Source organism: Amorphus sp. MBR-141 (assembly GCF_053628695.1).
The window spans coordinates 113,180-169,464 of the sequence record NZ_JBRJGW010000008.1; the positions used below are offsets into that span (position 1 = coordinate 113,180).

50 protein-coding genes (2 of these 50 running past the window's edge) are annotated in these 56,285 nt (G+C 68.3%); 29 read left to right on the forward strand and 21 right to left on the reverse strand.

Going from position 1 to position 56,285, the window contains the following annotated elements:
- The 3 genes in view from betB to betI are tightly spaced (at most 3 nt apart) and all read right to left on the reverse strand, a layout consistent with a single transcriptional unit that may run on beyond the window.
- Positions 1 to 882: the 5' portion of a betaine-aldehyde dehydrogenase gene (gene betB / locus ACSSVZ_RS12980; protein WP_453970602.1), read on the reverse strand. It extends 582 nt beyond the left edge of the window; 882 of the gene's 1,464 nt are visible here — the first part of the coding sequence; it begins with the start codon at positions 880 to 882; its stop codon lies beyond the left edge, outside the window.
- Positions 883 to 885: 3 nt separating this feature from the next.
- The gene (betC, locus tag ACSSVZ_RS12985; protein WP_453970604.1) at positions 886 to 2,403 is read right to left on the reverse strand and encodes a choline-sulfatase; all 1,518 of its coding nucleotides are present in this window, start codon (positions 2,401 to 2,403) and stop codon (positions 886 to 888) included.
- Complete coding sequence (gene betI / locus ACSSVZ_RS12990; protein ID WP_453970606.1) at positions 2,400 to 3,008, reverse strand: transcriptional regulator BetI; 609 nt, start codon at positions 3,006 to 3,008, stop codon at positions 2,400 to 2,402. The genes betC and betI overlap by 4 nt, the downstream gene beginning before the upstream one ends.
- Before the next feature lie 208 nt (positions 3,009 to 3,216).
- Between betI and choX the strand changes: the two genes are divergently transcribed.
- From choX to hppD, 4 genes are all read left to right on the forward strand, one after another.
- Complete coding sequence (gene choX, locus ACSSVZ_RS12995; protein WP_453970607.1) at positions 3,217 to 4,152, forward strand: choline ABC transporter substrate-binding protein; 936 nt, start codon at positions 3,217 to 3,219, stop codon at positions 4,150 to 4,152.
- A 181-nt stretch (positions 4,153 to 4,333) separates the two neighbouring features.
- Complete coding sequence (choW, locus tag ACSSVZ_RS13000) at positions 4,334 to 5,173, forward strand: choline ABC transporter permease subunit (RefSeq protein ID WP_453970609.1); 840 nt, start codon at positions 4,334 to 4,336, stop codon at positions 5,171 to 5,173.
- Entirely contained in the window at positions 5,170 to 6,252 is a 1,083-nt protein-coding gene (gene choV, locus ACSSVZ_RS13005; protein WP_453970610.1) for a choline ABC transporter ATP-binding protein, read from the forward strand. Before choW ends, choV begins: the two co-directional genes overlap by 4 nt.
- Positions 6,253 to 6,500: 248 nt before the next feature.
- Positions 6,501 to 7,613, forward strand: a complete 1,113-nt coding sequence (gene hppD, locus ACSSVZ_RS13010; RefSeq protein WP_453970612.1) for a 4-hydroxyphenylpyruvate dioxygenase — start codon at positions 6,501 to 6,503, stop codon at positions 7,611 to 7,613.
- Between the two features lie 56 nt (positions 7,614 to 7,669).
- Here the strand turns inward: hppD and ACSSVZ_RS13015 are convergent, their stop codons facing one another.
- Positions 7,670 to 8,455: a TetR/AcrR family transcriptional regulator gene (locus tag ACSSVZ_RS13015; RefSeq protein ID WP_453970614.1), complete on the reverse strand. Its 786-nt coding sequence runs from the start codon at positions 8,453 to 8,455 to the stop codon at positions 7,670 to 7,672.
- A 271-nt stretch (positions 8,456 to 8,726) separates the two neighbouring features.
- Between ACSSVZ_RS13015 and ACSSVZ_RS13020 the strand changes: the two genes are divergently transcribed.
- A complete protein-coding gene (locus ACSSVZ_RS13020) occupies positions 8,727 to 10,214 on the forward strand; it encodes an amidase (RefSeq protein WP_453970616.1) in 1,488 nt (495 codons plus the stop codon).
- 77 nt (positions 10,215 to 10,291) lie between these two features.
- Here the strand turns inward: ACSSVZ_RS13020 and ACSSVZ_RS13025 are convergent, their stop codons facing one another.
- The 9 genes from ACSSVZ_RS13025 to ACSSVZ_RS13065 form a co-directional block, all read right to left on the reverse strand.
- Positions 10,292 to 11,347, reverse strand: coding sequence for an aldose epimerase family protein (locus ACSSVZ_RS13025; RefSeq protein ID WP_453970617.1), 1,056 nt, complete (start codon positions 11,345 to 11,347; stop codon positions 10,292 to 10,294).
- Between the two features lie 4 nt (positions 11,348 to 11,351).
- Entirely contained in the window at positions 11,352 to 12,272 is a 921-nt protein-coding gene (locus ACSSVZ_RS13030; RefSeq protein WP_453970619.1) for a LysR family transcriptional regulator, read from the reverse strand.
- Between the two features lie 71 nt (positions 12,273 to 12,343).
- Positions 12,344 to 13,777, reverse strand: coding sequence for an aminobutyraldehyde dehydrogenase (locus tag ACSSVZ_RS13035; RefSeq protein WP_453970621.1), 1,434 nt, complete (start codon positions 13,775 to 13,777; stop codon positions 12,344 to 12,346).
- Positions 13,778 to 13,833: 56 nt separating this feature from the next.
- A complete protein-coding gene (locus tag ACSSVZ_RS13040) occupies positions 13,834 to 14,892 on the reverse strand; it encodes an ABC transporter ATP-binding protein (protein ID WP_453970623.1) in 1,059 nt (352 codons plus the stop codon).
- Between the two features lie 14 nt (positions 14,893 to 14,906).
- On the reverse strand, positions 14,907 to 15,710 hold the full coding sequence (locus tag ACSSVZ_RS13045; protein WP_453970625.1) for an ABC transporter permease: 804 nt from the start codon (positions 15,708 to 15,710) through the stop codon (positions 14,907 to 14,909).
- Positions 15,703 to 16,524, reverse strand: coding sequence for an ABC transporter permease (locus tag ACSSVZ_RS13050; RefSeq protein ID WP_453970626.1), 822 nt, complete (start codon positions 16,522 to 16,524; stop codon positions 15,703 to 15,705). The genes ACSSVZ_RS13045 and ACSSVZ_RS13050 overlap by 8 nt, the downstream gene beginning before the upstream one ends.
- 94 nt (positions 16,525 to 16,618) lie before the next feature.
- Positions 16,619 to 17,653: an ABC transporter substrate-binding protein gene (locus ACSSVZ_RS13055; RefSeq protein ID WP_453970628.1), complete on the reverse strand. Its 1,035-nt coding sequence runs from the start codon at positions 17,651 to 17,653 to the stop codon at positions 16,619 to 16,621.
- A gap of 77 nt (positions 17,654 to 17,730) precedes the next feature.
- Positions 17,731 to 18,204 carry a DUF3830 family protein gene (locus ACSSVZ_RS13060; RefSeq protein ID WP_453970630.1) on the reverse strand — a complete coding sequence of 158 codons (474 nt, stop codon included), beginning with the start codon at positions 18,202 to 18,204 and terminating at the stop codon, positions 17,731 to 17,733.
- 219 nt (positions 18,205 to 18,423) lie between these two features.
- On the reverse strand, positions 18,424 to 19,146 hold the full coding sequence (locus ACSSVZ_RS13065; RefSeq protein WP_453970632.1) for a GntR family transcriptional regulator: 723 nt from the start codon (positions 19,144 to 19,146) through the stop codon (positions 18,424 to 18,426).
- A 188-nt stretch (positions 19,147 to 19,334) separates the two neighbouring features.
- Between ACSSVZ_RS13065 and ACSSVZ_RS13070 the strand changes: the two genes are divergently transcribed.
- The 4 genes from ACSSVZ_RS13070 (at position 19,335) to ACSSVZ_RS13085 (ending at position 23,099) form a co-directional block, all read left to right on the forward strand.
- The gene (locus ACSSVZ_RS13070) at positions 19,335 to 20,459 is read left to right on the forward strand and encodes a cupin domain-containing protein (protein WP_453970633.1); all 1,125 of its coding nucleotides are present in this window, start codon (positions 19,335 to 19,337) and stop codon (positions 20,457 to 20,459) included.
- Between the two features lie 136 nt (positions 20,460 to 20,595).
- Entirely contained in the window at positions 20,596 to 21,507 is a 912-nt protein-coding gene (locus tag ACSSVZ_RS13075) for a fumarylacetoacetate hydrolase family protein (protein ID WP_453970635.1), read from the forward strand.
- A 4-nt stretch (positions 21,508 to 21,511) separates the two neighbouring features.
- On the forward strand, positions 21,512 to 22,174 hold the full coding sequence (locus ACSSVZ_RS13080; protein WP_453970637.1) for a flavin reductase family protein: 663 nt from the start codon (positions 21,512 to 21,514) through the stop codon (positions 22,172 to 22,174).
- A 1-nt stretch (position 22,175) separates the two neighbouring features.
- Entirely contained in the window at positions 22,176 to 23,099 is a 924-nt protein-coding gene (locus tag ACSSVZ_RS13085; RefSeq protein ID WP_453970638.1) for a carbon-nitrogen hydrolase family protein, read from the forward strand.
- Between the two features lie 111 nt (positions 23,100 to 23,210).
- Here the strand turns inward: ACSSVZ_RS13085 and ACSSVZ_RS13090 are convergent, their stop codons facing one another.
- Together ACSSVZ_RS13090 and nspC are read right to left on the reverse strand one after the other, a co-directional pair.
- On the reverse strand, positions 23,211 to 24,452 hold the full coding sequence (locus ACSSVZ_RS13090; protein WP_453970639.1) for a saccharopine dehydrogenase NADP-binding domain-containing protein: 1,242 nt from the start codon (positions 24,450 to 24,452) through the stop codon (positions 23,211 to 23,213).
- Between the two features lie 38 nt (positions 24,453 to 24,490).
- Positions 24,491 to 25,588, reverse strand: coding sequence for a carboxynorspermidine decarboxylase (nspC, locus tag ACSSVZ_RS13095; protein ID WP_453970641.1), 1,098 nt, complete (start codon positions 25,586 to 25,588; stop codon positions 24,491 to 24,493).
- 306 nt (positions 25,589 to 25,894) lie between these two features.
- On the opposite strand from nspC, the gene ACSSVZ_RS13100 reads away from it, so the two are divergent.
- The 9 genes from ACSSVZ_RS13100 to ACSSVZ_RS13140 all read left to right on the forward strand — a co-directional run bounded on the left by ACSSVZ_RS13100 (position 25,895) and on the right by ACSSVZ_RS13140 (position 35,906).
- Positions 25,895 to 26,875, forward strand: a complete 981-nt coding sequence (locus ACSSVZ_RS13100) for a TRAP transporter substrate-binding protein (protein ID WP_453970642.1) — start codon at positions 25,895 to 25,897, stop codon at positions 26,873 to 26,875.
- A 1-nt stretch (position 26,876) separates the two neighbouring features.
- On the forward strand, positions 26,877 to 27,251 hold the full coding sequence (locus tag ACSSVZ_RS13105; RefSeq protein WP_453970644.1) for a cupin domain-containing protein: 375 nt from the start codon (positions 26,877 to 26,879) through the stop codon (positions 27,249 to 27,251).
- An 85-nt stretch (positions 27,252 to 27,336) separates the two neighbouring features.
- Complete coding sequence (locus ACSSVZ_RS13110; protein WP_453970645.1) at positions 27,337 to 27,906, forward strand: TRAP transporter small permease; 570 nt, start codon at positions 27,337 to 27,339, stop codon at positions 27,904 to 27,906.
- Complete coding sequence (locus ACSSVZ_RS13115; protein WP_453970647.1) at positions 27,903 to 29,180, forward strand: TRAP transporter large permease; 1,278 nt, start codon at positions 27,903 to 27,905, stop codon at positions 29,178 to 29,180. The genes ACSSVZ_RS13110 and ACSSVZ_RS13115 overlap by 4 nt, the downstream gene beginning before the upstream one ends.
- A gap of 10 nt (positions 29,181 to 29,190) precedes the next feature.
- On the forward strand, positions 29,191 to 29,973 hold the full coding sequence (locus ACSSVZ_RS13120) for an IclR family transcriptional regulator (protein WP_453970650.1): 783 nt from the start codon (positions 29,191 to 29,193) through the stop codon (positions 29,971 to 29,973).
- A complete protein-coding gene (locus ACSSVZ_RS13125; RefSeq protein WP_453970653.1) occupies positions 29,970 to 32,048 on the forward strand; it encodes a hydantoinase/oxoprolinase family protein in 2,079 nt (692 codons plus the stop codon). The genes ACSSVZ_RS13120 and ACSSVZ_RS13125 overlap by 4 nt, the downstream gene beginning before the upstream one ends.
- A gap of 1 nt (position 32,049) precedes the next feature.
- A complete protein-coding gene (locus ACSSVZ_RS13130) occupies positions 32,050 to 33,594 on the forward strand; it encodes a hydantoinase B/oxoprolinase family protein (RefSeq protein ID WP_453970654.1) in 1,545 nt (514 codons plus the stop codon).
- Positions 33,595 to 33,598: 4 nt separating this feature from the next.
- Positions 33,599 to 34,360: an HpcH/HpaI aldolase family protein gene (locus ACSSVZ_RS13135; protein ID WP_453970656.1), complete on the forward strand. Its 762-nt coding sequence runs from the start codon at positions 33,599 to 33,601 to the stop codon at positions 34,358 to 34,360.
- Between the two features lie 10 nt (positions 34,361 to 34,370).
- On the forward strand, positions 34,371 to 35,906 hold the full coding sequence (locus ACSSVZ_RS13140; RefSeq protein WP_453970658.1) for a class I adenylate-forming enzyme family protein: 1,536 nt from the start codon (positions 34,371 to 34,373) through the stop codon (positions 35,904 to 35,906).
- Here the strand turns inward: ACSSVZ_RS13140 and ACSSVZ_RS13145 are convergent.
- Positions 35,892 to 36,848, reverse strand: coding sequence for a LysR substrate-binding domain-containing protein (locus ACSSVZ_RS13145; RefSeq protein WP_453970660.1), 957 nt, complete (start codon positions 36,846 to 36,848; stop codon positions 35,892 to 35,894). The genes ACSSVZ_RS13140 and ACSSVZ_RS13145 overlap by 15 nt on opposite strands.
- Before the next feature lie 163 nt (positions 36,849 to 37,011).
- On the opposite strand from ACSSVZ_RS13145, the gene ACSSVZ_RS13150 reads away from it, so the two are divergent.
- The 7 genes from ACSSVZ_RS13150 to ACSSVZ_RS13180 all read left to right on the forward strand — a co-directional run bounded on the left by ACSSVZ_RS13150 (position 37,012) and on the right by ACSSVZ_RS13180 (position 46,205).
- Complete coding sequence (locus ACSSVZ_RS13150) at positions 37,012 to 37,584, forward strand: tripartite tricarboxylate transporter TctB family protein (RefSeq protein ID WP_453970662.1); 573 nt, start codon at positions 37,012 to 37,014, stop codon at positions 37,582 to 37,584.
- Positions 37,584 to 39,116, forward strand: coding sequence for a tripartite tricarboxylate transporter permease (locus tag ACSSVZ_RS13155; RefSeq protein ID WP_453970664.1), 1,533 nt, complete (start codon positions 37,584 to 37,586; stop codon positions 39,114 to 39,116). Before ACSSVZ_RS13150 ends, ACSSVZ_RS13155 begins: the two co-directional genes overlap by 1 nt.
- Before the next feature lie 83 nt (positions 39,117 to 39,199).
- Positions 39,200 to 40,174: a Bug family tripartite tricarboxylate transporter substrate binding protein gene (locus ACSSVZ_RS13160; RefSeq protein WP_453970665.1), complete on the forward strand. Its 975-nt coding sequence runs from the start codon at positions 39,200 to 39,202 to the stop codon at positions 40,172 to 40,174.
- Positions 40,175 to 40,243: 69 nt separating this feature from the next.
- Positions 40,244 to 41,410: a PrpF domain-containing protein gene (locus tag ACSSVZ_RS13165; RefSeq protein ID WP_453970667.1), complete on the forward strand. Its 1,167-nt coding sequence runs from the start codon at positions 40,244 to 40,246 to the stop codon at positions 41,408 to 41,410.
- Complete coding sequence (locus tag ACSSVZ_RS13170; protein WP_453970669.1) at positions 41,407 to 42,639, forward strand: CaiB/BaiF CoA transferase family protein; 1,233 nt, start codon at positions 41,407 to 41,409, stop codon at positions 42,637 to 42,639. The genes ACSSVZ_RS13165 and ACSSVZ_RS13170 overlap by 4 nt, the downstream gene beginning before the upstream one ends.
- The gene (gene acnA / locus ACSSVZ_RS13175; RefSeq protein WP_453970670.1) at positions 42,639 to 45,284 is read left to right on the forward strand and encodes an aconitate hydratase AcnA; all 2,646 of its coding nucleotides are present in this window, start codon (positions 42,639 to 42,641) and stop codon (positions 45,282 to 45,284) included. Before ACSSVZ_RS13170 ends, acnA begins: the two co-directional genes overlap by 1 nt.
- Positions 45,285 to 45,386: 102 nt before the next feature.
- On the forward strand, positions 45,387 to 46,205 hold the full coding sequence (locus ACSSVZ_RS13180; RefSeq protein ID WP_453970671.1) for a citryl-CoA lyase: 819 nt from the start codon (positions 45,387 to 45,389) through the stop codon (positions 46,203 to 46,205).
- A gap of 58 nt (positions 46,206 to 46,263) precedes the next feature.
- On the opposite strand, the gene ACSSVZ_RS13185 is transcribed toward ACSSVZ_RS13180, so the two are convergent.
- The 3 genes from ACSSVZ_RS13185 to ACSSVZ_RS13195 all read right to left on the reverse strand — a co-directional run bounded on the left by ACSSVZ_RS13185 (position 46,264) and on the right by ACSSVZ_RS13195 (position 50,841).
- Positions 46,264 to 48,564: a xanthine dehydrogenase family protein molybdopterin-binding subunit gene (locus ACSSVZ_RS13185; RefSeq protein WP_453970674.1), complete on the reverse strand. Its 2,301-nt coding sequence runs from the start codon at positions 48,562 to 48,564 to the stop codon at positions 46,264 to 46,266.
- A 283-nt stretch (positions 48,565 to 48,847) separates the two neighbouring features.
- A complete protein-coding gene (locus ACSSVZ_RS13190; protein WP_453970676.1) occupies positions 48,848 to 49,582 on the reverse strand; it encodes a GntR family transcriptional regulator in 735 nt (244 codons plus the stop codon).
- Positions 49,583 to 49,668: 86 nt separating this feature from the next.
- Positions 49,669 to 50,841 carry an NAD(P)/FAD-dependent oxidoreductase gene (locus tag ACSSVZ_RS13195; RefSeq protein WP_453970678.1) on the reverse strand — a complete coding sequence of 391 codons (1,173 nt, stop codon included), beginning with the start codon at positions 50,839 to 50,841 and terminating at the stop codon, positions 49,669 to 49,671.
- Positions 50,842 to 51,056: 215 nt separating this feature from the next.
- Between ACSSVZ_RS13195 and ACSSVZ_RS13200 the strand changes: the two genes are divergently transcribed.
- From ACSSVZ_RS13200 to ACSSVZ_RS13210, 3 genes are read left to right on the forward strand one after another with little or no spacing between them, the layout of a single operon-like run.
- Positions 51,057 to 52,016 carry a dihydrodipicolinate synthase family protein gene (locus tag ACSSVZ_RS13200; protein ID WP_453970679.1) on the forward strand — a complete coding sequence of 320 codons (960 nt, stop codon included), beginning with the start codon at positions 51,057 to 51,059 and terminating at the stop codon, positions 52,014 to 52,016.
- Positions 52,013 to 52,357: a cupin domain-containing protein gene (locus tag ACSSVZ_RS13205; protein WP_453970682.1), complete on the forward strand. Its 345-nt coding sequence runs from the start codon at positions 52,013 to 52,015 to the stop codon at positions 52,355 to 52,357. Before ACSSVZ_RS13200 ends, ACSSVZ_RS13205 begins: the two co-directional genes overlap by 4 nt.
- A gap of 55 nt (positions 52,358 to 52,412) precedes the next feature.
- On the forward strand, positions 52,413 to 53,534 hold the full coding sequence (locus ACSSVZ_RS13210) for an NADH:flavin oxidoreductase/NADH oxidase (RefSeq protein WP_453970684.1): 1,122 nt from the start codon (positions 52,413 to 52,415) through the stop codon (positions 53,532 to 53,534).
- A 22-nt stretch (positions 53,535 to 53,556) separates the two neighbouring features.
- Here the strand turns inward: ACSSVZ_RS13210 and ACSSVZ_RS13215 are convergent, their stop codons facing one another.
- Together ACSSVZ_RS13215 and ACSSVZ_RS13220 are read right to left on the reverse strand one after the other, a co-directional pair.
- The gene (locus tag ACSSVZ_RS13215; RefSeq protein ID WP_453970686.1) at positions 53,557 to 54,324 is read right to left on the reverse strand and encodes an SDR family NAD(P)-dependent oxidoreductase; all 768 of its coding nucleotides are present in this window, start codon (positions 54,322 to 54,324) and stop codon (positions 53,557 to 53,559) included.
- 39 nt (positions 54,325 to 54,363) lie between these two features.
- A complete protein-coding gene (locus tag ACSSVZ_RS13220; RefSeq protein ID WP_453970687.1) occupies positions 54,364 to 55,125 on the reverse strand; it encodes an SDR family NAD(P)-dependent oxidoreductase in 762 nt (253 codons plus the stop codon).
- Positions 55,126 to 55,332: 207 nt separating this feature from the next.
- Between ACSSVZ_RS13220 and ACSSVZ_RS13225 the strand changes: the two genes are divergently transcribed.
- Positions 55,333 to 56,285, forward strand: the 5' portion of a protein-coding gene (locus ACSSVZ_RS13225; protein ID WP_453970689.1) for an FAD-dependent oxidoreductase. The gene runs 805 nt beyond the window's last position; 953 of the gene's 1,758 nt are visible here — the first part of the coding sequence; the start codon lies at positions 55,333 to 55,335; the stop codon falls past the right edge of the window.

Sequence of the window (56,285 nt, forward strand, 5' to 3'; positions counted from 1 at the left end):
GCCCGACTGGACGAAGACGCGGGTGCCGTTGGAGCAGATCTGGCCGGTGGAATAGAAGTTGCCCAGCATGGCGCCGCCGATCGCATCCTCCAGGTCGGCGTCGTCGAAGATCAGGATCGGCGACTTGCCGCCGAGCTCCATGGTGACGTGGCGCATGCCGGCGGCGGCAGCCGCGTAGACCCGCGCGCCGGTCGGCACCGAGCCGGTCAGAGACACCTTGGCGGTCAGCGGATGGGTGGACAGGGCAGCGCCCACCTCGCCGAATCCCTGGACGACGTTGAACAGGCCGGCCGGGGCACCGGCCTCCATGAAGATCTCGGCGAGCTTGAGCGCGCACAGTGGCGTCATCTCAGACGGCTTGAACACCATCGCATTGCCGCAGGCGAGCGCCGGCGCGGCCTTCCAGCAGGCGATCTGGGTCGGGTAGTTCCAGGCGCCGATGCCGACGCAGACGCCGAGCGGCTCGCGCACGGTGTAGGCGAAGTCGGTGCCCAGCGGCACGCTCTCGCCGGCGATCGACGCGGCCATCGAGGCGAACCACTCTAGTGAATCGGCGCCCGAAGTGGCGTCGGCGACCAGCGTCTCCTGGATCGCCTTGGAGGTGTCCAGGGTCTCCAGCTCCGACAATGCCGCGTTGCGTTCGCGGATGATGTCGGCGGTGCGGCGCAGGATGCGCGACCGCTCGACCGGCATCATCGCCGCCCATTCGGCCTGGGCGCGGGCGGCCGAGGCCATCGCCTTTTCGATCACCGCGGGCGTCGCGGCGTGGAGCTTGGCAATGGTTTCGCCGGTGGCGGCGTAGACGCTCTCGAAGGGCTTGCCGTCGGCGTCCTCCAGATAGGCGCCGTCGACGAAATGGCTGGCGGTGGGTTGGGCTCGCATACGTCAGTCTCCTCGCGGCCAGCGCTGGGAGGCTTCCAGCACGTTCAGGTCCATGTGGTTGCGCATGTAGCGCTCGGACGCCTTCTTCAGGGGCTGGAAGTCCCACGGATAGTAGGCGCCGTTGCGCAGGGCGGCGTAGACGACATGGCGCCGGGCCTGGCTCTCGCGCACCTCGGCGTCGTAGGCGGGCATGTCCCAGAGATCGCGCACCTGCGCGGCCATCCGCGCGGTGACCTCCGCGTGCGCCGGGTCATCGGCGAGGTTCCGGCGCTCGTGGGGGTCGGCCTGAAGATCGAACAGCAGCGGCGGATCGACCTCGCAATGCACGTATTTGAAACGCCCGTCGCGGATTGCCACCAGCGGCGCGATGGAGGCTTCTGCGGCGTACTCGATCCGCACCGGTACCTGGCGGGCGGCGCCCGAGGCGATCGGCACCAGGCTCTCGCCGTCGGTCCACGGGGTCACTTCGCCCAGATTGATGCCGACCAGGTCGGCGATGGTGGGCGTGACGTCCATGGTCGAGACCGGCGTGTCGATGCGGCCCGGCGCCATCTGCGGCGCGGCGATCATCAGCGGCACCCGGGAGGAACCGTCGAAGAAGCTCATCTTGAACCACAGGCCGCGCTCGCCGAGCATGTCGCCGTGGTCGGACACGAACAGGATGATGGTGTCTTGCGTCTGGTCGGTGCCGTCGAGCGCTTCCAGGATCTCGCCGATCTTGTCGTCGAGATAGGAGACGTTGGCGAAGTAGGCGCGGCGCGAGCGGCGGATATCCGCGTCGGTGATGTCGAAGCTGCGCCAGTCGTTGGCGTCGAAGATGCGCTTGGAATGGGCGTCATGGTCGGCGTAGTCGATCGCCGGGACCGACGGATCGAGGTGGTCGCAACCCTCGTAGAGGTCCCAGTATTTCTTCCGCGCCACGTACGGGTCGTGGGGGTGCGTGAAGGAGACGGTGAGCAGCCACGGCCGCGCATCGGCGCGCCGGCCGAGATCGTAGATCTTGCGGACGGACTCGTAGGCGACCTCGTCGTCGTATTCGAGCTGGTTGGAAATCTCGCCAACGCCCGAGCCGGTCACCGAGCCCATGTTGTGGTACCACCAGTCGATGCGCTCGCCGGGCTTGCGGTAGTCCGGGGTCCAGCCGAAATCGGCCGGGTAGACGTCGGTGGTCAGCCGCTCCTCGAAGCCGTGCAGCTGGTCCGGGCCGACGAAGTGCATCTTGCCCGACAGCGTCGTCTGGTAGCCGGCGAGGCGCAGGTGATGGGCGAAGGTCGGGATGTCGGAGGCGAACTCGGCGGCGTTGTCGTAGACGCGGGTGCGGCGCGGCAACTGGCCCGACATGAAGCTCGCCCGGCCCGGCGCGCAGAGCGGCGAGCCGGTGTAGGCGTTGGCGAAGCGGGTCGAACGGGCGGCGAGCGCCTTGAGGTTCGGCGCATGCAGGAAGTCGGCCGGGCCGTCGGGGAAGAACGGGCCGGCGAGTTGATCCACCATAAGGATGAGAACGTTCGGTTTGGCTGTCATCCGACGGTCTCCTGTTGGGTCGTGGCAAGGCAGGCGAGGCTGAGGTCGAGATAGTCGACGACCATCGCAGCCGCCTGGGCGGGGTCGACGGTGTGGGCGCGCAGCGCCGCGCGGATGTAGAAGCCGTCGATCATGGCGGCGAGGCCCTTGGCGATGCGCCGTGCATCGTCCTCGGGTGCCAGTTCGACGAGGGCCGAGACGAGGTTGCTGTCCAGCCGGCGCTGATAGACGGCCAGCAGCCGTGCCGCCTCGGGCGAGCGCTGGGCCATCACGTAGAAGACCAGCCACGCCGCGATAACGGCGGGCTCGAACTGGCCCGGCTCGAAGCAGGCCTCGATGACGGCGTGCAGACGCTCGCGCGGGCTGTCGCAGCTCTGGTAGCCCTCGCGCACCTGCGCGCCGAAGTCGTCGAGAATGCGCCGCATCGCGGCGAGAAGGATGTCATCCTTCGACCCGAAGTAGTGATGGGCAAGCGCCGAGGATACGCCCGCGCGCCGGGCAATTCCGGCGACCGTCACGTCGAGGGAGCCCACCGCTCCGACCTCCGCGATCGCTGCCAGCACGAGGGCGTCCTTGCGGACCGCCTGTATCCCAACCTTTGGCATCCGACTCCGTCTTCGGGCGTTCGTGCCCATTGTTGGCGCGGGGTTGCGCGAACCAAGGCCGTTTACATCTGTGTCAATATGATGTTGATTGACTGATCAATCAAGAAAGACCGTCCAGCCGGTGGACAAACCAACCGGTAAGGCGAGGGAACACATTTTTCTGCGCCCGTCATTGAGGGGCGCTGCCACGGAAACGGGAGATACTCATATGCTTCGCACCTTCGGCTCGATTTGCGCGTTCGCCCTCGCGACTGCGCCAATGCTCTCCGGCGCCGCGTACGCCCAGGCCAAATGCGACTCCGTTACGATGTCCGATGTCGGCTGGACCGACATCACGACCACCACCGCCGCGACGAAGCACGTTCTGCAGGGCCTCGGCTACGACGTCGACGTGAAGGTGCTGTCGGTGCCGGTGACCTTTGCATCGCTGAAGAGCGACGACGTCGACGTGTTCCTCGGCAACTGGATGCCGGCGCAGACCTCCGCCATCAAGCCGTACCTCGACTCCGGCGAGATCGAGAGCGTCCACGAGAACCTGCAGGGCACCAAGTACACGCTCGCCGTGCCGACCTACCTCTACGACAAGGGCCTGAAGACCTACGCGGACATCAACACGTTCCGCGACGAGCTGGACGGCAAGATCTACGGCATCGAGCCCGGCAACGAGGGCAATGCCTACCTGGTCTCGCTGACCGAGGACAACAAGTTCGACCTCAAGGGCTTCGAAGTGGTCGAGAGCTCCGAGCAGGGCATGCTGGCCATGGTCGGCCGCAAGTACAAGAAGGAGGAGGCGATCGTCTTCCTCGGCTGGGAACCCCATCCGATGAACGCGAACTACTCCCTCAAGTATCTCACCGGCGGCGAGGACTTCTTCGGCGGCGAGGGCGTGGTCAACACGGTCACCCGCAAGGGGTTCGTCGAGGAATGCCCGAACGTCGGCAAGCTCCTCAAGAACCTGACCTTCTCGCTGCCCATGGAAAACAAGATCATGGGTGAGATTCTCGACGACGGCGCCAACGCCGACGATGCGACCGCCAAGTGGCTGAAGGCCAATCCGGACGTGCTCGACAGCTGGCTGGACGGCGTGACCACCGTCGACGGCGAGCCGGGCCTGCCGGCCGTGAAGAAAGAACTCGGCCTTTAATTCCCCCGCATTTGACCCCGCCCGGACCCGTCCGGGCGGGGTCTGGAACAGCCCGGAAGAGGGGCGGTCCGACGGGCCGTCCGGAAACTGCTCCAGATGCGGTGAATTGCGCTATCCTGCCTGACCGGGTCCCCGGGACCCGATCAGGAGACATATCCAGCAGAAGCGGAGGGGCTCGCGCGTGGACTTCCTGACCGAGTACAAGATCCCGGTGGGACATTGGGCGGCCGAGATTTTCGATTGGCTGCAGGCGAACGGCGCCTGGTTCTTCGACGGCCTCGCGGAGATCATGACCCGCCTCATCGACGGGTTCCTCTGGATCCTGCAGACGCCGCCGGAACTGGTCGTGGTGGCGTTTTTCGCCCTGCTGGCCTGGTGGCTGCAGAAAAGCTGGAAGATGGCGCTCTTCGTCGTCCTCGGCTTCCTCTTCATCATCAACCAGGGCTACTGGGAAGAGACGACCGAAAGCCTGACGCTGGTCGTGTCGGCCTGTCTGGTCTGCATGGCCATCGGCGTTCCGGTCGGGATCGCCACCGCCCATCGCCCCAATCTCTACAAGGTGCTGCAGCCTGTCCTCGATCTGATGCAGACGTTGCCCACCTTCGTCTATCTCATTCCGGCGATCGTCTTCTTCGGCATCGGCATGGTCCCGGGCCTGCTGGCCACCGTCGTCTTCGTGCTTCCCGCCCCGATCCGCCTCACCCATCTGGGCGTCGTCTCGACGCCGATGCCGCTGCTCGAGGCCGCCGACTCCTTCGGGGCCACCGGATGGCAGAAGCTGACCAAGGTCGAGCTTCCCTATGCCATGCCGCAGATCATGGCCGGGCTGAACCAGGCCATCATGCTGTCGCTCTCCATGGTGGTGGTCGCCGCCCTCGTCGGCGCCAACGGGCTCGGCGTTCCGGTCGTCCGCGCCCTCAACCAGGTCAACACGGCGCTCGGCTTCGAGAGCGGCTTCATCATCGTGGTCGTGGCGATCATGCTCGACCGCGTGCTTCGCATCCGGGGGCGCCGCTCATGAGCACGACTGAAACGATCGAGAAGGCCGAGGACGGCCGCGGCAACGCGGTCGTCTTCGAAGAGGTGAACATCGTCTTCGGCGACAAGCCCCAGCTGGCGCTGCCGCTGATGGACGCCAACCAGAGCCGCGCCGAGATCCAGTCGGAGACCGGTCAGGTGCTGGGCGTCCACAACTGCTCGCTGACGGTGGCCGAGGGCGAGATCCTCGTGCTGATGGGCCTGTCGGGATCGGGCAAGTCGACGCTGCTGCGCGCCGTCAACGCGCTCAACCCGGTGGTCCGCGGCCGCGTTCTGGTGAACGACCACGGCACGATGATCGACGTGACCCAGGCCGACGCCAAGACGTTGCGGCGGGTGCGCCTGTCGTGCGTCGCCATGGTGTTCCAGCAGTTCGGGCTGCTGCCGTGGCGCAACGTGCTCGACAATGTCGGCCTCGGCCTGGAGTTCGCGGGCATGCCGCGCGAGGAGCGGGAGGCGAAATGCCGTCACCAGCTCGAGCTGGTCGGCCTGTCGGACTGGGAGGACCGCCTCGTCGGCGAGCTCTCCGGCGGCATGCAGCAGCGCGTCGGCCTGTCGCGGGCGTTCGCCACCGAGGCGCCGATCCTGTTGATGGACGAGCCGTTTTCGGCGCTGGATCCGCTGATCCGCAACCGGCTGCAGGACGAACTCCTGGAGCTCCAGCACAACCTCAAGCGGACCATCATCTTCGTCAGCCACGATCTCGACGAGGCCTTCAAGCTGGGCGACCGCATCGCCATCATGGAGGGCGGTCGCATCGTCCAGTGCGGGACGCCGCCGGAGATCATCCGCAATCCGGCCAATGCCTACGTCGCCGACTTCGTCGCCCACATGAACCCGCTCGGCGTGCTCCGGGCGAGCGACGTCATGGTCGACGGCGAGGCGCCTGCCGGCTCCGACGACATCCATGCCGATACCAAGCTGCAGGACGTGATGGAGCCATTGAACGAGGGCCGCGTGCTGAACGTGACGTCGGAGGAAGGCGAGCACCTGGGCGTGATCCGACCGAAGGAGATCGTCTCGGCGCTCACGCCGCGCGAACGGCCGCAGACGCCAGACTGACGCGCCACGGCCTGTCCGTGGCTGCGTCGGCGGGCGCAGGATGGCCCGCCTGCACGTGACGGCCATGTGCGTCTGGTCGTGCGATCCTGCGGTTCGCGTGCATGGATACGGCTCATCCTGCACGGTTCATGCGAATGATCCCGGTGCCACCGCGATTTTGCACGCACGTTGCGGGCAAGCCGGGCGACACTGGCTCCTCTGGATCGGCCGGCCCTCCGCTGCCGCGCCCCGCACCGAGGAGCCCAATCATGGGACCGTTTCCGCACGACGCCCCGCCCGCCGAGATTTCCGAGGCGAATCCCGCCGGCACCGACGGCTTCGAGTTCGTCGAGTTCGCCAGCGAGGAGCCTGAGGCGCTCGAGGCGCTGTTTGCCCGGATGGGCTTCGCGCCGGTCGCCAGGCACCGCAGCCAACAGATCACCCTCTGGCGCCAGGGCGACGTGAACTACCTGCTCAACGCCGAGCCGGGCAGCTTCGGCCGCCGCTTCGTCGAGGAGCATGGCCCGTGCGCGCCGTCGATGGCGTGGCGGGTGGTGGACGCGCAGCACGCCTTCGACCATGCGGTCGCCATGGGCGCCACACCCTACGAGGGCGACGACAAGAGCCTCGACGTGCCGGCGATCGTCGGCATCGGCGGCTCGCTCCTTTATTTCGTCGAGACCTATGGCGAGAAGGGCTCGCCCTACGCGGCCGAGTTCGAGTGGCTGGGCGAGCCGGACCCGAAGCCGGAAGGGGTCGGCTTCTATTATCTCGACCACCTGACCCACAACGTCTATCGCGGCAACATGGACAAGTGGTGGGCGTTCTATCGCGAGCTGTTCGGGTTCACGCAGATCCACTTCTTCGACATCGAGGGCAAGCTCACCGGCCTCGTCAGCCGGGCGATCACCTCGCCATGCGGCAAGATCCGCATCCCGCTCAACGAGTCCACCGACGACAAGAGCCAGATCGAGAGCTATCTCCGCAAGTACCGCGGCGAGGGCATCCAGCACATCGCCGTCGGCACCGAGGCGATCTACGACGCCACCGACCGGCTGGCGGCCAACGGCCTCAAGTTCATGCCCGGCCCGCCCGACACCTACTACGAGATGTCGTCCGAGCGGGTGAAGGGCCACGACGAGCCCATCGACCGGATGAAGACTCACGGCATCCTAATCGACGGCGAAGGCGTGGTCGGCGGCGGCGAGACGAAGATCCTGCTGCAGATCTTCTCCAAGACGGTCATCGGCCCGATCTTCTTCGAGTTCATCCAGCGCAAGGGCGACAACGGCTTCGGCGAGGGGAACTTCCGGGCGCTGTTCGAATCCATCGAGGAAGAGCAGATCCGCAGCGGCGAAATCTCGGCGACGGCGGCCGAGTAGTCGTTCGCCCGGATCGGACCGGCTGACTGGCCCCGCCGCTGGCGGGGAAGGGTTGGTCAGCCGGCGGGCGCTTTCCGGTCCGTCTCGCCGAGCGCCTTCAGGCCGGCGATCAGCAGGTCGGTGTGGAAGTCGAAGCCGCCGTCCAGCGGCACGGTGGCGCCGTTCTCCCAGCGCAGGATGAACGAGCGGTTGATCATCGTCTCGCGGTGCGCCGCCAGCACCGGGTAGCGCTCCGCGTCGATGGTCGAGATCAGGTGCGTCATCCGCTGCATCCAGCGCTCCGTGTCGTCCGACAGCACCATGGCGAATTCCTGGGTGATGTAGCCGACGGCCGACCCCAGCACGGCGTTGTAGGCGGCGACCAGCCGCTCGCCCTCGAAGCCCGCCTCGGTCAGCTTGGCGAGGATCCGCTCGATCATCGTCAGGTCGACGCTGGCGTTGGAGACGAGCTGCACGCCGATCAGCGGCGCCACGTTGGGGTGGCGCAGGATGGCGGCCCGGAAGCCGTGCAGGAAGGCGCGGATCCACGCCTCCCACGGCAGTTCCCCGGGAGGGACGATGTCGGCGAGGACGTCGGAGATGATCTCGACGACGAGCTCGTTGCGGCTCGGGACGTGCCAGTAGAGCGCCGTCGGGTAGACGCCGAGCTCCTTGGCGACGGCGCGCAGGCTGAACGCCTCCAGCCCCTGCGCATCGATCAGCTTGAGCGCCGTGGCGACGATGCGGTCGCGCGACAGCGCGCTCTCCTCCGCGTTGCGCGGCCGCGGCGCGCGGCGGACATTGGGCTGGAACAGCGACATACGGAGGGAACGCTCCTTCATGAGCGGACGTGCGGCGGACATCGGCGCTCCGCGCCGGCTCAAGCATCATGGCGGGGTGCGTGTACGAGGCAGATAATCCGTGCCGGCCGCATTTCCAAGCCGCGCCGGCGCCTTGCCGCCGCGCTTGCCGGTCCATGCGGCATCGCACGGATGCCGGCATCCGCGATCACACGAATGGACGCAAAGGTCTGGACAGGCGGCAGTTGACGAGCGCTGTTGGAGCGCTGCAAAGACGGCGTAGTGTGGCGCCGAGCATGCCCGCACTTTCCCTCCCATGTCTTCAGGATTCCCCATGTCCGATCCCTGCGACCTGTCCGCCACCGACGCCCGCCGCCTGATCGGCGAGAAGACGCTGTCCCCGGTCGAGCTGGTGGAAAGCTGCATCGCCCGGGTCGAGGCGGTCGATCCGGCGGTGAACGCGATGCCGGCCCGCGATTTCGAGCGCGCGCTGGATACCGCGCGCGGCCACGAACACGCGGTCATGGCGGGAGAGCCGCTGGGCGTCCTGCACGGGCTGCCGGTCGGCATCAAGGACATGGTCGACGTCGCCGGGCTGAAGACGACCTACGGCAGCCTCGCCTTCCGGGACAACGTGGCCCAGACGGACGAAGGCCTCGTCGCGGACCTGCGCCGGGAAGGCGCCATCGTGCTCGGCAAGACCAACGTTCCCGAATGGAGCGCCGGCGGCAATTCGCGCAACGCCGTCTACGGCACCACGGGCAACCCGTTCGATCCGACGAAATCGGCGGCCGGCTCGTCAGGCGGCTCGGCGGCGGCGCTCGCGACCGGCATGGTGCCGATCGCGACGGGCTCCGATACCGGCGGGTCGCTGCGCAACCCGGCGTCGTTCTGCGGCGTCGTCGGCTTCCGCCCGACGCCGGGTCTCATCCCGGCCGAAAAGCGCGGCATGGCGTGGCTGCAGCTCTCGACCCTCGGTCCAATGGCGCGCACCGTTCAGGATGCGGCGACGCTGCTGTCGGTGATGGCGAAGCCGGACGCGCGCGATCCGCTGTCGCTGATCGCCCATGGCGCCGACGGCTATGCGCCGGAGCGCCTGCGGGCGCTCGCGCCGATGGATCTCTCGGCGCTTAAGATCGCGGCGTCGGCGGACTTCGGCTTTGCGCCGACGGAGGCGGCCATCGCCGAGGCGTTCCGGGCCAAGCTCGATCGCTTCCGCGTGGTGTTCGCGGCGGCCGACGATGCCCACCCCGACTGCACCGGCGCCGACGAGGCGTTCGAGCTGCTGCGGGCGGTCGCCTTCCTGGGCCCGCACCGCAAGATGGTCGCGGAGACGCCGGAGCTGGTCGGCGAGAACGTGCGCCTGAACGTCGAGGAGGGGCTGTCCTACTCGGCTGCGGACATTGCGCGCGGCTTCGAACTGCAGACGGCGCTCTACCGGCGCTGGCAGGAGTTCTACCGCGGCTACGATTTCGTGCTCACGCCGTCCGTCACCATGCGCCCACGCGTGTGGACGGAGCTCTATCCGACGGAAATCGACGGCCGGCCGACCCGCACCTACTACCACTGGCTGGCGATGGCCTATGCGCCGACGCTGGCCGGCCATCCGGCGGTGTCGCTGCCGGTGGGCTGCGATGCGGACGGCATGCCGTTCGGCCTGCAGATCGTTGGCCCGAGGGGTCGCGACCTCGACGTCCTGCGCATGGCGGCGACGCTGGAGCGCTACCTGGAGGCCGATCCCAAGACGGCGCGGCCGGTGCCCGACATCGCCGGGCTTGCGGCCGCACCACCCATCGCGGAGATGCCCGGCTTCTACCCCTGAGCCTGCGGCGCCGGCGGAGCCTTTTCCGGTCAGGTGGACTCACTTGGCCGATAAGAAATGGCTCCAGATTCAATGCTCTAGACGGCCGAAAAGCGGTAGACCGTCACCTGTCGGTAGGGAGTGCCGGGATCGAGGCGCGCGGAGGGAAACTCCGGCCGGTTCGGCGCGTCCGGAAAGCGCTCGGGCTCCAGGCAGAAGCCGTCCGACAGCGCCGCGACCTCGGCCGGTTGGCCATCTTCGACCGGGGCGAGCAGCGCGCCGGAATAGACCTGCAGGCCCGGGTCCGTGGTCAGCAGCTCCAGCGTCCGGCCGGTTCCGGTCTCTTCCACCCGGGCGGCACGGCGCGGTTGCGACGCGGCCTGCCGGCCCAGCACGAAGCAGTGGTCGTAGCCGCGGGCGCTGCGGATCTGCTCGTCGTGCGTTCCGCGCACCGCGTCGGCAAAGCGCTGCGGCGTGCGCAGGTCGAACGGCGTGCCCGCAACGTCGCGGATTTCGCCGGTGGGCAGGCGGTCGGCGTCGCCGGGCAGATAGGCATCGGCGGCAACCTCGATCCGGTGGTCGAGGATCGGGCCGTCACCCCTCAGGTTGAAGTAGGCGTGGTTGGTCATGCTGACCACGGTCGGCCGGTCGGTGCGCGCTTCGTAGGTGAGCGTCAGCTCGCCGGTGCCCGTGAGCGCATAGGTGGCCGTCACCTCCAGTCGTCCTGGAAAGCCGCCGTCGCCGTCGGGTGAGAGGAGCGCGAAGCTGGCGAAGGGGTGCGGCGTGTCGCCGGTCTTCGCGAGCTGCCAGTTGCGGGTGTGGAAGCCGCTCTGGCCGCCGTGCCGGCAGTTGGCTCCGTGCGTCGCCTCCAGGGCAAAATGCCTGGCGTCCAGCTCGAAGCCGGCGCTGCCGATCCGGTTGGCATAGCGGCCGATGGTGGCACCGCTGACGGCGGGACGCCTGGCCTTGCCGTCGAGGTCGGTGAAGCCCAGCAGGACCTCGCCCATCCGGCCGGTCCGGTCCGGTGTCCGCAGGCTGCCGATCGCCGCCCCCAACGTGATCACCGTCGCCGAGATCCCGTCGCGCTCGAGGTCGACGGCCTGGATGGCGGTGCCGTCCGGGAGGGTGCCGAAGGGGCGGATGGTGGCGGTCATGGGGTCACTCGATCCAGGCCGTGTGGGGGGAGGCGGCGGCGCAGAAGGTGGCCGCGCTTTCGCGGGCCTGCTCGACCACCACCCGCACCAGGTCCGTGGCGGTGACGGTCTGGTAGGTGGCGATGATCGGCATCGGCGGAAAGCGCTTCGAGACGGCGATCGGATGGATGAGGCCGGCGGAAATCTCGCGCTCGATGGTGACCGTCGGAATGGCGCCGACGCCGAAACCGCGGATGATCAGGTTGATGATCGCGAACAGCGAATTGGAGCTGGTCAGCGTCGAGGCGAGCACCCGCTCGTCCTGGAAGTAGGGCGCGATCTGCCGGTAGGGCGGCGAATCCTTCGGGAAGGTGATGATCGGCATCCGGGCGAGATCGTCGACATGGTAAGTGCGGCCGACGTCGATGAGATCCGGCGAGCCGGCCCAGACCATCTCCAGCACGCAGCTGACGAACGAGCGGAAGGTCTCGCCGATCACCGGATCGATGCCGAAGATGATGTCGTATTCGCCCCGCTCCATGCCTTCGACGAGCAGCTTGGTGCCTTCCACCGCGACGTCGATCTTCAGGGTCGGCATCACCTGGTGCAGGGAGTCCACGAGGTTCGGCATGAAGGTCGAGGCGACGGAGTCGATCGCCCCGATGCGCACGGCCCTCGGCTCGCCGCCGGAGCCCTCGGCGAGGCTGCCGGTCAGCTCCTGCAGGGTGTCGAGCACCAGCTGGAAGCTCTGCAGCGCCTTCTCGCCGGCGGGCGTCAGGCGGAAGGACCGGTCGCCGCGGTCGATCAGTCGGGCGCCGAACTCCTGCTCCAGCGCGGCGAGGCGCGCGGAGATCGCCGGCTGCGAGGTGTTCAGCAGCTCTGCGGTGCGGCCGAAATGCCGGGTGCGGACGAGAACGACGAAGGTGTTGATGTCCACGATGCGCATGCGCGCGATCTTAGACTCGATTCCGCCGATTGGCGCAGCCCCGCTGCGCGCCGGCCCCCTGGCGCGCGCGGTCACCCCGCGATCATGACGTGGCGGGCCTGGGTGTAGTCGATCAGCGACTGCATCGACAGGTCCGAGCCGTAGCCGGAGTTCTTGGTGCCGCCATGGGGCATCTCGGTGGCGAACACGCCGTGGGTGTTGACCCAGGTGACGCCGTAGTCGAGGGCGTTGGCGATCCCCATCGCGGCCTTGGCGTCGCGCGACCAGACGGAGGAAGCGAGGCCGTACTCCGAGGCGTTCGCCCAGGAAAGGGCCGTCTCGGGCGTGTCGAACGGGGTGATGGTGACCACCGGTCCGAACACCTCCTTCTGGACGATCTCGGCCTCGATGGGGGCGGAGACCAAGGTGGGCGCATGGTAGAAGCCATCCCCATCCGGCGCAGCGCCGCCGCAGACGATGTCGGCGCCGGCCGTGCGGGCGCGGTCGACGAAGCCGGCGACGCGCTCCTGCTGGCGCCGGGAGATCAGCGGGCCGAACTCCACGTCGTCGCGTTCGGGGGCGCCGTAGACCAGGCTGCCCACCATGGCGCTCATCTTGTCCGTCAGGTCCTGGACGATCGTCTTGTCGGCGAGGATGCGGCAGGCAGCGGTGCAGTCCTGGCCGGCATTGTAGAAGCTCGCCTCGCGCAGGGTTTCCACAAGGCTGTCGAGGTCGGCATCGGCGAGCACGATCACGGGCGCCTTGCCGCCAAGCTCCAGGTGCGTGCGCTTGATGCGCTCGCCCGCGGCGGCCTGCAGCACGGCGCGGCCGGTGCGCACGTCGCCGGTGAGCGAGATCATCCGCACCAGCGGGTGCGAGATCAGCCGGTGTCCCACGTCAGCGCCATTGCCGCAGATGACGTTCACCACGCCGTCGGGCAGGCTTTCGGCCAGGATCGGTGCCAGGCGCAGCAGGCTGAGTGGCGTGTTCTCCGACGGCTTGATCACCACGGTGTTGCCGGCGGCGATCGCGGGCGCGATCTTCCAGGCCGCCATCAGCAGCGGGTAGTTCCAAGGGGCGATGGAGGCGACCACGCCGATCGGGTCGCGGCGCAGCACGCTGGTCATCGCGGCCGAGCGGTAGCCGTTGGCGGCGATGCCGGGGACGTTGCGCACGGCGGTCGCGAAGAAGCGGAACACGTCGGCGACGTTCATCAGTTCGCCCGCCTCCACGTATCGGCGCGGCTTGCCGGTGTTGAGCGACTCCACTTCGGCGAGGCTCTTGGCCTCCGCCTCGATGCGGTCGGCGATGGTGAGAAGCGCCCGGCTGCGCTCCTTCGGCGTGGTCCGGCGCCAGCCCGCGAAGGCGGCCTGTGCGGTCTCCACCGCGTTGTCGATCTGGCCGGCGCTGGCAGAGGCGACCTCGGCCAGGACCGTGCCGCGGGCCGGGTCAAATGCGGCCTCGGCGGGGCCGTCGCCGGCCACGAAGGATCCGTTGACGAACAGGCGGGTCTCGAAGCTGGTCATGGGCGTTTCCCGTCTCGTTGGGCGGACCGGGACACGCTGGTCCACGGCCGGCCGGGTCAGTCTTCGCCGTCGGCGATCACGCGGATGCGGGCGGGGTCGATCGCCAGCCCGACCGCGTCGCCGCGCTCGAACGGCACGTCGTTGGGGGCCAGAACGCGCACCTCCTGGTCGCCGACGCGCACCACGTAGCGGTTGCGCGCGCCCAGATAAACGCGCGTGCGCACCGATCCCCTGAACGCGTGCGCACTGTCGGGCGCGACGAGCGCGATGTCTTCCTGCCGCATGGCGAGGGTGACGGGACCCCGCGCGGCCTCCGTCTGGCCCAGAACGACCCGCTGGCCATCGGACAGCGTCGCCACCGGACCCTCGGCCGCGTCGGCAAGCGTGGCCGGCAGCAGGTTCGCCGCACCCAGGAAGCTCGATGCGAAGCGTGTCGCCGGGTGCGCGTAGATCTCAGCGGGCGCGCCCTCCTGCTCGATGCGACCCTTGTTGATCAGCACGATGCGGTCCGACAGGCTGAGCGCCTCCTCCTGGTCGTGGGTCACGAACAGGGTGGTCAGGCCGAGGCGTTTGTGGATTTCGATGAGCTCGACCTGCATGTCCTCACGCAGCCGGGCGTCGAGATTGGACAGCGGCTCGTCGAGCAGCAGCACCTGCGGCTTTGAGACGATGGCGCGCGCCAGCGCCACGCGCTGCTGCTGGCCGCCGGAAAGCTGGGTCGGCTTGCGCTCGGCCATCTGGCCGAGATGGACGGTCTCCAACGCCTCGCGCACCCGCTCCTGCTGGTCCTCGCGCGCACCAATGCGCCGCATGCGCAGGGGAAAGCGCACGTTCTCGGCAACACTCAGGTGCGGCAGCAGCGCGTAGGACTGGAACATCATCGCGATGTCGCGGCGTTCCGGCGGCAGCTCGGTGACGTCCTCGCCGCCGATCATCACCCGGCCGGATGTCGGGGCCTCGAGGCCGGCGACGGTGCGCAGCAGCGTGGTCTTGCCGCAGCCCGATGCGCCCAGCAGGCTGACGAACTCGCCCTCGGCGATCGCCAGCGACACGCCGTGCAGGACCTCGACGGTGCCGAAGGACTTTCTGATGTCGGTGAGGGTGACGTCGGCCATGGGCGGTCAGGGGCTCACGCGTTGGAGAAGCGCTGCAGCCCGAGGACCCGGTCGATCACGAGGATCAAGAGGACCGTCAGGCCGATCATGATGGTGGAGACGGCGGCGACCGAGGGGTCGGGGCTGAATTCCAGCTGTCCGTAGATCTGGACGGGCAGGGTCGTGAGGCCGGGCCGGCGCAGGAACAGCGACAGGACCGCCTCGTCGAAGGAGATGTTGAAGGCGAAGAAGGCGCCGGCGGCCAGCCCCGGCAGGCACTGGGGCAGCACCACCAGCCACAGGCGGCGGATGCGATTGGCGCCCATCGTCTTGGCCGCCTCCTCCAGATAGGGATCGGCCTCCGACAGCACCGCAAGGGTGGTGCGGACGACATAGGGCGTGGTGACGACCGTATGGCCGATCCACAGCGTCACCACCGAGACCGGGCCGAAGATCGCACTCCACAGCATCAGCATGCCGATGGCGTAGATGATCGTCGGCAGCACCAGCGGCGACAGGAAGAAGGTCGCCAGCGCGCCCGAGCCCGGCAGCGCGCGCCGGTTGATGCCGATCGCCGCCATGCACCCGATGAAGCTCGCCGACAGGGTCACGAGGATCGCCACCTGCAGGCTGATCCAGGCGGAGCCGAGATAGGCGTCGGACGACAGCACCTCGCGGTACCAGCGCAGCGAGAAGCCGGTCGGCGGGAACGCGATGAACTGGCTTTCCGACACCGACACGCCGACCACCACCACCAGCGGCGCCAGCAGCAGGATCGCGGTGAGGACGACGAAGACGATGCCGGTGACCCGGAGCCAGCCGGGGACGGACCTAACCATTGCTTCCTCCGGACAGGCGCGCATAGGGGAGGAGCACCAGCAGCACGCCGACGAACAGGATCACCGCCTGGGCGGCCGCGAACGGCCAGTCGAGGGTCTGGGTGACGGAGCGGTAGATCGACGTGGCGAGCACCTGGATCCGCGAGCCGCCAAGCAGGTTCGGCGTCACGAACGAGCTCGCCGACAGGGTGAAGACCAGCAGCGACCCTGCGACGATGCCCGGCAGCGACAGCGGCAGCACGACGGTGCGCACGGTGGTGAGGAAGCTGCAGCCCATGGTGCGGGCGGCTTCCTCGAGCCGCGGGTCGATGCGGGTGATGACGCCGAGGATCGACAGCGTCATGAACGGTAAAAGCACCTGTACCATGCCGATGACGATGGCGGTCTCGGTGTGCATCAGCGCGAAGCCGCGGCCGACGAGGTCGAGGTCGCGCAGGACGTCGGAGACGAGGCCGCTGCGGCCGAGCAGCACCATCCAGCCGAAGGTGCGCACCACCACGCTGGTCATCAGTGGCAGGATGACCATCAACACCAGCAGCAGCCGGAGGCGGCGGCCGACATGGGCCATGATGTAGGCGAGCGGAAAGCCGATCGCGGTGCAGATGGCGGTGATGACGATGGACAGGCGGACGGTGCGCCACAGCACGCCAAGATAATAGGAATCGCCGAGAAAGCGGGAAAAGTGGGCGAGCGTCAGGCCGTGCTCGCCCTGCATCGACAGCACCAGCATCTGGGCGATCGGCACGAAAAAGGCGAACGCCAGCAGCAGCAGCCCGGGCAGCACCAGGACGATGTTCTCGGTGCGGTCGCTCATGGCCTCAGGGTTGTTCGCGCGGTGGAAACGTCAGGCCCGGTTGGGCAATTGGCGGAGGCGGCGCGCCAGTCGCGGCCGCCCCCGTTGGTCTGGTCTAGCGGGCGATCGTGCGGTTCCACTGGTCGACCCAGGCCGACCGGTTCGCCTCGATGACGGTCGGGTCGAAACGCAGCAGCCCCTTCACGCCCTCTTCACCGTAGGCGAGGTCGCCGGCGACGTCATCGGACACCTCCACCTTGGCGTTGGTCGGGGAGTAGCGCAGCTCGGTCGCCATGCAGGCCTGGGCGTCCGGCGAGATCTCCATGTCGATGAATTTCAGCGACAGGTCGCGGTTCGGGCGGCCTTCGACCAGGTTGGCGGTGATGAAGCTCGCAGGCGTGCCTTCCTTGCCCTGGACGAATTTCGCCGGGAGGCCGGCCTTGCGCAGGGTGTAGGCATAATCGGACGCGTAGGCCGCGAGCCAGGCGTCGTTCTGTGCGAACTCCTGCTGGATCTCCGGCGAGGTGGAGACGACGATGGCGCCGTTGTCGAGGAGCTTGGTGACGGCGTCGAGACCGGGCTGGATGTTCTCCAGCGAGCCGCCCTCGGCCTTGTTGAGCATCAGGAAGCCCAGCATGCCGTAGCCGTTGGAGATGTCGGTGAGCACGACGTGGTCCGCGAACGCCGGATCGAGAAGGTCGGTCCAGCTGGCCGGCGCCTTCGGCGCAGCCTCGCTGTTGTAGAGAAGCCCGATGACGGCGATCGAGTAGGCCGGGCCTTCGCCCCTGGCGAGGCCCTGCTTGGCGAAGTCGTAGAGGTCGGCCGCGTTCTCCAGCTCGCCGTCCTTGATCGGCGACAGCAGGCCTTCCTTGGCGCCAACGATTTCCTGGCCGCCGGAGAAGTGGATCACGTCGAACTGCGGCGCGTCCTTCTGGGCGCGCAGCTGGGCGAACGCATCGGCGGAGTAGGCGGTGACGATCTGGACCGTCGCGCCGGTCGCCTTCTCGAACGGGTCGATGATGCACTTGCGGTGGGCGGTCTCGTAGGCGCCGCCGAACGAATTGATGGTGATCGACTGCGCCTGGGCGAGCACGGTGCCCGCCATCAGCGCCGTGGCTGCCGTGGCCGTTAGCTTCGCAAACCTGTTCATGTCTCTCCTCCAGTCCGGTTGCCGAAAATCTTCCCCTGGCCGGGCGGCCGCGCGGCCGCCCGGCGTCAGCGTCAGCGTCAGGCGCGGCGGCCGATCTCGACCGTCTTGATGCCTTCCTTGCGGATCAGCCGGCACTGCTCGGCGAGCGCGTCGAGGCCCTCGGTGACGCGGCCGAAATAGGTGCACGGGATCCAGCCGGTCGGGCCGAAGGTGCGGCCGCCGGCGGCATAGAACATGCCGATTTCCCAGAACTCGTCCGGGTCGATCTTGAAGAAGTTCTTGGGCTGATAGAACCACAGAAGTTCGCCCGGATCGGGAAGAACCGTCTGGTTCTCCGGCGGCAGGCTGAGCGGGTCGAAGGTCTGGTTCTCCTTCGGGAGGCCCATCATGATCTCCGGACCCGAGAAGATGGCGTGGCTCGCCGGCACCGAGATCGGCTTTTCGAGGGCGGCCCAGAGGGCTTCGCAGGTCTTCGGGGCGTTTTCCCAATAAAGGGTGATGATGCCCTCGACGCCCGCTTCGACGAATTTGATGTAGAGACTGCGGTCCATAAGCGCTCCTTCGTTGGCCGGAGGCCTATAATCGGCGTGGATTTCCAGCCGCGTCTAATTGCAATATCAAATCCGGTCGATCAGAAATTTCTATCGAAGCGACGGTAGTCGCTGCAGGGCTGCTCGATCATGCGGCTTGCCGTGGAAGCAGGCAGACTGCGCGGACGGGGCATGGGCCGGTCGTGTCGCACCGTCCGCGGTGGCATGGCCCGGGCGGCGTCAGGCGTCTGAGGCGACCACCGACAGCCGCGTGCCGAGGGCTTCCTCGATGAAGGTGCCGGTGTTGGTGTAGTGGGCGGCGAGCAGCGCGGTGCCGGCATCGGCATCGCGCGCCAGGGCGGCGTCCTTGAGGATCGCGTGCTCGGCGGCGACGTCGCGGCTGGCGCGGCGGCCGGTTCCCTCCGCCATCAGATGCGGACGGCGGTAGCGCTCCGACTGGACGTACAACTGCTCGGCCAGGTGCAGCAGCGACGGCGATCCGCTGCCGGCGAGGAGGGCGCGGTGGAAGGCGGCGTGCCGCTGTTCGAGGGTGCGGCGGTCGGCATCGGGCTGCGACGCGCGCGCCGCGCACCTGGAGAACGCATGAAACGCGGCGACGACGCGGGCCTCCCAGAGCTCGTCGCCGTGCAGGATCGACAGCCGGAAGGCCTCACTCTCGACGAGGATACGGGCGCGCAGGATGTCCCACATCTCGTCGAGCGAGATCGGCGCGACCCGAAATCCGCGCAGGCTGGTCTGGGCCGCAAGCCGGTCGGAGGCAAGCCGCGTGAGCGCCTCGCGGATCGGCGAGAAGGAGTAGCCGTAGCGCTCCTTCAGCGCCTCCAGGCGGAGGGGTTGCTCCGGCTGGAAGACTCCATCCAAGATGTCATCGCGGATTTCGTCGTAGGCGCGGTCGGCAAGGCTGCCGGCAGGCTTCTGAACGGCAGTGTCCGGCGGGGTCATGCGGGGGCTTGGCTCACGGGCTGTCGGCGGCGCGGTTCCTGAGGGTTCCAGATATCCGCGAAGGCGGGATTTTATGCAAGGTCGGGATTTTATAAAATCTTGACGCGCCGGCCGCGAGCGCGTTAGCTCGGCGACAGAGGGTCCGCGGCCGGGCCAAATGGGTGCCGCGCAAGCGAGGAGAAGGTCGGGTGAGCAAAGCTTACGACGAATATCGCGAGGACGTCGCCGGCCGGGCGAACGTCGAGGACACGCCGGAACTCGTCGCCTACTACAAGGAGCTGGCGGAGACCGACACGGCGGCGCTGTGGACGGTGGCCAACAAGATCGAGCCGTGGGAGCCGGTCTCCTCGTCGGTACCGGTGCTGTGGCGCTATGCGGATCTCCGCGACAAGGTGCTGAAGTCCCTCGACCTGGTGACCGCCGAGAAGGCCGGCCGCCGGGTGATCTATCTCAACAATCCGGGCCGCACCGACGTCGCGGCCGCCGTCGGCTGGCTCTACTCGGGCCTGCAGGTGATGAAGCCGGGCGAGCGCGCATCGGCCCACATCCATGCGGCTTCCGCGCTGCGCTTCATCATCGAGGGCCGGGGCGCCTACACCATCGTCGACGGCCACAAGATGACGCTCGGGCCGAACGACTTCGTGCTGACGCCCAACGGCACCTGGCACGAGCACGCGATCGCCGAGGACGGGACCGCGTGCATCTGGCAGGACGGGCTCGACATCCCGCTCACCAACGCGCTGGAGGCGAATTTCTACGGCGTCCACGACGACCTGCATCAGGTGGTCGGCTATCCGGTGAACGATTCCACCGCCCAGTGGGCCGCTCCCGGCATGCTGCCGGCCGGCGAGACCTGGAAGAAGGGCTATTCTCCGCTGTTCAAGTACGAGTGGGAGCCGGCCTACGAGGCGCTGACCCGCCATGCGCAGGCGTCGGACGGATCGCCCTATGACGGCATCTTCATGAACTACGTGAACCCGGCGACGGGCGGCCACGTCATGCAGACGATCGGGGCCAGCATGCAGATGCTGCGGCCCGGCGAACGCACCAAGGCCCACCGACACACCGGCAGCTTCCTCTATCACTGCGCCAAGGGCTCGGGCTATTCGATCATCAACGGCAAGCGCTTCGACTGGAAGGAGCACGACATCTTCTGCGTGCCCTCCTGGGCGTGGCACGAGCACGGCAACCTGTCGGACAGCGACGATGCCTGCCTGTTCTGCTTCAACGACCTGCCGGTGATGGAGAAGCTCGGCTTCTGGCGCGAGGAGGCATTCGGCGACAACGGCGGCCAGCAGCCCGTCCAGTCCTGATACGCGCCGACATATTGCTGGCATCTCCGGCGGCCAGGCTCGGCCAGATCGCGACCGCGCCTCGCCCCATCATGGTCGCGCTCCGTGGCCACCCCAACCGACGGCCCCACAGGCGGCCGCCCATGAGAAGATCCCAATGAAGCTTGTCACCTACCGCAAGACCGTCGAAGACCCCGCCCGCCTCGGCGCGCTCGTCGAGGGCTACGTCCTCGATGTGGAGCGTCTCGGCTACGGCGTCGGGATCGAGCTGCCGCACCGGATGCTGGACCTGATCGCGGCCGGACCGGCCGCCTGGCGGGTGCTGGGACAGATCATCGAGGTGGGCTTCGACGACTGGGCCGTCGATGCGGTGATTCCATTCTCCAACGTGACGCTGCTGGCGCCGATCCCGCGGCCGACGAAGAACGTCTTCGGCATCGGGCTCAACTACGTGGAGCACGTGGAGGAGTCGGCGCGCACCCTCGATACCTCCATCGAGCTGCCGAAGGAACCGGTGATCTTCTCCAAGCCGCCGACCGCGGTGATCGGGCCCAACGAACCGATCCGCCACAACGCGGCGCTGACCCAGCAGCTCGACTGGGAGGTCGAGCTCGCGGCGATCATCGGGACGACGGCGCGCGGCGTCTCTAAGGAGAGCGCGCTCGAGCACGTGTTCGGCTACTCGGTGATGGTCGACGTCTCGGCCCGCGACTGCCGCCGCGCCGGCCAGTGGATCGTTTCGAAGGGCCAGGACACCTTCGCCCCGTTCGGGCCGTGCATCGTCACCGCCGACGAGATCGGCGACCCCCAGGACCTCGAGCTCTGGCTGACCATCAACGGCGAAGAGAAGCAGCGTTCCAACACCCGGGACATGCTGTTCAAGGTCGATCACCTCGTCTCCGACATCTCCTCGTGCATGACGCTGGAGCCGGGCGACATCATCGCCACCGGCACGCCATCGGGCGTCGGTGCCGGCCGCGATCCTCAGGAGTTCATGTGGCCGGGCGACGTGCTGGAATGCGGGGTGGAGAAGATCGGTACGCTTCGCCATCCGGTGGTCAAGGCGTGATCCGGTGACGGCGCCCGAAGAGCCCTCGGTCCGTTCCTTCGACTTCACCGCCATGACGGCGGACGAGTGCTACCGGCTGCTCGCCTCGTCGATCGCGCCGCGGCCGATCGCCTGGGTGGTGAGCCGGTCGAAGGCCGGCGTTCTCAACGCGGCGCCCTATTCCTTCTTCAACTGCTTCGGCGGCGATCCGCCGGTCATCGCGCTCGGCATCCTGCCCCAGGAGCCGCTGAAGGACACGGCGCAGAACATCCTGCAGACCGGCGAGTTCGTCGTGCACCTCGTCTCCGAGGAGTTGGGCGAGGCGATGAACCTCACCTGCATCGACGCGCCGCCGGAGGTGAACGAGATCGAGCTGGCCGGGCTCGAGACGGTTGCCAGCAGCCAGGTCGGCCCGCCGCGGCTGGCGGCGGCGGTGGCCGCCTTCGAGTGCCGGCTTGCCCACCACATCTGGACCGGGCCGAAGCAGCTTCTGGTGGTGGGCTCGGTGGTGGAGGCGCATTTCCGCCGCGACATCATCGACGACGGCGACCGGCCGCGTCTCGACACGCCGGCGATGCACCTGATCGGCCGCATGCACGGCCGCGGCGTCTATGCGCGCACGACGGATCTGTTTGAAATGGCGCGGCCGCAGTGGAGCGACCAGGATGAGGCCGAGGAGACACGCTGACATGGGCAAGGTCACGCTGGCGGTGGTGCAGGCCGCGACGATCCCGTTCGACGCACAGGCCGCGACCGACAAGTGCGTCGGCCTGCTCGCCGAGGCGGCGGGCAAGGGTGCGCAGATGATCGTCTTTCCCGAGGCGTTCATCGGCGGCTATCCGAAGGGGCTCGACTTCGGCTGCTGCATCGGCCGGCGCACGCCGGAAGGGCGCGACGACTTCCGCCGTTACGTGGAGGGCGCCATCGCCGTGCCTGGGCCGGAGGTCGACCGGCTGGTGGAAGCCTGCGCGGAGGCGGATGTCCACGCCGTGGTCGGCGTTATCGAGCGTGACGGCGGCACCATCTACTGCACGGCGCTCTATCTCGGACCCGAGGGCCTGCTCGGCAAGCACCGCAAGGTGATGCCGACCGGCTCGGAGCGGCTCGTCTGGGGCTTCGGCGACGGCTCGACGCTGACGGCCGTCGATACGCCCTACGGCAAGCTCGGTGGGGCGATCTGCTGGGAAAACTACATGCCGATGCTGCGCATGGCGATGTACGCCAAGGGCGTCGAATTGTGGGCGGCGCCGACCGCCGACGACCGGGAGAGCTGGCCGGCGACCATGCGCCACATCGCCATGGAAGGCCGCTGCTTCGTGCTGTCGGCCTGTCAGGTGATGCGGCGTTCCGACTACCCGGACGACTACCAGAGCCGCATCGAGGCCGAGCCGGACGACTACCTGATGCACGGCCGCTCGCTCATCGCCGGGCCGCTGGGCGAGGTGCTCGCCGGGCCGCTGGTCGACGAGGAAGGGATCCTGACGGCCGAGGTGGAGATGGCCGATCTCGTCGGCGCCAGGCTCGACTTCGACGTGGCCGGCCACTATGCGCGGCCCGACATCTTCGCGCTGCATGTGGACGAGCGGGTGAAGGCGCCGGTCAGCGGCGCCTGAGTTTCGTCGGCTAAGGATCTTCGGCGGCTTCGTCCAGACTGTCTTTACGACAAAGCCCGGGGCGATCATGGATCGGCCCGGGCCTTTCTGTGTCACGCCGATGCGGCGGTGTCAGGCGGTGAAGATCGCCTTGTCCTCACCGTCTTCGCGGATCCAGGTCGGCAGGCCGATCTTCGCCAGCACCGTGAGGAACGGCTGCGGCGGCAGTTCCTCGACGTTGGCCATCTTCTTCACGTCCCATTCGCCGGTTGCGATCAGCATCGCGGCGGCCACCGGCGGCACGCCGGCGGTGTAGGAAATGCCCTGGCTGCCGACTTCCTTGTAGGCCTCGGCGTGGTCGGCGACGTTGTAGATGAACACCTCGCGCGGCTTGCCGTCCTTGGTGCCCTTCACCACGTCGCCGATGCAGGTCTTGCCGGTGTAGTCGGGCGCCAGCGACTTCGGATCCGGCAGCACCGCCTTCACCACCTTCAGCGGCACGACTTCCTGGCCGTCGGCCAGCGTCACCGGCTGTTCCGACAGCAGGCCGAGGCTCTTCAGCACCGTGAAGACGGTGATGTAGCGCTCGCCGAAGCCCATCCAGAAGCGGATGTTCGGCACGCCCATGGTCTGCGACAGCGAATGGAGCTCGTCGTGGCCGCTCATGTAGGTGGTCTGCTTGCCGACCACCGGCAGGTCCCAGTCGTGGCGGACCTCGAACATCTGGTTGGTCTGCCAGGCGTTGTCCTGCCAGGAATAGACCACGCCGGTGAATTCGCGGAAGTTGATCTCGGGGTCGAAGTTGGTCGCGAAATAGCGGCCGTGGCTGCCGGCGTTGACGTCGACGATGTCGATCTCGTCGATGGTGTCGAGATAGTCGTCGCGGGCGAGCGCTGCATAGGCGTTGACGACGCCCGGATCGAAGCCGGCACCGAGCACGGCGGTGACGCCGGCCTTCTCACACTCCTCGCGGCGCTTCCACTCGTAGTTCGCGTACCACGGCGGCGTCTCGCAGATCTTCAGCGGCTCCTCGTGGATGGCGGTGTCGATGTAGGCCGCGCCGGTGGCGATGCAGGCCGACAGCACCGACATGTTGATGAACGCCGTGCCGACGTTGATGACGATCTCAGAGCCCGTCTTCTCGATCAGCGCGGAGGTCGCGGCGACGTCCCGGGCATCCAGCGCATGCGCTTCCAGCACGCCGTCCACCTTGAGCGCGTTCTTCTCGCGCACCGAGGCGACGATCTCCTGGCACTTTTCGACGGTGCGGGACGCGATGTGGATGTCCCCGAGCACGTCGTTGTTCTGGGCGCACTTGTGCGCCACCACCTGTGCCACGCCGCCGGCGCCGATGATCAGGACGTTCTTTTTCATTCCGGGGGTTCGCTCCGTCGTTCTGGGTATCAAAGGCTTCAGGACAGGTTTGACTCGAAGTCCGCGTAGTCGAATGCGCGCACGAGGCGGACGCTGCCGTCGAGGTCGCGCACGGCGATCGAAGGCATGCGGACGCCGTTGAACCAGTTCTTCTTGACCATCGTGTAGCCCGCCGCGTCCTGGATGGAGATCCGGTCGCCGATCTTCAGCCTCTCGGGAAAGCGGAATTCGCCGAAGACGTCGCCCGCCAGGCACGACTTGCCGCAGATCATGTAGCTGTGCGGCCCCTCGTTCGGCGCGATCCTGGCGGTTTCGCGGTAGATCAGCAGATCGAGCATGTGGGCCTCGATCGACGAATCGACGATGGCGAGGTCCTTCTCGTTGGTCAGCGTGTCGAGGACGGTGACCTCCAGCGTCGTGGTGCCGGTGATCGCCGCTTCGCCCGGTTCCAGATAGACCTGCACGCCGTACTTGTCGGCGAAGGCCTTCAGCCGCGCGGCGAACGCTTCTACCGGATAGTCCTTGCCGGTGAAATGGATGCCGCCGCCGAGGCTCACCCATCCGACCTTCGACAGCAGTGCCCCGAAGCGGCTCTCGATCTCGCCGAGCATCCGGTCGAACAGGCCGAAGTCGGCGTTTTCGCAGTTGTTGTGGATCATGAAGCCGCTGATGCGATCGAGCACACCGGCGATGCGCTCCGGGTCCCATTCGCCGAGCCGGCTGAACGGGCGGGCCGGGTCGGCAAGGTCGAAGCTCGATGAGCTGACACGCGGATTGAGGCGCAGGCCGCGCACGATCCCGGCGGACTGGCCCTCGAACCGCTCCAGCTGACCGATCGAATTGAAGATGATCTTGTCGGCGTGGGAGACCACCTCGTCGATCTCGTCGTCGCCGTAGGCCACGCTGTAGGCATGGGTTTCGCCGCCGAACTTCTCGCGGCCGAGGCGCACCTCGTAGAGCGACGACGATGTCGTGCCGTCCATGTGCTCCCGCATCAGATCGAACACGCACCACGTCGCGAAGCACTTGAGCGCCAGCAGCGTCTTCGCCCCCGACAGCGTCCGGACCCGGTCCATCACCTCCATGTTGCGGAGGAGCGCTGCCTTGTCGATCAGGTAGTAGGGCGTGCGGAGCATCGCGCGGTCGGTCCACGTCGGTTCGGTTTTGGGCAGCGACCGTGCAGCAACATCATGTCGCTCGGGTGACGAGACGGCTGCGCCGGGACCTGCGTCATAGGCAAGCCGGGCGCCGCGGACAACCCGCAAGGCGGACCGCACCTGTCCGCACGAGCTCGCGAAGCGCCCCCAAAAGCCCGCCGGAACGTCTGCCGTGCCGCAGAGAGGCGGCCCCAAACAGAATGCCGATTGACATCTTCGACAACTGTGTTTCAATTATCGATATCAAGTTTCACATAATGAAACAAATATCGGGAGGAGAGACTGATGCGGCGTATTCTCGCGCTCGCCGGAGCGGCCATGATTCTGGCCGGCCCGGCCCATGCCCAGGATTTCACGTTCAAGTTCGGCCATGCGGCCTCGTCCAAGCATCTGTTCCAGACGGGTCTCGACATCTTCGCGGAGAAGGTCGCCGAGAAGACCGACGGCAAGGTGAAGATCGAGGTCTATGGCGATCGCCAGCTCGGCGACGACAAGCAGCTTCTGGAAGGCCTGCAGATCGGCGTCATCGACGGGGCGCTGGTCTCGGCGCCGACGCTGCCGCTGGTGCTCGGCGCGACCGCGTTCGACGCCCTGCAGCTGCCCTTCGTGGTCACCTCCTACGAGCAGATGGCCGATGCGCTCGGCTCGCCGGTGGGACAGGAGCTCCTGGACACGCTGGACGCCAAGCAGATCAAGGGCCTCGGCTACATCGAGGCCGGCCAGCGCCATTTCCTGTCCAAGACCAAGCAGGTGAAGACGCTCGACGACTTCGCCGGGCTGAAGACCCGCATCGTGCCGATCCCGCTGCACAAGGCGACGTGGGAGGCCGTTGGCGTCAATCCCATCGGCATGGCCTACGGCGAGGTCTATTCGGCGCTCGAGACCGGCACCATCGACGCGGTCGAGATCAATCTCTCCTCGATCCAGTCGGAAAGCCTCTACGAGCCGGCCAAGCACGTCACCCTCACGGGCCACTATTTCTGGCCGGGTGTGATCATGATGTCGGGCATGGCGTGGAACAAGCTGCCGGAAGATCTTCAGGCCGCGCTGGTGGAAGCCGGCAAGGAGGCGACCCAGGAGCAGTACAAGATCGCCGCCGCCCAGGAGGCCGAAACCGAGGCCTTCCTGAAGGAGCAGGGCGTGGAGATCGGCGAGCTCGACGACATCGCCGCCATGCAGGCGAAGACCAAGCCGGTGGTCGAGACGTGGGTCAAGAAGGACCCGCTGATCCAGACGTTCTACGACCAGATCCAGTCGGGGAAGTGAGATGACCGGGCGGACCAACGTCTACAAATGGGAAACGCTCCCGCGTGAGACGGTGCGGCCGGGCGTGACCCGCACGGCCTTCCGCGGGGACAACGCCCTGATGGTGATGAACTGGCTGGAGCCAGGCATGGAGGTCCGCCCGCACTCCCATCCGTTCGAGCAGCTCGCTTTCATCCTCTCCGGCCGGGTGAAGTTCACCATCGGCGAGGACGTGGTCGAGGTCGGGCCGGGCGAGGTGGTGCGCATTCCGCCGGACGTGATGCACTGCGGGGAGCCGATCGGCGACGAGGTGGCCGTCAATCTCGATGTGTTCGCGCCGGTGCGCGACGACTACCGCCACCTCACCGCGTATCAGGAAAACGACTTCGCCGACTGACCCGAAAGGGACCGTCGATCCGACGACCAGCGCCCGGCTTCTGCCGGGCGACGGGTCCGCTCGGCCGGAAATTGGGGTCGCCAGGATGGCATTCGCACGCACAACCAGGATCTACCACGGGGCGATGAAGGCCATTCTGGTGGCGCTGATCGCCGTGCTGCTGGCCGTCATGGGGCTGCAGATCGTGATGCGCTACTCCTTCAACGCCTCGCTGATCTGGGCGGAGGAGGTCTGCCGCTACCTCCTCATCTGGGTCTCGCTGCTCGCCGGCGTCTTCGCCTACGAGCGCGGCGAGCTGGCCGCCATGACGCTTCTGCGCGACAGCCTGCCGCGCCGCCCGGCGCTCGTGCTGGCCATCTTCGCCAACCTGGTGTCCGCAGCCCTGTGCCTGCTGCTGGTGCGCTACGGGCTGCGCTTTGCCGAGATGGTCGGCTCGCAGCCGATCCCGGCGTTCCGGTTCCTGTTCGAGGACACCTTCGGCTGGGGTGTCGAAACGGTGCCCCATGTCTTCTGGGTCTATGCGGTGCTGCCGCTGGGTATGGCGCTGCTCGCCATCCGGCTCGTGATCGACGTCTGGCACTACCTCGTGCTGCTCGGGTCCGGCGGAAGCGTCGACGATCTCCGTCCGCACGCGCCGGAGGGTTTGCCGGAATGACCCTCTACCTCGCCGCCTTCCTCGGTTTCCTGGTGCTGGGCGTGCCGATCGCCTTCAGCCTGGGGCTTGCCTCGGTCGTCTATCTCCTGGCCAACGATCAGTTCATGCTGATGTTGGCCTTCCCGCAAAAGATGATCGCCGGCATCGACAACTTCGTCCTCTTGACGATCCCGTTCTTCATCCTCGCCGGCAACCTGATGAATTCGGCGAACCTGACCCAGCAGATCGTCCGCTTCGCGCAGATCCTGGTGGGGCGGGTGAAGGGCGGGCTGGCGGCGGTGAACGTCATCGCCAGCATGATGTTCTCCGGCGTCAGCGGGGCCGCCACCGCGGAGGCCTCGGCGCTCGGCAGCGTCATGATCCCGGCGATGCGGCGCGACGGCTACGACCCGGCCTACGCGGCGGCGCTAACGGCGGCCGGCTCGCTGCTCGGTCCGATGGTGCCGCCGTCGCTCTCGCTGATCCTCTACGGGGTGCTGACGGGGACGTCGATCGCCGACCTGTTCCTGGCCGGCATCGTGCCCGCCTTCCTGCTGTGCGGCCTGCTGGTCTTCTATGCCCTGTGGAAGGCGCAGCGCGAGAACCATCCGCTGCCGCCGGTGCTGCCGAAGAGCGAGCGCGCCGGCGTGATCGCCCGGGCGCTGCCGGCGCTGTTCCTGCCGGTCATCATCGTCGGCGGCATCCGGTCGGGGGTGTTCACGCCGACCGAGGCGGCGGCCGTCGCGGCGATCTATGCGCTCCTCATCGGCACCGTGGTCTACCGCACGCTGTCGCCGCGCCAGATCGTCAACTCTTTCTACGAGACCGCCACCATGTCGGCCGGCGTCATGCTGGTGGTGGCGATGGCGTCGATGACCTCGTTCATCCTCGGCATCGAGAACATTCCCCAGTCGATCGCCCAGGGCCTGCTCGGCCTGACGGACTCGCCCATCCTGCTCCTGATCCTGCTGAACGTGATCCTGCTGGTGCTGGGCTTCTTCCTGGAGCCGCTGGCAGCCCTCATCCTGGCGATGCCGATCCTCAATCAGCTGAGCCCGATCATCGGCCTCGATCCGGTGCAGTTCGGGGTGATGATCGTCTTCAATCTGATGATCGGCATGATCACCCCGCCGGTCGGTCTCTGCCTGTTCATCGTCTCCGCGATTGGCAGGGTGCCGCTCGATAAGGTCAGCCGGGCGGCCCTTCCGATGATCGGCATCTGCCTCGTCGTGCTGGCCCTCGTCGGCCTGGTTCCGGCGCTGTCGCTTACCCTGCCCGCGCTGATCGGACACTGAGGAGAGCGGCATGGCAGAGGGCATCGACAAGACCGCCAACCAGTCCACCCAGGTGGCGTTCCAGATCATCGAGGTGATGGCGGCGGCCGGCGAGACCATGCGCGTCACCGATCTGGCGCGCCAGCTCGGCATGCCGAAGGCGCGGATCTACCGGTTCCTGCAGACCCTGGTCGCCATCGGCTACGTCGTCCAGGACACCGAGACCGAGCGCTACCGGCTGACCCTGAAGCTGTTCCATCTCGGCCAGGCGATCGCCGACGGGACCCAGCTGATCACCGTGGCGCGGCCGGAGCTGATCCGCCTGCGCGACGCCACCGGCCAGACCACCACGCTGTCCGTGCTGGAGGAGCAGGGCATGCGGGTGATCGACATCGTGCGAATGGAAACGCCGGTCCAGATCGTCACCAAGCCGGGGGCGCTGCTCGCCTTTCACGCCTCCGCCCAGGGCAAGCTGGCGCTCGCCTTCGGTCCGGCCCGGCTCTGGGAGGTCGTGCGCGCCGCGCCGCTCGAGGCAGTGACGGCCGACACCAAGACCGACCTTGCGGCGCTCGAGCGCGAGATCGTCCAGGTGCGCAAGCAGGGCTGGGCGGTCGCGCCGAGCGAGCTGCTGCCCGGCGTCAACGCGATCTCGGCGCCGATCCTCGATGCCGCCAACCAGATGATCGGCTCGATCAACATCGCCGGCCCGGTGCAGACCGTTCGGCCGGAGCCGGACGCGGCACAGCTTTCGGCGGTCCGCGGGGCCGGCCGAACCATTTCAGTCAGCTTGGGTTGCACGGAGTACGTTGGATGACGCGATTTTCCCTGGCCATCGATATCGGAGGCACGTTCACGGACGCCGTGCTGCTGGCCTCCGACGGCCGCAGCTTCGTCGACAAGACGCTGACAACCCACGGCAACCTGCTGGAGGGGTTCTTCCGGGGCGTCGACCTTGTGCTGGGCCGGGCGGGCATCGGTCCGACCGACGTGGACGACGTGGTGGTGCATGCCACGACCGTGGTGACCAACGCGCTGATCGAGCGCAAGGGACCGCCGGTCGGGCTGATCCTGACCAAGGGCTTCCGCGACATTCTCTACATCCGCGACGAGCATCGCTACGACATGTTCGACCCGCAGATCGAGTTCGCGGAGCCGCTGATCCCCTCGGAGCGGACCTACGTTCTGGACGAGCGGATGTACGCCGACGGCAGCGTCGAGACGCCGGTCGACCGGGATGAGGTGCGCGCCATCATCGACCAGTGCCGCAAGGCGGGCGTCGTCTCGGTCGCCGTCAGCCTGCTGAACGCCTATCGCAACGGCGCGAACGAAGAGACCGTGCGCGCCGTCTTCGCCGAAGAGGCACCGGAGATCTACGTCTCGCTGTCGAGCGAGATCGCCCCGCAGATGCGCGAGTACCTGCGCACCTCCACCGTCGCCATCAACGCCTATACGGTGCCGATCACCCGGCCGTACCTGACCGCGCTGACCGAGGAACTGGCGGCGCGCGGCTTCTCCCAGCAGCCGCTGATCATGCTGTCCAACGGCGGCGTCATCGGCGCGGAACGGGCCGGGCGCTTCCCGGTGCGGATGATCGAGTCCGGTCCGGCCGCCGGTGCGCTCGTCGCCTGCTACTTCTCCCGCCTGTTCGGCATCAAGGACCTGATCTCGTTCGACATGGGCGGCACGACGGCCAAGGCGTGCATGATCCAGAACCACGAGCCGCTGGTTACCGGCACCTTCGAGGTGGACCGGCGCTACCGCTTCAAGCCGGGCAGCGGGATGCCGATCACCGTCCCGTCCATCGACATGATCGAGATCGGCGCGGGTGGCGGATCCATCGCCTCCATCGACAGCCTCGGCCTCCTGAAGACCGGACCGGAAAGCGCCGGCTCGATCCCGGGACCGGTCTGCTACGGGCGTGGCGGCGAGAACCCGTGCGTGACTGACGCCGACGTGGTGCTCGGCATCATCGATCCGGACCGGTTCCTCGGTGGCGACATGACGCTGGACGCCGGCGGCGCGCGCGCCGCTCTCGGCGCACTGGGCAAGAAGCTCGGCCTCTCTGCGGAGAAGGCGGCATGGGGCGTCTTCGAGGTGGTCTGCGAGCAGATGGCGGCCGCCACCCGCACCCATGCCACCGACCGGGGCATCGACTATCGCGGCCTGCCGCTGCTCGCCTTCGGTGGTGCCGGACCGGTGCATGCGTGCATGGTCGCCGAGCTGGTCGACGGCAGCACGATCATCTATCCGCCGCTGGCGAGCGTGCTGTCGGCCTTCGGCACGCTGGTGACGCCGGCGCAGATCGATCTCGTGCGCAGCGTGGTGTCGCCGCTCGAGGGCATCGACTGGGACGCCGTCGACCGGACGCTGCAGGCGATGATCGAGGAGAGCACGCTGGCACTCAAGGAGGCGGGCATCCGCGACGAGGATCTGGAGTTCTCCTTCGCGGTCGACATGCGCTATCTCGGCCAGCAGTCGGAAGTCCGGATCCATCTGAGCGAGGATCCGCGCCAGGCGCGCGACGCGTCCGCCATCCGCCACCTCTACGAGCGCGAGTACGAGGCCCAGTATGGCCTCAAGCTCGCCGACATTCCGATCGAGGTGGTCAACTGGCAGGTAACCGGCAGCGGCAAGAAGCCGGACCGCTCGACGGCGCCGGTCGCGCCCACCGGGTCCAGCGCCGCCGCCGCCACGCGCACCGTCTACCTGCGCGGCGAACCGACCGAGGTGTCGGTCTATCAGCGCAAGGAGCTGACGACGGCCGACAAGGTCGAGGGCCCGGCGATCATCGAGGAACGCGAAACCACGATCTTCATTCTCGAGGGCTGGACACTCGGCCTCCACGAAACCGGCAGCCTGGTGGCCGAAAAAGCGAAGGGAGGGCGCTGAGATGGACGGCGTCGAACTACAGATCCTCTGGAGCAACCTGATCGGCATCGTCTCGGAGCAGGCGCGCGCGCTGCAGCGCATCGCCTTCAGCCCGATCGTTCGCGAAGCCGGCGACCTCGCCAACGGCCTCTTCGATGCCGATGCGCGCATGGTGGCCCAGGCTGTGACCGGAACGCCCGGCCACATCAACTCGCTGGCCGCGGCCGCGCGCAACCTCCTCGGCCACATCGACGTGGCCGACCTGAAGCCCGGCGACGTGCTGATCACCAACGATCCGTGGATGTCGGCCGGCCACTTCTTCGACATCACCGTGCTGTCGCCGATCTTCCGGGGCGAGCGGCTGATCGGCTACGCCGGCTCGACCATCCATCACACCGACATCGGCGGCTACGGCATCGGCTCGGGCGCCCGCGACATCCACGAGGAAGGCCTCTGGATCCCGGTCACCAAGCTCTACGAGGCCGGCAAGCCCAACGAGACGCTGTTCTCGATCATCAAGCGCAACGTCCGCACCCCCGATGCGCTGCTCGGCGATCTGGGGGCGCAGGTGTCGAGCGGCATGATCGCCTCGGAGCGCCTCAACGCGCTCTGCGACCGCTATGGCCTCGACCATATTTCCGTGCTGTCCGACGAGATCATCAAGCGCTCGGAAACCGCGATGCGCGAGGCGATCAGCAAGCTGCCGCGCGGCACCTATCACGGCAGCTCGTCGTTCGACGTACCCGGCGGCCAGGTGATCGAGCTGAAGACCGCCGTGACCGTCGACCCGAACGCCGGCGAGATCACCATCGATTTCGAAGGGTCGTCGGGCCCGAGCGCCTCCGGCATCAACGTGGTGCCGGCCTACACTCACGCCTACGCGACCTTCGCGGTGCGCTCGACCCTCAATCCGGACCTGCCCAACAACGCCGGCAGCCTGGCGCCGATCAAGCTCAAGCTGCCCGAGGAATGCATCGTCAACGCCAAGTATCCCTCGCCGGTGAATGCCCGGCACGTGGTCGGCATGTACGTGCCGTTCCCGATCCTGAAGGCGCTGTCCGAAGTGGTGCCGGACCGGGTGGTTGCGGAGGGATCGGGCGCCGTCTGGACGGTGCAGGTGCAGGGCAGGGACGCCAACGGCCGGCCGTTCACCAGCTCGATGTTCAACTACTCGGGCGGCATGGGCGCACGGGCCGAGAAGCCGGGCCTCTCGGCGATCTGCTACCCGACCGGCGTTGCCGCCGTTCCGGTGGAGGTTCTGGAGGCGTCCTATCCGATCGTCTTCACCTGCAAGGAGCTGGAACGCGGCACCGGCGGCACCGGCCGTCAGCCGGGTGGCGACGGCCAGCGCATCGGCTACCGCATGCGCACCAGCTATCCGTGGCTGCTGAACACCATCCCGAGCCGGCTCAAGAGTCCGCCGGAAGGCCTCGCGGGTGGCGGTGACGGCGCGCCCGGCCGCTTCGAGATCAACGGCAAGCCCATCATCGACACCCGCAAGATGGAGATGCAGCCGGACGACGAGGTGTTCATGGTGACGCCTGGCGGCGGCGGCTTCGGGGCCTGACCTGATGACGACCAACGCCGCCTTCCGCGCGCGTCTGCTGGCCGGGGAGCGCCTGGTCGGCACCTTCGTGAAGACGCCAAGCCCGGCGGTGATCGAGATCCTCGGCCAGACGGGGCTCGACTTCTTGGTGCTCGATGCCGAGCATGTCGCGATGGGGCGGGAGGTCGTCGATCTCTGCCTGCTGGCGGGCCGTGCGACGGCGATCCCGATGCTGGTGCGGGTGCCGGTCGCCTCGACCGAGTGGATCGGCAGCGTGCTGGATTCCGGCGCGGCCGGCATCATGGCGCCCCAGGTGCGGTCGGCAGCAGAGGCCGAGACGATCGCGGCGGCGGTGCGCTACGGTCCCGGCGGACGTGGCTTCTCGCCCTCGACCCCGGCCGCTGGCTACGGGCGGCGGTCTGTCGCGGAGCACCTGGAGCTGGCAGGTCGGGAGACGGTCCTGGTGTGCCAGATCGAGGATCCGGAGGCGGCTCGGGCCGCGGGCGTCATCGGTGGTGTTCCGGGCGTGGACTGCCTGTTCGTCGGCCCTGTCGACCTTGCGGTGGCCTGCGGCAAGACCAGCCCCGGTGACCCGGATGTCGTGACGCTTTGCCGGCAAATCGTCGGGATTGCGGGCGAGGGGAAGGCGCGCACGGGCATGTTCGTGGGCTCGGCGGCACAGATACCCGCGTGGGCCGACGCCGGCGCGTCCCTGTTCGTCGTCGGTACTGACCAGGCCTTCCTGAAGGCCGGTGCGGCAGCCGCGCTGGCGGCGGGCCAAGACTGAGGAGGGCGCCGTGAACCTGGCAGAATGGCTTGTCCGCACCGCCCGCCACACTCCGGATGCCCCCGCGCTCCTGAGCGGGGAGAGGCTGGTCGCCACCTACGCCCAGTTCGCCGACCGGGCCGCCCGCATCGCGGCTGCGCTCCGCGATGCCCATGGCGTGGGCCCGGGTGACCGGGTCGCCCTGTTCCTGTCGAATACGCCCGCCTACCTGGAGTGCCTCTACGGGATCTGGTGGGCGGGCGCCGTCGCGGTTCCGATCAACCACAAGCTCCATGAGCGCGAGGCGACGTTCATCGTCGCGGATGCCGGCGCGAACGTGGTCGTGGTCTCGCATGCCACCCCGGCGCTGGGCGAGGCGGTTCCAGCCGGCACGGTCCTGCTGGAACTGGAGGGGGACGCTTATGCCGCACTGCTCGCCCACGCGCCGCTGTCCGCCCCGCATTCGCTGACCGATAATGCGCTGGCCTGGCTGTTCTACACCTCCGGCACCACCGGGCGGCCGAAGGGCGTGATGCTCACGATCGCCAACCTGCAGGCGATGACGTTTGCCTATTTCATCGACGTCGACGACGTGCTGGCCGAAGACGCTGCGCTCTACGCCGCACCGATGTCGCACGGAGCGGGGCTCTACAACTTCATGCATGTCTTGCGCGGCAGCCGCCACGTGGTGCCCGTCTCGGGTGGCTTCGACCCGGCTGAGATCCTCGAACTCGCGGGCTCCGTCGGCAGCCTGTCGATGTTCGCGGCCCCCACAATGGTCCGCCGGCTCGTCGGCCACGCCAGGGCCGTCGGACACGACGGGTCCGGTATCCGCACCATCGTTTACGGCGGCGGGCCCATGTACGTCGCCGACATCGAGGACGCGGTGGCGACGCTGGGGCCGCGCTTCGTCCAGATCTACGGACAGGGCGAGAGCCCGATGACCATCACCGCGCTGTCGCGCGCAGAGGTCGCCGACCGCGCGCACGCGCGCTGGCGCGCACGCCTGGGGTCCGTCGGACGTGCGCAATCGTGCGTGGAAGTGCGCATTTCCGACGAAACGGGGTGCGCACTGCCGCCTGGCACGAGCGGCGAGATCCTTGTGCGCGGTTCGAGCGTGATGGCTGGCTACTGGAGGAACGAAAGCGCCACCGCCGCATCGCTGCGCGACGGCTGGCTGTGGACCGGCGACGTCGGGGCCATGGACGAAGACGGCTATCTGACCCTGATGGACCGCTCCAAGGACGTGATCATCTCCGGCGGCACCAACATCTACCCGCGCGAGGTGGAGGAGGTGCTGCTGCGCCATCCGGATGTGGCGGAGGTCTCCGTGGTCGGGCGGCCGAGCGCGGAATGGGGCGAGGACGTGGTCGCCTTCGTGGTGGCGGCGGAGGGACGCGCTCCGACACCGGAGGCGCTCGACGCGCTCTGCCGGGAGGAGATCGCCCGCTTCAAGCGGCCGAAGGCCTACCTGTTCATCGATGCGCTGCCGAAGAACCACTACGGCAAGGTGCTGAAGACCGACCTGCGCCAGCGCCTGGCCGACGCTCCCTCACCAGGAGGCTGACGCGGCCGAGGCGGGCGGCGCGCCGACGGTGTCGCTCTCCTGGTCCTCGTCGGCCACCGACCGGGCGGCTTCCTCGATCAGCCATTCCATGAAGCGCTTCACCGCCGGCCGGTTCTGGTCGACCTTGCGGCAGACCAGCGCATACGGGCGCGGGGCGCGCACCACCGCCGGGAACGGCGCGATCAGCCGCCCGGTCTCCAGGTCGTTGCGCAGCAGCGTCGGCTGGCCGATGGCGAAGCCGAAGCCCTCCCGCGCAGCCTGATAGGCGAGCGACGAGTTCTCGAAGCGGATGCCGTGCTCGCGCAGGTCCGGCTCCCGCATCCCGACCGATTCCCCCCACATCCGCCACTGCTGGATGTGCATGTCGGAATAGAAGATCTGCAGCTTCTCCAGCGCCGCCGGCTCCAGCGGCCCGGTCCGCTCCAGCGTCGCCCGGCTGCACACCGGCGTGAACCGGCGCTCGAAGATGTATCGGCTGAACAGCGACTTGTCGGTCGGCACGCCGATGGAGAGCGCGACGTCGATCTCCTCGCGGTCGAGCGGCCGGTCCTGCAGCGACGGGCGGATGCGGATGTCGACGTCCGGGGCGATCGCGTAGAAGGCCGGCAGCCGGGGCATCAGCCACTGGATGGCGAAGGTGGGGTAGACGTTCACCGTCAGCGTCGCCTCTTCCGGCTCGCTGCTGACCTCGTGCACGGCCTCGCCGATCGCCGCAAAGGCGGCCGACAGCTTCGTCGCCAGCACCCGCCCACGGGCGTTCACCGTCACGCCGCGGGGGTGACGCTGCATGAGCGGCGTTCCGAGCCGTTCCTCCAGCGCGGTGATCTGCCGGCTGACCGCGCCCGGCGTCACGTTCAGTTCGCGCGCCGCCGCCGACAGCGTCCCCGTACGGGCGCACGCCTCGAAGCATTTCAGGGCCCGGAAACTCGGCAGGTAGCGCATCCCTGTCTCGCCTGTTTTGAGTTTTCCTCAAATCGAACTTGAGGCTTTTTACATTGTAAATCGCCGATGCGTGGGGGCAATTTGTGAAAAATTCGCATGACGAGGTCCCTGACACAGGGGGCCAGCGTGCGGCCGTTCGAAAAGAGACGGTTCGGGAGGAATGATGAGTTCAGCCAACCTCGCATCAGCGGACTCCGCACCTGTGGGCGATGCGGCCGACGAGGACCGCGACGGGCGGCACGTGCCGCCGGCTCCGGTCGCGTTCTGGCGCACCAACCGCGGCATCGCGGTCATCCTGCTGATCCTCGTGGCGGCGATCGGCGCCAACATCTGGTTCTCCGACTGGGCCCATCAGGCATCTCGCGACGGCTTCACCCTTGGCGGCTTCCCGCTGTTTGCGGTGGGCATGATGACGCTGTCGCTGCTGATCATGCTGTTCGACGGCAAGGCGCGGAAGGCGACGCCGGAGTTCGCCCGCGTGCGGCTGCGTGACCTCCTGGTGGTGCTGGTCACCATCGCGCTGTCGGTGGTGGCGTTCCTCGCCATCCGCTGGATCGGTTTCGTGCCGGCCATCACGCTGTTCGTCTTCGTCGGCGCGACAGCGCTCGGCTTCCGACCGCTGTGGATCTCGCTCCTCGTCGCGCTCGGGACGGGCCTCGGCCTGCGGGTCCTGCTCTTCGCCCTCGGCATGAACGTCACGGACGGCCCGCTGGGCGCGCTCTTCGGGGGTCACTGATGTTCGATTACGTAAGCATCGGCGACGCGATCGGGCTCGTCTTCTCCATCCACACGCTGCTGTGGGTGCTGCTCGGCGTCTTCATCGGCGTCGGCGTCGGCGCCATGCCGGGCCTCAGCCCCGCTCCGGCGATCGCGCTCCTGCTGCCGCTCACCTTCACGCTGAACCTGCCGGCGGCCCTCGGCCTGCTGATCGGCGTCTACAAGGGCGGCATCTACGGCGGCTCGATCTCGGCCATCAGCTTCGCCACGCCCGGAACGGCGGAAGCGGGCGCGACGGTGATGGACGGCCACAAGCTGATGAAGGCCGGCAAGGGCAAGAAGGCCCTGCACATGGCCCTCTATGCCTCGGTCACCGGCGACCTGATCTCGTCGATCCTGACCATCTTTCTTGCCCCGGCGCTTGCCCTCGTCGCGCTGAATTTCGGCCCCTCCGAACGCCTCTGGCTGATCGCGCTCGCCATCGGCCTGATCGGCGCGCTCTCCGGCGACCACTTCGCCAAGGGCCTGTTCTCCGCCGCCCTCGGTCTGTTCATCGGCACCATCGGTTCCGATCCGGTGTCGATGGTGCCGCGCAACACCTTCGGCCAGTGGTGGCTTGCCGACGGCATCCACATGATCCCGCTGATCATCGGGCTGTTCGCGATCGCCACCATGCTGGAAAAGATCGCCGAGATCGTGCGTGGCTGGAAGACGATCGGCGAGATCCACGACAAGGTCATGGACGAGCTGCGCGGTCGGCAGGAATCGCTGACCTTCCGCGAGTACATGAGCTGCTGGAAGGAGATGGCGATCGGCACCGGCATCGGCACCTTCGTCGGCATCCTGCCCGGTCTCGGCGCAACCGTCGGCGCCTATCTCTCCTACGGCGTCGCCCGCCAGGTTTCCCCGCACAAGGGGCTCGGCACCGGCAAGCTGGAAGGCGTGGCGGCAGCTGAATCCGGCAACAACGCCACGGCCGGCCCGACGCTGGTGCCGCTGCTCGCCTTCGGCATTCCCGGCGGCACGATCGCGGCGATGCTGGGCGCGGCGCTTGCCATCAAGGGCGTGCAGGCCGGTCCGCGCATGTTCGAGCTCTACCCGATCGAGATCTACGCGCTGTTCGTGATCCTGATCGTCTCGAACATCCTGGTGCTGTTCGTCGGCCGCGGCTTTGCGGGTGTCTACTCCAAGCTCGGACAGATGCCGTCACAGCTCCTGGTCCCGGTCATCATGGCGATGGCCTTCGTCGGTGCGTACACGTTCCAGAACAACGATTTCGACGTCTGGCTCGCCCTCGGCTTCGGCTTCCTCGGCTTCTTCCTGCGGCTCGCCCGCATCCCGGAAGCGCCGCTGATCATCACGTTCCTGCTCGCGCCGCTCGCCGAGCAGAGTCTGCGCCGGGCGCTCCTCATCAACCGCGGCGACTGGGGCAACGCCCTCTTCGACAGCAACCTGGCGATCGGTCTCGCCGTCGCCACCGTGGTTCTCGTCGTCTTCCTGGCCCGCTCGCAGATGAGCAGCCGGATCAAGTCGCTGTCCAGCGACGAATAGCGATCGGCCGCGCTCGCGCGGCCGGCAGCACCAAGCGCCCGCTAACAGGCGGGCGTCCCTGCACCAGAAAACGGGAGGATCCCATGAAATTACATCGTCGCAGCTTCGTCGGCCTGTGTGCGCTGGCTGTTGCCGGCACGTTCGCCGCGCAGCCGTCGTTCGCCCAGGACGGCGCGGCGGACTACCCGTCCAAGCCGATCCAGTTCATCGTGCCCTACAGCGCCGGCGGCGGTCAGGACCAGTGGGCCCGCATCGTCTCCTCCGCGGCGTCGTCGCATCTCGGCCAGCCGATGAACGTCGAGGTCCGCGCCGGCGCCGGCGGTACGGTGGGCTGGAAGTATCTGCTCAGCCAGCCGGCTGACGGCCACACCATCATGATCGGCTCGCTGAGCCCGATGATCGCGGTCCTGTCGGAGCCGAACGCGCCGATGGGCATCGACGACATCAAGATCGTCGACATCCTGTCGGACTTCAATCCGCAGGTCATGGCGCTGCCGGGCGGTGACTTCGACAGCTGGGACAAGGTGAAGGCCTATGCCGAGAAGAACCCCGGCAAGCTGACGATCGGCGGCACGCTCGCCCAGGCGCTGGCGGCTGCCGCGGTGTTCGACGAGGCGAGCCTCGAGGCCACCTTCATCCCGTATCCCGGCACCAGCGCCGCGGTGACCGACATGCTCGGCGGCCACATCGATCTCGCCGTGGTCACACCGACCACCGCCGTCTCGCTCGGCGAGAAGGCCGTGCCGATCATCAACGTCGGCAACCAGGCCAACAGCGAGACCCTCACCAAGGAACTCGGCCGCGACGTGCCGTGGGCCAAGGACCTCGGCTACGACGGCGTCGCGCAGCCGCGCTGGGTCGGCGTGCATCCGGACACTCCGGACGCGATCGTCACCAAGCTCGACAAGGGCATCAAGGCCACCCTCGACGACCCGTCGGTGACCAAGCTGATCACCAACATCGGCGAGGAGATCATCTACTCCGACCAGCAGAAGGCCCAGGCGACCTACGACCGCCTGGTCGACGTCATCAAGAAGAACCTGCCGCTGATGCAGTGACCGCTTCCCGACGGCGGCGCATCCGGCTGCCGCCGTCGGCTTCCCATCCCGAGACAATGGTTCAGACCGATGCCGATCCGTAACGAACTCAACATGCGCTCGATCGACGCGAAGATCATTCGCGGCGGATCCTCCAAGGGCGTGTTCCTCGACATCCGCGATCTGCCGGACGCCGGCGCGGACCGCGACGACATCGTCCTCAAGGTGTTCGGATCGCCCGACAAGCGGCAGATCGACGGCCTCGGCGGCGCCGACAAGCTGACCAGCAAGCTCGCCGTCATGGGTCCGCCGACCCGCGACGACTGCGACATCGACTACCTGTTCGGCCAGGTGAACCAGGAACTTCCCCGCATCGACTGGTCGTCGAACTGCGGCAACATCTCATCGGGTGCGGCGCTCTACGGCGCGCTCACCGGCGCCGGCACCGTGGAGAACGGCGTGGCGGTGGTGAACGTCCACCAGGTCAACACTGGCCGGAAGCTGAAGACCACCGTTCCGATGGTGAACGGGCTGCCGGCCGTAGACGGCGACTTCGCCATCGGCGGCGTGCCCGGCACCGGCGCCCGCATCGACGTCGATTTCGGGGACTTCGCCGGCTCGGCGCTGCGCGGCAACGTGCTGCCCACCGGCAACGCCATGGACACCTTCGAGGTGCCGGGCATCGGCAAGCTCGACGTCAGCGTCATCGACATGGCGAACCTGCACATCTTCGTGCGCGCCCGCGACGTCGGCCTCGACGTTGAGAAGGACATCTTTGCGCTGCAGGCGGACGACGCGCTGGTCGCGCGGCTCGAGGCGATCCGCAAGGTGGTGTCCCACGAGATCGGCTTCATCACCGGCGACAACGCCGACGAAGAGCTGCAGGTCTCCATGAACCCGCTGCTGTTCGTGGTGAACGCGCCGGTGACCTACACCGCCACCGGCGGCAAGGTGATCGAGGCCGGCGGCTACGACCTGTTCTCGCGCTCGATGGCCCGCTTCGCCTTTTCCAAGGCCTATCCGGGCTCGGGCGCCGCCGGCACGTCGGTGGCCGTGGGCATCCCCGGCACCATCGCCAACGAAGCCTCGACGCACCACCGCAACGGCGCCGACTACGAGGTGGCGATCGGCCATCCGGGCGGCACGCTGCAGGTGTCGGCGGAGATCGACGCGACCTCCAACGAGATCAAGGTGAACAAGGCCGCCATCGGCCGCACCGCGCGTCTGCTGATGGACGGGAAGGCCTATATTCGATGACGACAGCCGAGACGAAGCTGCCGCTTGAGGGCGTGCGGGTTCTCGATTTCGGACACACGGTGATGGGGCCGACGGCGGGGCTGATCCTCGCCGACCTCGGCGCCGAGGTGATCCGCATCGAACCCGCACCGGACGGCGATCCGACGCGCCGCCTCAGGGGCTTCGGCACGGGCTATTTCCCGTTCTACAACCGCAACAAGAAGAGCCTGGCGATCGACCTGAAGTCCGACGCCGGCAAGGAGGCCGTCAACCGGCTGCTCGCCAGGTCGGACGTGATGCTGGAGAACTTCGGGCCGGGCACCATCGACCGGCTCGGCTTCGGCTACGAGGCGGTGTCGAAGGCGCATCCGCGGATCGTCTACCTCTCCATGAAGGGCTTCCTGCCGGGACCGTACGAGGGCCGCACGGCGCTCGACGAGGTCGTGCAGATGATGAGCGGGCTCGCCTACATGACCGGTCCGCCGGGCCAGCCGCTCCGCGCCGGCGCCTCGGTCGTCGACGTGCTCGGCGGCATCTTCGGGGTGATCGGCATCCTGGTCGCGCTGCGCGAACGGGAGGAAACGGGCAAGGGCACGCTGGTGCGCTCGTCGCTGTTCGAGAGCGCCATGTTCCTGATGGGGCAGCATCTCGCCTATTCGGCGCTGACCGACGAGCCGGTGCCGCCGATGCCGGCGCGTGTTTCCGCGTGGGCGATCTACGACCTGTTCGACACGGCCGAGGGCGAGAAGGTGTTCGTGGGCATCACCTCCGACCGCCACTGGGCGCTGTTCTGCGACGAGTTCGGCCGGGCCGACCTGAAGGCCGACGAGGGCCTTGCCACCAACAACCAGCGCATCAGCGAGAAGCCGCGCCTCAAGGCCGACATCGCGGACATGTTCGCGGCGATGCCGCTCGCCGAGGTGGAGGAGCGCTGCCTGCGGGCCAAGCTGCCGTTTGCCCATGTCGCCCGGCCCGAACAACTGTTCTCCGACCCGCATCTTCTCGCTGGAAACCGGCTTCTGGAGACGATCCTGCCCGGCGGGATCCGGACGGCGCTGCCGGCGCTGCCGATCGAGATCGGCAGCTATACCGCCCGCGTGCGCGCCGATCCGCCGGCGATGGGCGCCGACACCCGCTCGGTGCTGGCCGAAGCCGGCTACAGCGGCGCCGAGATCGATGCGCTCTACGCGAGCGGGGTGATCGCCGGGGAGGCCGCCGAAGACGCGGCACAGACAGGCACGACTGGATGATGGACAGCTACAAGACGCGCGCCCGCTTCGAGGGCGCCGAGATCGTCGACCTCGTCGCGGCGGAGCGGGCCTTTCCGGGCCTGGCGAAGCTGCCGGTCTCGATCCGGATCCTCATCGAGAACCTGCTGCGCAACGAGGACGGCGTGTCGGTGACGGCCGACGACATCGCGGCGGTGGCGGCGCGTGCCGGCGACTGGTCCCGCGAGATCGAGATCGCGTTCCGGCCGTCGCGGGTGGTGATGCAGGACTATGCCGGCATGCCGGCGCTGATCGACCTGGCGGCGCTGCGCGACAAGGCGCTGGCCAACGGCGCCGATCCGGCCCTCGTCAACCCGCAGGTGCCGGCCGACCTCGTGGTCGATCATTCGCTGATGGTCTACGTGGCGCGCCAGCAGAACGCGCTGGCGGAAAACCTGAAGCGCGAATTTTCCGACAACGAGGAGCGCTTCGCCTTCCTGAAGTGGGCGCAGCAGGGCTTCGACGGCCTGCGCGTGGTGCCGCCCGGACAGGGCATCATCCACCAGATCAACATCGAGTACCTGGCCGACGTGGTCAGCCGCAGGGCGGTCGGCGGCGCCGAGTGGCTGTTTCCCGACACCGTCATCGGCACCGACAGCCACACGACGATGGTCAACGGCCTGGGCGTGCTCGGCTGGGGCGTGGGCGGCATCGAGGCCGAGGCCGTGATGCTCGGCGAGCCGGTGTCCATGCTGGTGCCGCCGGTGATCGGCGTGCGGCTCACCGGCGCCGCGCCTGCCGGCGTGCTCGCCACCGACATCGTGCTGACGCTCACCGAAACGCTGCGCAAGCGCGGCGTCGTCGGCACGATCCTGGAGTTCTTCGGGCCCGGAATGGCCTCGCTGCCGGTGACCGACCGGGTGACCATCGCCAACATGAGCCCGGAGTTCGGGTCGACGTGCGCGTTCTTCCCCTCCGACGCGCGCACCATCGAGTATCTCGACCTGACCGGCCGCGACCGCGCCCAGATCGAGCGGGTGGAAGCCTATCTCCGCCGCACCGGCCTGTGGTTCGATCCGGAGGCGGTTCCCGACGTTGCCGACGTCATCGAGTTCGACCTGTCGACGGTGAGCCGCACGGTCTCGGGCCCGAAGCGGCCGGAGGAACGGCGCGACCTGGCGGAGGTGCCGGCCGCGGCGCGCGCCATGATGACGCCGCGCGCGGCTGCGCCGGCGGAGGCAGACGGCGGCGCGCTCAAGGACGGCGACATCGTCATCGCGGCGATCACCAGCTGCACCAACACCTCCAATCCGGCGGCGATGATCGCGGCGGGGCTGCTGGCCCGCAAGGCGCGGGCGCGGGGACTGACAGTCTCGCCGCGCATCAAGACGTCGCTGGCGCCCGGATCGCGGGTCGTGGTCGATTATCTCGGGCGGCTCGGCGTGCTGGACGACCTGGAGGCGCTGGGCTTCGGGGTGGTCGGCTTCGGCTGCACCACCTGCGTGGGCAATTCCGGCGATCTCGACGAGGCCGTCACTGCCGCGATCGACGCGGACGACCTCTGCGTCTCGGCCGTGCTGTCGGGCAACCGCAACTTCGAGGGCCGCATCCACGCCAAGGTGAGGGAGAACTTCCTCGCCTCGCCGCCGCTGGTGGTCGCCTACGCGCTCGCCGGCACGGTGCTGACCGACGTGTCCGCCGAACCGCTCGGCCACGACCCGGACGGCGCCCCGGTCCACCTCGCCGACCTCTGGCCGTCGCCGGAGGAGATCGAGCAGGCGCTGTCGACGGCGATGGACCGCAGCCAGTTCCTGTCGCGCTACGCGCACGTGCTCTCCGGCGACACGGAGTGGGAGCACCTGGAGACGGCGACGGGGCCGCTGTTCCACTGGACCGACGAGAGCACCTATTTCCGCAAGCCGCCCTTCTTCGAGGTTGCCCCGTATTTCGAGGCCGGCCAGCCGATGATCACGGACGCGCGGCCGCTGCTGATCCTGGGCGACTCGGTCACCACCGACCACATTTCGCCGGTGGGCGCGATCGCCGCCGACAGCCCGGCCGGGCAGTATCTGAGCGCGGCGGGCCTCCGGCCGGCGGAGTTCAACGCCTACGGCGCCCGGCGCGGCAACCACGACGTGATGGTGCGGGGCACGTTCGCCAACGTCCGCCTGAAGAACGAGATGGTCGACCGCATCGGCGGCTACACGCGCGTCATGCCCGAGGGCACGGAGGCGACCATCTTCGAGGCGAGCGAGGCCTACGCGGCGCGCGGCGAGGACTGCGTGGTGATCGCGGGCAAGATGTACGGCGCCGGCTCGGCCCGCGACTGGGCGGCCAAGGGCACGCGGCTGCTCGGCGTGAAGGCGGTCATCGCCACGTCGTTCGAGCGCATCCACCGATCGAACCTGGTGCGCATGGGCGTGCTGCCGCTGGAGTTCGCCGACAAGGCGGTCTCCCCGGCTGAGACCTTCGCCGCGACCGACACGGTGTCGCTGGATGCGCCGGTCGATACGTTGAAGCCGTTGCAGCGCCTGTCGCTCACGCGCACGCGCAGCGACGGCACGACCGACAGCTTCGAGGTGATCGCCCGCGTCGATACCTTGGACGAGCTGCGCTACCTGAAGGCCGGCGGCATCCTGCCGAGCGTGGCGGAGCGGCTTCTGGGCGCCGCGCCTGCCGAAGCGTGAGCGGAGGCGCCCGGCCCAGCGGGCACGCGGCGCGTCCCAGCACGACGCGGAACAGACAGCCGGTCCCAGCCTATCCCTGCATAGCCCTGATGGATTGAGATGATGTCCGACTGGAAGACCAAGGCCGAAGACTGGTGGGAGACGTCGATCATCGACATGTCTCCCGGCGTCATCCGCTACCACGGCTATCCCATCGAGGAGCTGATCGGCCGGGTGTCGTTTCCCGGCATGATCTGGCTGATGCTGCGCGGCGAGCTGCCGAGCGAGGATCAGGCGGCGCTGCTCGGCCATGCGCTGGTGGCGAGCGTCGACCACGGTCCGCAGGCGCCGTCGATCGCGATTGCCCGGATGGCGTCCACCTGCGGCGTCGGCATCAACAACGCCATGGCGTCCGCCGCCAACGTGCTCGGCGACGTGCACGGCGGGGCCGGCGAGCAGACGGTGGCGGTCTATACCGCCATCGCCGAGCGGGCGGGCGAGGGCGGCGACATCGATGCCGCCGTGGCGGCGGAACTCGATGCGCTGGCGGAGCAGGGGATCAAGTACGTCCCCGGCTTCGGCCACCGCTTCCATCCGATCGATCCGCGCGCGCCGCGGCTGCTCGAGATGGTCGACGAGATGGCCGAACGGGGCGCGGTCACCGGCCGCTTCGCGGCCATCGCGCGCGCCATCGAGGCCGCCATGGAGGCCCGCAAGGGCAAGCGCATCCCGATGAACATCGACGGGGCGACGGCGGTGATTTATGCCGAGCTCGGCTTCGCGCCGCCGCTCTGCCGCGGCCTGTTCGTGCTGTCGCGCTCGGTCGGCATCCTCGCCCATTCGTGGGAGCAGATGCAGCGCGCCGAGCGCAACAAGGGGCCGCTGCCGCGCGATGCGACGTGGACCTACACCGGTCCCGCGCCGCGCAAGGTGCCTGAATAGCCGGTTACCAGATGGAGCGGGATGCGGGCGGAGAGCCCCATCCCACCGTCCGCTGTCCTCAGCCGGCCCGCGCCGTCTCGATCGCCTTCCACACCCGGTCGGGCGACACCGGCATGTCGATGTGGTCGATGCTGAGCGGCGACAGCGCGTCGACGACGGCGTTCACCAGCGCCGGCAGCGAGCCGACCACGCCGGCCTCGCCCGCGCCCTTGGCGCCGATCGGGGTCTTGGCCGTCGGCACCGGGTGGCAGCTGATGTCGAACATCGGGAACTCGGTGGCGCGCGGCATCGCGTAGTCCTGGAAGGACGCGGTCAGCGGCTGGCCGGATTCGGTCTCGTAGACCATCCGCTCCATCAGCGCCTGGCCGGCGCCCTGGACGATACCGCCGTGCAACTGACCCTCGACCAACTCCTGGTTCAGCACCGTTCCGACGTCGTCGACGACGGTGTAGCGCAGGATGTCCACATGGCCGGTGTCCGGGTCGACTTCGACCTCGCAGACATGGCAGCCGTTCGGGAAGGTGGCGTCGTCCGCGGAAGAGAAGTTCTCGCCCTCGAACGCCTCGCCCGTCTGCCGGGCGAGATCCGGGAGCGTGATCCGCCGGTCGGTGCCGACGATGGTGAAGGCGCCGTCGGTGAACTCCAGGTCGGCCGGGGAGACTTCCAGCTCGTCGGCTGCCTTGGCGCGCGCGCTTTCCACCAGCACGTCGAAGGCCCGCACCATCGAGGTGCCGGCCGCCGCCGTGGTGCGCGAACCGAACGAGCCGATGCCGTCGGCGACCTTGTCGGTATCCCCCGAAAGATAGCGGATGTCGGCAGGTGCGACGCCGATCCGGGCGCCGAGCAGCGTCGCGTAGGTGGTGCGATGGCCCATGCCGCTGTCGCCGGAGCCGAGCGCCAGAGTGACGGTTCCGTCGCTGTCGACGGCGATCCTGGCATACTCCGGCAGCGGCTTCTTCTGCGGGCCGCCGGCGATCTCGATCGCGTAGGCGAGGCCGATGCCGCGCAGTCTGCCGCGCGCGGCCGCGTCCTGCCGCCGGGCCTCGAAGCCGGTCCAGTCGGCCTTCGCCAGCGTTTCGTCCATCAGGGCCGGGAAGTCGCCGCTGTCGTAGGAGAAGACGAAGCCGGTGTCGTACGGCATCTCCTCGGTGGCGATCATGTTGCGGCGGCGGATCTCGACCGGATCGATGCCGAGCCGGCGCGCGGCGATGTCGACCATGCGCTCGATGAGGTAGATCGCCTCGGGCCGGCCGGCGCCGCGATAGGGCGACATGTTCTGGGTGTTGGTGAACACGCCGTCGACGGTCGCCGAGATCTTCGGCGTCCGGTAGACGCCCGACAGCAGCCCGACGTTGGCGGTCATCGGATGGGGGGTCATCGGCGCGAGATAGGCGCCGAGCGACGCCGACGACACGACGTCGAGCGCCAGGAAGCGGCCGTCGGCGTCCAGCGCGAGCGCCGCCTCGGCAATCTGTTCGCGCGAGTGGCTGTCGGACAGCAGCGATTCGGTGCGGGGCGGCTCCCAGCGCACCGGACGTCCGACGGCCTGGGCGGCCAACAGCACGACCGGATATTCGGGATAGGCGGAGTTCTTCATGCCGAACGAGCCGCCGGTGTCGTGGGAGATGACGTGGATCCGCGACTTGTCGATCCCCATCACCTTCGCGACGCCTTCGCCGAGCCGGTGGGCGGCCTGGGTCCCGACATAGAGCGTGTAGCGTCCGTCGGCCGCGTCGAACGCGCCGAGGCAGCTGCGCACCTCCATGGGAGCGGCGGTCACGCGGGTGATGGCGAAGCGTTCGCGCACCACATGCGGCGCCGCGTCGATTGCGGCGCGCACATCCGCGACGTCGCCCTCGATCAGGCGGAAGCAGAGGTTGTTCGGGCAATCCGGCCAGACGAGCGGCGATCCGGGCGCCTTGGCGACGACCGGATCGATGACCGGCGGCAGGTCCTCGATGTCGAACTCGATCAGTTCGACCGCATCTTCAGCGAGATCGCGGCTCTCCGCCACGACCGCCGCGATCATGTCGCCGACGTAGCGGACGGTCTCCTCGGCGAAAGGCACGTAGCGCGGCACGTACATCTGGCCGCCGCCCGGCGCCGGATGCTGGATGTTCGGCTGGAACGGGCGGATGCCCTCCGGCATGTCGGCCGCGGTGAGGACCGCCAGCACGCCGGGTGCCGCACGGGCCGCCGTAACGTCCAGGGTCCGGATGCGGCCGTTCGCGACCGGCGACCGCAGCAGGACCAGCGCCGCTTCGCCGTCCAGCTGGACATCGGCGGTGTAGCGGCCGGTGCCACTGATGAGCGGACCGTCTTCGAGACGGCCTTCGAAGCGGCCGAATTTTTCTTGCATGAGCACTGAACCGGGGAGGGAGGATCTGAGGGCTGAGGGGCAGGGTGCGCCGGATGGCGTTCCCAGACAAGTGCCTGAAGGCGCTCTCCCGGACTGCAACGATCGCTTTTGGACAGCCAGTTCGAGTGTTTTTAGATATGGCGGGATTATCTTGGCGTCGGAAGAATATCTATTATCAGGCAGTTGATCGATGTTCGCGCGCGTGCCCCATTCCGCGACGGTGGATCGCGACATTCTGGAGCCGTTTCGTAGGCCGGCACAGTCCGCCTGATCGCAGCCGGGCCTACGAGATGGCGAAATCGCCGGTCCCGCGCTCGGCGATGAAGGCCAGCACCTCGTCGATCACCGTCTGGGCATCGGCCTTGCCGGCGGCTTCCGCCGCCGCCGCGTCGCCCGCCTCGATCGCCGCGATCAGCGCTTCGTGCTGGTTCAGCTTCGGGGCCGGCAGCTCGCCCTCGAACTGCTGCATGTAGAAGCGCTGCACCCGCTGGCCCTGGTCCAGCAGGCTCTGGGTCCAGGCGACGAAGAACGGATTGCCGCCCATCTCGACGATGGTGGTGTGGAAGCGGCTGTTGAGGGTGATGATCTGCAGGATGTCGCGCGCGTGGTGGGCCTCCTCCAGCCCGCGCTCGATCTCGCGCAGCCGTTCGACCCCCTCCGGCGTGCTGTTTTCCGCCGCCTGGCGGGCGCCCAGCCGATAGAGCAGGTGCATCGCGTCGAAATAGGCGGGCAGGGTGGAGAAGTCGAACTGGGACACCCGCGACGTCCGGTTGCGCGGCGCGTCGACGAGGCCTTCCGCGGCCAGCCGGATCAGCGCCTCGCGCACCGGCGAGCGGGAGAGGTGAAAGTGGCGGCTGAGCTCGGTCTCGTCGAGCTGGGTGCCCGGGGTGAGTTCGAGGTTGAGGATCTGCTTCTTCAGCTGCGCGTAGACGAAGCTCGCGCCGGTCCCGCGCGGATGGCGGGTGTCGGTGATCTTCGCAGCCTCGGCTGCCAGGTCCTCGGGGTGGGTATCCGCCATGCGCCGCTCCGGATCGTCCAGTGTCTGCAGGTTCCGGGATAGACGGTTGCGAGAGCGGAGTAAAACGGCGGATGCGGGCGACGGCGTCAGGCGGCCGGCCGGAAATCCGCCGCCGCATGATCCGACTGCCGGCCGAGCACGGCGTCGGCGACGATGCGCGCCGAGATGGGGCCTGCCGTCAGGCCCATCCAGGGAAACGAGCAGACGAAAAAGCCCGGAACGGCGGCAACCTCGCCAAGGATCGGCATCCAGTCCTCCGTGCCGTTGACCAGCGCCGGCCAGGCGCGGACCACGTGGACGCCGGCGAGCACCGGCAGCACGTCCAGCGCGATCCGGAAGTTTTCGGCCATCGACCGGTGGTCGACGGTCAACTGTCCGGTGGCAGGGTCGCGGCGCGACGGCCAGCCGCCGCCGATCAGCACGGCGCCGCGCCGCGTCTGCTTCATCGTGAGGCGCGCGCCGCCGTGGTAGACGAGGAACGGCAGCAGCCTCTCCACCGGTTCGGTGACGCTCACCTGGATCGGATGCCCGGTGACGTCGAGATCGACGCCGACCATGGCGGCGATGCGGGCGACGTCGGTGCCGGCGGCGTTGACGACGCGGCGGGCCCGGATCTGGCGGTCGCCGGCGGCAACGGCGAAGCCGGCCGCCTCGGAGCGGATCGCGGTGACCGGACAGTCGCGGACGATGCGGGCGCCGGCCGAAACCGCGCGGGCGGCAAGGGCAGGGGCCGCGCGCAGCGGGTTGACCTTGCCCTCGGCCGAACAGATTGCGCCGCCGACCAGCCGGTCGGAGAGGCGGGGGGCGAGGCGCCGCAGGTCGTCGGACGACAACAGCTCCATGGGCAGCCCGGCCTGGCGCTCGATGGCGGCCTTGCGCTCGATGGTGCGCATCTCGCTGTCGGTCGCGGCGACGATCAGCCCGCCGGTGATGTCGACCTCGAAGTCGACGCCCAGCTCCGCCTCCATCTGCCGCCACATCTCCACCGAATCGCGCATCAGCCGCATCACCGGCGCGTAGGCGCGGGCCCAGGCCTCGCCCTTCTCGACGAACGGTTCGATCGGCAGCTGGCAGTGCAGGCTGCCGGCGTTGGCGCCGGAGGCGCGGGTGTTGAGGTCGCTCTGGTCGACGAGCAGCACGTCGAGGCCGGCGGTGGCCAGCTCGCGGGCGATGCCACAGCCGGCGATGCCGCCGCCGATGACCAGCACGTCGGTGTCCAGGGCCGCAGCGCCCGCAATGCCGGAAGGGGCGGCCGTCATGATGCGTCCGCCGCCCTCGATGGCGTGATCCGTGCGGTCGATCCGGCAGGCGTGAGCAGGGAAAACATCGGGCGCATCATCAAAGTCAGGACCACGGGGTCTGCCGTCGGGCACGAAAGTATGTATAGTGGCTTCATCATTCTTGTCGACAACAAGGCGACACGATAGCGGACTCGCCGGCCACGGCTCCGTCCCGATCACCCAAGGGGATGCAGATGACGCACCAGTTTCGCGGCAGCTACGCCGTCACGATCACGCCGTTCACCGAGGACGGCAGCGCGATCGATTTTCCCGCCTGGAAGCGGTTCCTGGACTGGCAGCTCGCCGAGGGCGTGCCCGGCCTGATCATCCTGGGCACCACCGGCGAGTTCCTGACGCTCACCGACGCCGAACGCACCCGCTTCGTCGAGGAGACGGTCGCCCACATCGACAAGCGCATCCCCGTGCTGGTCGGCACCATGAACGCCTACACGCCGAACGCGGTGCGCTATTCCAGGGAAGCCGAGGCGCTGGGCGCCGACGGCCTGATGATCATCCCGCCCTACTACTACACGCCCACCGAAGACGAGATCTTCAACTACTACAGGGCGATCTGCGGGGCGGTGTCGCTGCCGATCATGCTCTACAACAACCCGTTCACCTCCAACGTCGACATGTCGGCGAAGCTGGTGGCGCGCCTCACCAGGGCGTTCGAGCAGGTCCGCTACATCAAGGAAGCGAGCCAGGACATGGCCCGCATCTACGACATCCTGGAAGAGACCCACGGCGAGATGAACGTGTTCGCCGGCGAACGGGTGGTGGAGTCCTATCTCTACGGCGCGGTCGGCTACGTGAATCCGTACGGCAACTACATCCCGCGCGCCTCGACCCGGATCTGCGACCTGATCACCGAGGGCCGGCTGGAGGACGCCAAGCGGATCGAGCGGAAGATCAACCAGATCGACCACGTGATCGCGGAAGGCCACCCGACCTACGGCCACCAGTGCTACTCCAAGGCGCTCGCGGCGGTCTGCGGCTATCCGGTCGGCGACGTGCGGCCGCCGCTGACGACGTTCGCGGAGCTGGGCGCGGAAGGCACCGAGCGGGTGTCGAAGATCAAGGTCTACATGGACGAACTCGACCGGCTGATGGACGAGATCGACGGCCCACGGAGCTCCGTCCAGGCGGCGGAATGATCGTCCGGCCTGCCGACGTCGAGACCGAGACCGAAGAAGGCAATCCCATTCTGGCGCGGCGGCTCGTCCGTCGCGATCGGCATGGCGAGGCGCTCAGCCTGACGTGGGTCTCCCTCGACGGCCGGCACCGGCGGCTGGTCTGCCATGAGTCCGATCGCGTCTACTACATCCTCGACGGCGCGGCGCGGTTCCGCGTCGGCGGAGAGCCGGAAGCGACCGTGACCGGCGGTGACGTCGTCGTCATCCCGCGCGCAACCCCCTATGACTTCGACGGCCGGATGACTTATCTCGTCATCAACGGCCCGGCCTTCCGGTCGGGCTCGGACGTCTGGCTCGACTGAGCGCGCCCGCCGCCGCATCCCCTTTTCGACTGTTCAAGATTGCCGGGAGATTTTCGTGACCCGTCCGCATCTCTTCACGCCGCTGACCCTGCGGGGCCTGACCCTCAAGAACCGCATCGTCGTGTCGCCCATGTGCCAGTACAAGGCGCTCGACGGGGCCACTCACGACTGGCACTTCCTCCATCACGCGAAGTTCGCCATGGGCGGGGTCGGCCTCGGCTTCGTCGAGGCCACCGCGGTGGCGCGCGAAGGGCGCATCACCCACGGCTGCACCGGGCTCTATCTCGACGAGCACGTTCCGGGGCTTCGCCGGATCGCCGACCTCTACCATTCCTATGGCGCGGCGGCTGGCATCCAGATCGGCCATGCGGGGCGCCGGGCGAGCTGCGCGCGGCCGTGGGAGGGGGCGGCGCCGCTGGCAAACGGCGGGCCGGACGCGGCGTGGCAGACGGTTGGCCCGAGCGCCGTGCCGGAGAAGGACGGCTATCCAGCGCCCCGCGAGCTGAGTGCCAGCGAGATTCCGGGCATCGTCGATGCCTTCGTCGCCGCCGCGAAGCGGGCGCTGCTGGCCGGCTTCGACGTGGCCGAGATCCACGGCGCCCATGGCTACCTGATCCATTCCTTCTTCTCGCCGGTCTCCAACCGCCGCGAGGATGCCTATGGAGGCAGCCTGGAGAAGCGGATGAGCTTTCCGCTCGAGGTGGCCGAGGCGATGCGGGCGGCCTGGCCGGACGACAAGCCGCTGTTCTACCGGACCTCGGCCGTGGACGGGGTGGAGAACGGTGTGACCATCGAGGACACCGTGGCGCTCGCCCGCGCGCTGAAAGCCCGCGGCGTCGATGTGGTCGACTGCTCGATGGGGGGCATGTCGGGGGCCGCGACGCTGTCGACCCGCAAGATCAACCAGGGCTACATCGTGCCTTATGCGGACGAGGTCCGCCGGGAGACCGGGATCGCCACCATGGCCGTCGGTGCGATCATGGATCCGGCCTACGCCGAGAGCGTGCTCGCCGACGGCAAGGCCGACCTGATCGCCATCGGGCGGGAGCTGCTGGCCAACCCGAGCTGGCCGTACCGGGCGGCGCTGGAGCTCGGCCTCGAGGACCCGGACAGCGTGCTGCCGATGGAATACGGCTTCTATCTCTCCCGCCGCGCCAAGGCGCTGGCCGCCGACTGAACGGCCGCTGGCCTGGGGCTGATCAGCGGATGTAGCTGGCTCCGTTGACGTCGAGCGTCGCGCCGGAGAGGTGCCGGCAGGCCCCTGACGACAGGAAGGCGACGAGGTTGCCGAGCTCGGACGGCGGCACCCACTCCTTCATGGCGAGGCTCGCCGTCACCGCGTCGGTGCCGCCGGTGCGCTCGGCCGCTTCCTCCGACAGCCGGGTCCGCACCACGCCGGGCGACACGACATAGGCCAGGATGCCCCGGTCGGCGTAGCTCCTGGCGACGGTCTTGGTGGCGGTGAGCACCGCCGACTTGGAGGCGGCGTAGGCGACCAGGTCCGGATTTCCGGGGCCGCGCTGGGCGGTCCAACTGGAAATCGTCACCAGGATGCCGCCGCCTTCCGCCAGATAGTGCCCGACCGCCCGCTTCATCAGCCGCGTCGGCCCCAGCACGTTGACCGCATAGGTGTCCGCCCAGGCCTTGTCCCATTCGTCGTCGTCGCTTTCGAACCCGCCGGAGATCGGCATCGTCGCGGCGTTGTTGACGAGCACGTCGATGCGGCCGCGCCAGCCGAGTGCCTCGATCCACATCCGGTCGACGGAGGCCATGTCGGCCAGGTCCGCCTGGACGAGCAGCTTGCGGTCGTCGGGGATGGCGGCCATGGCGGCTTCGGCGCCGGCGCGGTCGCCGCCGTAGTGGCCGATGACGTTGGCGCCGGCCCGGCCGAGCACCTCCACGATCGCCGCGCCGATGCCCTTTGAGGCGCCGGTGACCAGGATGGTGCGTCCCTCGAGTTCAAACATGAGGCGTTCCTTGCGGTTCGGGTCGGTGCGGTCCGGCGCTCAGGCGATGCCGGCGTCGACCGGCAGGATCTGCCCGGTGACGCCGCTTGCAAGATCGCTGGCGAGAAAGACGGCGGTGCGGGCGACTTCGTCGGCCGTGGCGAGCCGGCCTAGGCCGGTGTCGCGCCCATAGGCGGCGAGCGCCTCGTCCACGGAAAGGCCGCCGCCTGCAGCCCGCGCCGCGATGCGTCCGACCAGCGCCTCGGTGGCGATGGGGCCGGGGGCAAGGGCGTTGACGCGGATCTTGTGGCGGCCGAGGTCGAGGGCGGTGGATTTCACGATGCCGATGACGGCGTGCTTGCTCGCCACGTAGGCCGCTTGGTGCGGATGGCCGCGAACCCCGTTCACCGACGACATGGCGACGATGCTGCCGCCGCGCACGGTGAGGTGCGCCACTCCGGCGCGGATGGTGGCGATGACGCCGCGGACGTTGACCGCGAAGGTGCGGTCCCAGGCGTCGAGGTCGATCGATGCGGTCTCCGACCAGGGCGGGACGACGCCGGCATTGGCGACGACGCTGTCGAGGCGGCCGAACCGGTCGATAGTGCGCGCCATGGCCGCCTCGATCGATGCCGCATCGGTCACGTCGCAGGCGAGTGACAGCCAGCCGTCGGGTGCGCCGCCTTCGGTTCGGTCGGCGACGGCGCCGCGTGCGCCGGCAGCGGCGAACGCCTCGGCGACGGCGAGGCCAAGCCCGCGCCCGCCGCCGGTGACGAAGGCGACACGACCGTCGAGAAGTGTGGGAAAAACGGGGTCGTGCATCGATGCCCGCAGGTTGGCGCATGTCCGATCGAGACCGGGAAGAGCCGGCGCGATATGCTCAAACGCGTTGAATCCCGAGCGCTTCCTTCCGGTCCGGAGTTTCCCTGGGACCGGAAAATGCTCTAGGAACGGATCTAACCTTGTCGCCTTGTTGTCGACAAGATGCAAGACGGTGGCCGATGGCCACCCGCCGCCAGGGTTGGTGAGATGACGCGAGTTTCCGACGAGGCGCCCTGGCGCGCCGCCCCTGTGGACATCGCCCGGGCCGACCGGATCGAGGTGACCCTCGACGGCCGCCCATTGGTCGCGCGCCGGGGCGAGACCGTGGCGGCGGTTCTGGCCGCCAATGGCGTCACCACGTTTCGCACCACCGGCTTCGACAGCCCGCGCGGCCTGTTCTGCGGCATGGGCGTCTGCCACGATTGCCTCGTCGAGGTGGATGGCCGGGCCAACCAGCGCGCCTGCATGACGAAGATCGACGCCCCGGTGGCGATCCGCCGCCAGCGCATCGACCTGTCGCTCGGCCTGCCGGCCGGTGCCGTCGACGCGACAGGCGCGCTCTCCACCGACATCGCGGTGATCGGCGGCGGCGCGGCCGGCCTGACGGCCGCCTGCGTTGCGGCCGAGGCGGGGGCGTCGGTGCTGGTGATCGACGAGCGGCCGACGCCGGGCGGGCAGTATTTCAAGCAGCCGACCAAAGTGCTCGATCCGCCGGATCCTGGCCGCGACGACCGGCAGTTCGCCGGCGGTCGCCGGCTTCTGGATCGGGCGCGGCGCGCCGGCGTGCGGCATCTGGCCGGCACCGTCTGGACCGCCGAGGGACCGGGCCTGCTGCGGGTGCTGGCCGGCCAATCTGAGACCACGGTGAGCGCGCGCCGGGTGATCGTGGCGACCGGCGCCTACGAGCGCGGCCTGCCGGTTCCCGGCTGGACGCTGCCCGGCGTCGTGACGACGGGGGCGGCCCAGACGCTGCTGCGCAGCTACCGGGTGCTGGCCGGCCGGCGCGTCCTCATCGCCGGCAATGGCCCCCTCAACCTTCAGGTGGCGCTGGAACTCGCCGGGGCCGGCGCCGACGTGGTCGCGGTGGTCGAAGCGGCGGCCAAGCCTGGACCCTGGGCGCTCGGCCCGATCATGCGCATGACGGCGAGCGCGCCGGACCT

Coding starts and splice junctions, on each gene's coding strand:
- betI (WP_453970606.1), bottom strand. CDS start 3,008: ATGCCAAAGGTTGGGATACAGGCGGTCCGCAAGGACGCCCTCGTGCTG.
- ACSSVZ_RS13200 (WP_453970679.1), top strand. CDS start 51,057: ATGACGCACCAGTTTCGCGGCAGCTACGCCGTCACGATCACGCCGTTC.
- ACSSVZ_RS13170 (WP_453970669.1), top strand. CDS start 41,407: ATGACGACAGCCGAGACGAAGCTGCCGCTTGAGGGCGTGCGGGTTCTC.
- nspC (WP_453970641.1), bottom strand. CDS start 25,588: ATGCTCCGCACGCCCTACTACCTGATCGACAAGGCAGCGCTCCTCCGC.
- ACSSVZ_RS13180 (WP_453970671.1), top strand. CDS start 45,387: ATGTCCGACTGGAAGACCAAGGCCGAAGACTGGTGGGAGACGTCGATC.
- betC (WP_453970604.1), bottom strand. CDS start 2,403: ATGACAGCCAAACCGAACGTTCTCATCCTTATGGTGGATCAACTCGCC.
- ACSSVZ_RS13135 (WP_453970656.1), top strand. CDS start 33,599: ATGACGACCAACGCCGCCTTCCGCGCGCGTCTGCTGGCCGGGGAGCGC.
- ACSSVZ_RS13050 (WP_453970626.1), bottom strand. CDS start 16,524: ATGAGCGACCGCACCGAGAACATCGTCCTGGTGCTGCCCGGGCTGCTG.
- ACSSVZ_RS13130 (WP_453970654.1), top strand. CDS start 32,050: ATGGACGGCGTCGAACTACAGATCCTCTGGAGCAACCTGATCGGCATC.
- ACSSVZ_RS13020 (WP_453970616.1), top strand. CDS start 8,727: ATGTCCGATCCCTGCGACCTGTCCGCCACCGACGCCCGCCGCCTGATC.
- ACSSVZ_RS13160 (WP_453970665.1), top strand. CDS start 39,200: ATGAAATTACATCGTCGCAGCTTCGTCGGCCTGTGTGCGCTGGCTGTT.
- ACSSVZ_RS13045 (WP_453970625.1), bottom strand. CDS start 15,710: ATGGTTAGGTCCGTCCCCGGCTGGCTCCGGGTCACCGGCATCGTCTTC.
- ACSSVZ_RS13060 (WP_453970630.1), bottom strand. CDS start 18,204: ATGGACCGCAGTCTCTACATCAAATTCGTCGAAGCGGGCGTCGAGGGC.
- ACSSVZ_RS13115 (WP_453970647.1), top strand. CDS start 27,903: ATGACCCTCTACCTCGCCGCCTTCCTCGGTTTCCTGGTGCTGGGCGTG.
- ACSSVZ_RS13025 (WP_453970617.1), bottom strand. CDS start 11,347: ATGACCGCCACCATCCGCCCCTTCGGCACCCTCCCGGACGGCACCGCC.
- ACSSVZ_RS13055 (WP_453970628.1), bottom strand. CDS start 17,653: ATGAACAGGTTTGCGAAGCTAACGGCCACGGCAGCCACGGCGCTGATG.
- ACSSVZ_RS13065 (WP_453970632.1), bottom strand. CDS start 19,146: ATGACCCCGCCGGACACTGCCGTTCAGAAGCCTGCCGGCAGCCTTGCC.
- choX (WP_453970607.1), top strand. CDS start 3,217: ATGCTTCGCACCTTCGGCTCGATTTGCGCGTTCGCCCTCGCGACTGCG.
- ACSSVZ_RS13110 (WP_453970645.1), top strand. CDS start 27,337: ATGGCATTCGCACGCACAACCAGGATCTACCACGGGGCGATGAAGGCC.
- ACSSVZ_RS13090 (WP_453970639.1), bottom strand. CDS start 24,452: ATGAAAAAGAACGTCCTGATCATCGGCGCCGGCGGCGTGGCACAGGTG.
- ACSSVZ_RS13030 (WP_453970619.1), bottom strand. CDS start 12,272: ATGCGCATCGTGGACATCAACACCTTCGTCGTTCTCGTCCGCACCCGG.
- ACSSVZ_RS13205 (WP_453970682.1), top strand. CDS start 52,013: ATGATCGTCCGGCCTGCCGACGTCGAGACCGAGACCGAAGAAGGCAAT.
- ACSSVZ_RS13085 (WP_453970638.1), top strand. CDS start 22,176: ATGGGCAAGGTCACGCTGGCGGTGGTGCAGGCCGCGACGATCCCGTTC.
- ACSSVZ_RS13040 (WP_453970623.1), bottom strand. CDS start 14,892: ATGGCCGACGTCACCCTCACCGACATCAGAAAGTCCTTCGGCACCGTC.
- ACSSVZ_RS13150 (WP_453970662.1), top strand. CDS start 37,012: ATGAGTTCAGCCAACCTCGCATCAGCGGACTCCGCACCTGTGGGCGAT.
- ACSSVZ_RS13220 (WP_453970687.1), bottom strand. CDS start 55,125: ATGCACGACCCCGTTTTTCCCACACTTCTCGACGGTCGTGTCGCCTTC.
- ACSSVZ_RS13165 (WP_453970667.1), top strand. CDS start 40,244: ATGCCGATCCGTAACGAACTCAACATGCGCTCGATCGACGCGAAGATC.
- ACSSVZ_RS13145 (WP_453970660.1), bottom strand. CDS start 36,848: ATGCGCTACCTGCCGAGTTTCCGGGCCCTGAAATGCTTCGAGGCGTGC.
- ACSSVZ_RS13185 (WP_453970674.1), bottom strand. CDS start 48,564: ATGCAAGAAAAATTCGGCCGCTTCGAAGGCCGTCTCGAAGACGGTCCG.
- acnA (WP_453970670.1), top strand. CDS start 42,639: ATGGACAGCTACAAGACGCGCGCCCGCTTCGAGGGCGCCGAGATCGTC.
- ACSSVZ_RS13215 (WP_453970686.1), bottom strand. CDS start 54,324: ATGTTTGAACTCGAGGGACGCACCATCCTGGTCACCGGCGCCTCAAAG.
- ACSSVZ_RS13035 (WP_453970621.1), bottom strand. CDS start 13,777: ATGACCAGCTTCGAGACCCGCCTGTTCGTCAACGGATCCTTCGTGGCC.
- ACSSVZ_RS13195 (WP_453970678.1), bottom strand. CDS start 50,841: ATGACGGCCGCCCCTTCCGGCATTGCGGGCGCTGCGGCCCTGGACACC.
- ACSSVZ_RS13015 (WP_453970614.1), bottom strand. CDS start 8,455: ATGTCCGCCGCACGTCCGCTCATGAAGGAGCGTTCCCTCCGTATGTCG.
- ACSSVZ_RS13190 (WP_453970676.1), bottom strand. CDS start 49,582: ATGGCGGATACCCACCCCGAGGACCTGGCAGCCGAGGCTGCGAAGATC.
- ACSSVZ_RS13125 (WP_453970653.1), top strand. CDS start 29,970: ATGACGCGATTTTCCCTGGCCATCGATATCGGAGGCACGTTCACGGAC.
- hppD (WP_453970612.1), top strand. CDS start 6,501: ATGGGACCGTTTCCGCACGACGCCCCGCCCGCCGAGATTTCCGAGGCG.
- ACSSVZ_RS13120 (WP_453970650.1), top strand. CDS start 29,191: ATGGCAGAGGGCATCGACAAGACCGCCAACCAGTCCACCCAGGTGGCG.
- choV (WP_453970610.1), top strand. CDS start 5,170: ATGAGCACGACTGAAACGATCGAGAAGGCCGAGGACGGCCGCGGCAAC.
- ACSSVZ_RS13105 (WP_453970644.1), top strand. CDS start 26,877: ATGACCGGGCGGACCAACGTCTACAAATGGGAAACGCTCCCGCGTGAG.
- ACSSVZ_RS13155 (WP_453970664.1), top strand. CDS start 37,584: ATGTTCGATTACGTAAGCATCGGCGACGCGATCGGGCTCGTCTTCTCC.
- ACSSVZ_RS13100 (WP_453970642.1), top strand. CDS start 25,895: ATGCGGCGTATTCTCGCGCTCGCCGGAGCGGCCATGATTCTGGCCGGC.
- ACSSVZ_RS13075 (WP_453970635.1), top strand. CDS start 20,596: ATGAAGCTTGTCACCTACCGCAAGACCGTCGAAGACCCCGCCCGCCTC.